52 protein-coding genes (2 of these 52 only partly in view) are annotated in these 56,066 nt (G+C 63.2%); 31 read left to right on the forward strand and 21 right to left on the reverse strand.

Features of this window, described 5'->3' with window-relative positions:
• On the forward strand, positions 1-418 hold the 3' portion of the coding sequence (locus QQL24_RS15320; RefSeq protein WP_284313120.1) for an outer membrane protein. Its footprint begins 359 nt before the window's first position; only the last 418 of its 777 coding nucleotides appear in the window; its start codon lies off the left edge, out of view; its stop codon occupies positions 416-418.
• A gap of 127 nt (positions 419-545) precedes the next feature.
• A complete protein-coding gene (locus QQL24_RS15325) occupies positions 546-1,049 on the forward strand; it encodes a prolyl-tRNA synthetase associated domain-containing protein (protein ID WP_284313121.1) in 504 nt (167 codons plus the stop codon).
• A gap of 90 nt (positions 1,050-1,139) precedes the next feature.
• On the opposite strand, the gene QQL24_RS15330 is transcribed toward QQL24_RS15325, so the two are convergent.
• Entirely contained in the window at positions 1,140-2,168 is a 1,029-nt protein-coding gene (locus QQL24_RS15330) for a response regulator transcription factor (RefSeq protein WP_284313122.1), read from the reverse strand.
• 528 nt (positions 2,169-2,696) lie between these two features.
• Here QQL24_RS15330 and trxA point away from each other — a divergent pair.
• The 6 genes from trxA (at position 2,697) to QQL24_RS15360 (ending at position 8,570) form a co-directional block, all read left to right on the forward strand.
• A complete protein-coding gene (trxA, locus tag QQL24_RS15335) occupies positions 2,697-3,590 on the forward strand; it encodes a thioredoxin (RefSeq protein WP_284313124.1) in 894 nt (297 codons plus the stop codon).
• Positions 3,591-3,622: 32 nt separating this feature from the next.
• Positions 3,623-4,282, forward strand: a complete 660-nt coding sequence (locus QQL24_RS15340) for an LON peptidase substrate-binding domain-containing protein (RefSeq protein ID WP_284313126.1) — start codon at positions 3,623-3,625, stop codon at positions 4,280-4,282.
• A 12-nt stretch (positions 4,283-4,294) separates the two neighbouring features.
• Complete coding sequence (locus tag QQL24_RS15345; protein ID WP_284313127.1) at positions 4,295-4,504, forward strand: Trm112 family protein; 210 nt, start codon at positions 4,295-4,297, stop codon at positions 4,502-4,504.
• A gap of 111 nt (positions 4,505-4,615) precedes the next feature.
• Entirely contained in the window at positions 4,616-6,184 is a 1,569-nt protein-coding gene (locus QQL24_RS15350) for a DUF4153 domain-containing protein (protein WP_284313128.1), read from the forward strand.
• A 50-nt stretch (positions 6,185-6,234) separates the two neighbouring features.
• Positions 6,235-6,942 (forward strand): response regulator transcription factor, encoded by a 708-nt coding sequence (locus QQL24_RS15355; RefSeq protein WP_348536458.1) that lies wholly within the window; start codon positions 6,235-6,237, stop codon positions 6,940-6,942.
• Positions 6,939-8,570, forward strand: coding sequence for a sensor histidine kinase (locus QQL24_RS15360; protein ID WP_284313130.1), 1,632 nt, complete (start codon positions 6,939-6,941; stop codon positions 8,568-8,570). The genes QQL24_RS15355 and QQL24_RS15360 overlap by 4 nt, the downstream gene beginning before the upstream one ends.
• A 292-nt stretch (positions 8,571-8,862) precedes the next feature.
• Here QQL24_RS15360 and QQL24_RS15365 read toward each other — a convergent pair whose 3' ends face one another.
• Positions 8,863-9,825, reverse strand: coding sequence for a LysR family transcriptional regulator (locus QQL24_RS15365; protein ID WP_284313131.1), 963 nt, complete (start codon positions 9,823-9,825; stop codon positions 8,863-8,865).
• A 136-nt stretch (positions 9,826-9,961) separates the two neighbouring features.
• Here QQL24_RS15365 and QQL24_RS15370 point away from each other — a divergent pair, with 136 nt between their 5' ends.
• Both QQL24_RS15370 and QQL24_RS15375 read left to right on the forward strand, forming a co-directional pair.
• Positions 9,962-10,639 (forward strand): glutathione S-transferase family protein, encoded by a 678-nt coding sequence (locus tag QQL24_RS15370; protein WP_284313132.1) that lies wholly within the window; start codon positions 9,962-9,964, stop codon positions 10,637-10,639.
• A gap of 10 nt (positions 10,640-10,649) precedes the next feature.
• Complete coding sequence (locus QQL24_RS15375) at positions 10,650-10,979, forward strand: DMT family transporter (RefSeq protein ID WP_284313134.1); 330 nt, start codon at positions 10,650-10,652, stop codon at positions 10,977-10,979.
• A 103-nt stretch (positions 10,980-11,082) separates the two neighbouring features.
• Here QQL24_RS15375 and QQL24_RS15380 read toward each other — a convergent pair whose 3' ends face one another.
• The 3 genes from QQL24_RS15380 to QQL24_RS15390 all read right to left on the reverse strand — a co-directional run bounded on the left by QQL24_RS15380 (position 11,083) and on the right by QQL24_RS15390 (position 14,920).
• Positions 11,083-13,077: a CocE/NonD family hydrolase gene (locus tag QQL24_RS15380; protein ID WP_284313135.1), complete on the reverse strand. Its 1,995-nt coding sequence runs from the start codon at positions 13,075-13,077 to the stop codon at positions 11,083-11,085.
• A 90-nt stretch (positions 13,078-13,167) separates the two neighbouring features.
• Positions 13,168-14,205, reverse strand: coding sequence for an FUSC family protein (locus tag QQL24_RS15385; RefSeq protein WP_284313137.1), 1,038 nt, complete (start codon positions 14,203-14,205; stop codon positions 13,168-13,170).
• A 205-nt stretch (positions 14,206-14,410) separates the two neighbouring features.
• Complete coding sequence (locus tag QQL24_RS15390) at positions 14,411-14,920, reverse strand: hypothetical protein (protein ID WP_284313138.1); 510 nt, start codon at positions 14,918-14,920, stop codon at positions 14,411-14,413.
• 276 nt (positions 14,921-15,196) lie between these two features.
• Here QQL24_RS15390 and QQL24_RS15395 point away from each other — a divergent pair, with 276 nt between their 5' ends.
• The gene (locus tag QQL24_RS15395; protein WP_284313139.1) at positions 15,197-16,162 is read left to right on the forward strand and encodes a nucleoside hydrolase; all 966 of its coding nucleotides are present in this window, start codon (positions 15,197-15,199) and stop codon (positions 16,160-16,162) included.
• Positions 16,163-16,183: 21 nt separating this feature from the next.
• Here the strand turns inward: QQL24_RS15395 and QQL24_RS15400 are convergent, their stop codons facing one another.
• Together QQL24_RS15400 and QQL24_RS15405 are read right to left on the reverse strand one after the other, a co-directional pair.
• A complete protein-coding gene (locus QQL24_RS15400; protein ID WP_284313141.1) occupies positions 16,184-16,816 on the reverse strand; it encodes a LysE family translocator in 633 nt (210 codons plus the stop codon).
• Between the two features lie 116 nt (positions 16,817-16,932).
• On the reverse strand, positions 16,933-18,171 hold the full coding sequence (locus tag QQL24_RS15405; protein WP_284313143.1) for a BaiN/RdsA family NAD(P)/FAD-dependent oxidoreductase: 1,239 nt from the start codon (positions 18,169-18,171) through the stop codon (positions 16,933-16,935).
• A gap of 42 nt (positions 18,172-18,213) precedes the next feature.
• On the opposite strand from QQL24_RS15405, the gene QQL24_RS15410 reads away from it, so the two are divergent.
• The 7 genes from QQL24_RS15410 (at position 18,214) to QQL24_RS15440 (ending at position 27,096) form a co-directional block, all read left to right on the forward strand.
• A complete protein-coding gene (locus tag QQL24_RS15410) occupies positions 18,214-19,113 on the forward strand; it encodes a LysR family transcriptional regulator (RefSeq protein WP_284313197.1) in 900 nt (299 codons plus the stop codon).
• Positions 19,114-19,397: 284 nt separating this feature from the next.
• On the forward strand, positions 19,398-20,540 hold the full coding sequence (locus tag QQL24_RS15415) for an ABC transporter substrate-binding protein (protein WP_284313145.1): 1,143 nt from the start codon (positions 19,398-19,400) through the stop codon (positions 20,538-20,540).
• A 188-nt stretch (positions 20,541-20,728) separates the two neighbouring features.
• On the forward strand, positions 20,729-21,757 hold the full coding sequence (locus QQL24_RS15420; protein ID WP_284313146.1) for an ABC transporter ATP-binding protein: 1,029 nt from the start codon (positions 20,729-20,731) through the stop codon (positions 21,755-21,757).
• Positions 21,754-22,698, forward strand: coding sequence for an ABC transporter permease (locus QQL24_RS15425; RefSeq protein WP_284313147.1), 945 nt, complete (start codon positions 21,754-21,756; stop codon positions 22,696-22,698). The genes QQL24_RS15420 and QQL24_RS15425 overlap by 4 nt, the downstream gene beginning before the upstream one ends.
• Entirely contained in the window at positions 22,688-23,575 is an 888-nt protein-coding gene (locus QQL24_RS15430) for an ABC transporter permease (protein ID WP_284313148.1), read from the forward strand. The genes QQL24_RS15425 and QQL24_RS15430 overlap by 11 nt, the downstream gene beginning before the upstream one ends.
• A gap of 12 nt (positions 23,576-23,587) precedes the next feature.
• A complete protein-coding gene (locus QQL24_RS15435; RefSeq protein ID WP_284313149.1) occupies positions 23,588-25,018 on the forward strand; it encodes a gamma-aminobutyraldehyde dehydrogenase in 1,431 nt (476 codons plus the stop codon).
• A gap of 380 nt (positions 25,019-25,398) precedes the next feature.
• The gene (locus QQL24_RS15440; RefSeq protein ID WP_284313150.1) at positions 25,399-27,096 is read left to right on the forward strand and encodes an AMP-binding protein; all 1,698 of its coding nucleotides are present in this window, start codon (positions 25,399-25,401) and stop codon (positions 27,094-27,096) included.
• 175 nt (positions 27,097-27,271) lie between these two features.
• Here QQL24_RS15440 and sciP read toward each other — a convergent pair whose 3' ends face one another.
• On the reverse strand, positions 27,272-27,547 hold the full coding sequence (sciP, locus tag QQL24_RS15445) for a CtrA inhibitor SciP (RefSeq protein WP_284313151.1): 276 nt from the start codon (positions 27,545-27,547) through the stop codon (positions 27,272-27,274).
• A gap of 352 nt (positions 27,548-27,899) precedes the next feature.
• Entirely contained in the window at positions 27,900-28,760 is an 861-nt protein-coding gene (locus tag QQL24_RS15450; protein ID WP_284313152.1) for a DMT family transporter, read from the reverse strand.
• A gap of 255 nt (positions 28,761-29,015) precedes the next feature.
• On the opposite strand from QQL24_RS15450, the gene QQL24_RS15455 reads away from it, so the two are divergent.
• The gene (locus QQL24_RS15455; protein ID WP_284313153.1) at positions 29,016-30,434 is read left to right on the forward strand and encodes an aminotransferase-like domain-containing protein; all 1,419 of its coding nucleotides are present in this window, start codon (positions 29,016-29,018) and stop codon (positions 30,432-30,434) included.
• Between the two features lie 42 nt (positions 30,435-30,476).
• Here the strand turns inward: QQL24_RS15455 and QQL24_RS15460 are convergent, their stop codons facing one another.
• The gene (locus QQL24_RS15460; protein ID WP_284313154.1) at positions 30,477-31,394 is read right to left on the reverse strand and encodes a DUF930 domain-containing protein; all 918 of its coding nucleotides are present in this window, start codon (positions 31,392-31,394) and stop codon (positions 30,477-30,479) included.
• A gap of 53 nt (positions 31,395-31,447) precedes the next feature.
• On the opposite strand from QQL24_RS15460, the gene QQL24_RS15465 reads away from it, so the two are divergent.
• Together QQL24_RS15465 and QQL24_RS15470 are read left to right on the forward strand one after the other, a co-directional pair.
• Positions 31,448-31,603, forward strand: a complete 156-nt coding sequence (locus QQL24_RS15465) for a hypothetical protein (RefSeq protein WP_284313155.1) — start codon at positions 31,448-31,450, stop codon at positions 31,601-31,603.
• Positions 31,604-32,284: 681 nt separating this feature from the next.
• Positions 32,285-33,292 (forward strand): helix-turn-helix domain-containing protein, encoded by a 1,008-nt coding sequence (locus QQL24_RS15470; RefSeq protein WP_284313156.1) that lies wholly within the window; start codon positions 32,285-32,287, stop codon positions 33,290-33,292.
• 293 nt (positions 33,293-33,585) lie between these two features.
• Here the strand turns inward: QQL24_RS15470 and QQL24_RS15475 are convergent, their stop codons facing one another.
• Together QQL24_RS15475 and QQL24_RS15480 are read right to left on the reverse strand one after the other, a co-directional pair.
• A complete protein-coding gene (locus QQL24_RS15475) occupies positions 33,586-35,022 on the reverse strand; it encodes a DUF1254 domain-containing protein (RefSeq protein ID WP_284313157.1) in 1,437 nt (478 codons plus the stop codon).
• A gap of 597 nt (positions 35,023-35,619) precedes the next feature.
• Positions 35,620-36,096 carry an Lrp/AsnC family transcriptional regulator gene (locus QQL24_RS15480; protein ID WP_284313158.1) on the reverse strand — a complete coding sequence of 159 codons (477 nt, stop codon included), beginning with the start codon at positions 36,094-36,096 and terminating at the stop codon, positions 35,620-35,622.
• Positions 36,097-36,239: 143 nt separating this feature from the next.
• Between QQL24_RS15480 and QQL24_RS15485 the strand changes: the two genes are divergently transcribed.
• The 4 genes from QQL24_RS15485 (at position 36,240) to QQL24_RS15500 (ending at position 41,097) form a co-directional block, all read left to right on the forward strand.
• A complete protein-coding gene (locus QQL24_RS15485) occupies positions 36,240-37,259 on the forward strand; it encodes a 1-aminocyclopropane-1-carboxylate deaminase (RefSeq protein ID WP_284313159.1) in 1,020 nt (339 codons plus the stop codon).
• A gap of 643 nt (positions 37,260-37,902) precedes the next feature.
• Positions 37,903-38,028: a hypothetical protein gene (locus QQL24_RS15490; protein ID WP_284313160.1), complete on the forward strand. Its 126-nt coding sequence runs from the start codon at positions 37,903-37,905 to the stop codon at positions 38,026-38,028.
• 839 nt (positions 38,029-38,867) lie between these two features.
• Positions 38,868-39,365: a hypothetical protein gene (locus QQL24_RS15495; RefSeq protein WP_284313161.1), complete on the forward strand. Its 498-nt coding sequence runs from the start codon at positions 38,868-38,870 to the stop codon at positions 39,363-39,365.
• A gap of 40 nt (positions 39,366-39,405) precedes the next feature.
• Positions 39,406-41,097 (forward strand): phospholipase D-like domain-containing protein, encoded by a 1,692-nt coding sequence (locus QQL24_RS15500; protein WP_284313162.1) that lies wholly within the window; start codon positions 39,406-39,408, stop codon positions 41,095-41,097.
• Between the two features lie 241 nt (positions 41,098-41,338).
• Here QQL24_RS15500 and QQL24_RS15505 read toward each other — a convergent pair whose 3' ends face one another.
• From QQL24_RS15505 to QQL24_RS15525, 5 genes are all read right to left on the reverse strand, one after another.
• Positions 41,339-41,782 carry an SRPBCC family protein gene (locus QQL24_RS15505; protein ID WP_284313163.1) on the reverse strand — a complete coding sequence of 148 codons (444 nt, stop codon included), beginning with the start codon at positions 41,780-41,782 and terminating at the stop codon, positions 41,339-41,341.
• A 43-nt stretch (positions 41,783-41,825) separates the two neighbouring features.
• On the reverse strand, positions 41,826-42,191 hold the full coding sequence (locus QQL24_RS15510) for a hypothetical protein (RefSeq protein WP_284313164.1): 366 nt from the start codon (positions 42,189-42,191) through the stop codon (positions 41,826-41,828).
• A 158-nt stretch (positions 42,192-42,349) separates the two neighbouring features.
• Positions 42,350-43,141 (reverse strand): metal ABC transporter permease, encoded by a 792-nt coding sequence (locus QQL24_RS15515; RefSeq protein ID WP_284313165.1) that lies wholly within the window; start codon positions 43,139-43,141, stop codon positions 42,350-42,352.
• Positions 43,142-43,222: 81 nt separating this feature from the next.
• Positions 43,223-44,008, reverse strand: a complete 786-nt coding sequence (locus QQL24_RS15520) for a metal ABC transporter ATP-binding protein (RefSeq protein WP_284313166.1) — start codon at positions 44,006-44,008, stop codon at positions 43,223-43,225.
• Positions 44,005-44,883 (reverse strand): metal ABC transporter solute-binding protein, Zn/Mn family, encoded by an 879-nt coding sequence (locus tag QQL24_RS15525; protein ID WP_284313167.1) that lies wholly within the window; start codon positions 44,881-44,883, stop codon positions 44,005-44,007. The genes QQL24_RS15520 and QQL24_RS15525 overlap by 4 nt, the downstream gene beginning before the upstream one ends.
• Before the next feature lie 487 nt (positions 44,884-45,370).
• Here QQL24_RS15525 and QQL24_RS15530 point away from each other — a divergent pair, with 487 nt between their 5' ends.
• Entirely contained in the window at positions 45,371-47,398 is a 2,028-nt protein-coding gene (locus QQL24_RS15530) for a DUF4139 domain-containing protein (RefSeq protein ID WP_284313169.1), read from the forward strand.
• Between the two features lie 60 nt (positions 47,399-47,458).
• Here the strand turns inward: QQL24_RS15530 and QQL24_RS15535 are convergent, their stop codons facing one another.
• Positions 47,459-48,136 (reverse strand): NADPH-dependent F420 reductase, encoded by a 678-nt coding sequence (locus tag QQL24_RS15535; protein WP_284313170.1) that lies wholly within the window; start codon positions 48,134-48,136, stop codon positions 47,459-47,461.
• A 227-nt stretch (positions 48,137-48,363) separates the two neighbouring features.
• Between QQL24_RS15535 and QQL24_RS15540 the strand changes: the two genes are divergently transcribed.
• The gene (locus QQL24_RS15540; protein WP_284313171.1) at positions 48,364-48,927 is read left to right on the forward strand and encodes a TetR/AcrR family transcriptional regulator; all 564 of its coding nucleotides are present in this window, start codon (positions 48,364-48,366) and stop codon (positions 48,925-48,927) included.
• Between the two features lie 140 nt (positions 48,928-49,067).
• Here QQL24_RS15540 and QQL24_RS15545 read toward each other — a convergent pair whose 3' ends face one another.
• Positions 49,068-49,955, reverse strand: a complete 888-nt coding sequence (locus QQL24_RS15545; protein ID WP_284313172.1) for a cupin-like domain-containing protein — start codon at positions 49,953-49,955, stop codon at positions 49,068-49,070.
• Positions 49,956-50,648: 693 nt separating this feature from the next.
• Here QQL24_RS15545 and QQL24_RS15550 point away from each other — a divergent pair.
• Positions 50,649-52,361: a caspase family protein gene (locus QQL24_RS15550; protein WP_284313173.1), complete on the forward strand. Its 1,713-nt coding sequence runs from the start codon at positions 50,649-50,651 to the stop codon at positions 52,359-52,361.
• 97 nt (positions 52,362-52,458) lie between these two features.
• On the forward strand, positions 52,459-53,073 hold the full coding sequence (locus QQL24_RS15555) for a GNAT family N-acetyltransferase (protein ID WP_348536459.1): 615 nt from the start codon (positions 52,459-52,461) through the stop codon (positions 53,071-53,073).
• On the opposite strand, the gene QQL24_RS15560 is transcribed toward QQL24_RS15555, so the two are convergent.
• Positions 53,063-54,571 carry an oligosaccharide flippase family protein gene (locus tag QQL24_RS15560; RefSeq protein WP_284313174.1) on the reverse strand — a complete coding sequence of 503 codons (1,509 nt, stop codon included), beginning with the start codon at positions 54,569-54,571 and terminating at the stop codon, positions 53,063-53,065. The genes QQL24_RS15555 and QQL24_RS15560 overlap by 11 nt on opposite strands.
• Between QQL24_RS15560 and QQL24_RS15565 the strand changes: the two genes are divergently transcribed.
• Positions 54,570-54,878 (forward strand): hypothetical protein, encoded by a 309-nt coding sequence (locus QQL24_RS15565; RefSeq protein WP_284313175.1) that lies wholly within the window; start codon positions 54,570-54,572, stop codon positions 54,876-54,878. The genes QQL24_RS15560 and QQL24_RS15565 overlap by 2 nt on opposite strands.
• 170 nt (positions 54,879-55,048) lie before the next feature.
• Here the strand turns inward: QQL24_RS15565 and QQL24_RS36640 are convergent, their stop codons facing one another.
• Entirely contained in the window at positions 55,049-55,684 is a 636-nt protein-coding gene (locus QQL24_RS36640) for a DUF1638 domain-containing protein (RefSeq protein ID WP_431310692.1), read from the reverse strand.
• 142 nt (positions 55,685-55,826) lie between these two features.
• Here QQL24_RS36640 and QQL24_RS15575 point away from each other — a divergent pair, with 142 nt between their 5' ends.
• Positions 55,827-56,066 carry the 5' portion of a GFA family protein gene (locus QQL24_RS15575; RefSeq protein WP_284313177.1) on the forward strand. The gene runs 147 nt beyond the window's last position, so the window shows 240 of its 387 coding nt (coding positions 1-240); its start codon is at positions 55,827-55,829; its stop codon lies beyond the right edge, outside the window.

The raw sequence follows: 56,066 nt of genomic DNA on the forward strand, positions 1-56,066 counted from the left end.
GGAAGCGGATCTTCAATATACAGGCATGCATTCGACGGCGCATGCCATTGGTGCAAACAACATTCCCATTTCGGTGAAAACGCAACTCGACTGGTTTGGCACACTCCGCTTGCGGGCAGGCTATGCCTTCGACAGCTTCCTGGTCTATGGAACTGGCGGCCTCGCCTACGGGAACGTGAAAGCCAAGGTGGGCGTACCCGGTGAGTCGATATCGGACTCCGACGTTCGGGTCGGTTGGACATTGGGTGCGGGCGCGGAATACGCATTGACGCAGCATTGGATCCTGCGCGCGGAATATCTGTATGTCGATCTTGGCAAGAAGGCCACGATCAATAAGACCGTTGGTGGATTCCGCATCACGGACAAGCCGGACGTTTCGCTGAACGTCGTTCGCGCGGCTGTAAACTACAAATTCTGAGCCCGGTTCTTCGATCGGGACCGCAACTCGAGGGCTCCGCGATGGCGGGGCCCTTTTTGCATGGTGGCACCCGTCTTGCGTCTCAAACGCCGTCGCTTTAGTCAGGAGCCTCTTCCGGAGACTTGTGATGCCTGCAACGCCCGACGACCTCTTCGCCTTCCTCGACAAGCTTGGTATTGCCGTAACCACCGTCGAGCATGCCCCGCTCTACACGGTGGAAGATTCCAAGGCCCTGCGCGGCCAGATCGAGGGTGGCCACACCAAGAACCTTTTCCTGAAGGATCGCAAGGGCTCCCTTTTCCTGGTTGTTCTGGAGGAGGACGCCACCGTCGATCTCAAGCGCATCCACGAGATCATCGGCGGGCAGGGTAAGGTCTCCTTCGGGTCGGCCGACCTGCTCACCGAAGTCTGGGGCGTGCTGCCAGGCGCCGTGACGCCTTTTGGCGCCATCAACGACAGGGATGGCCGCGTGACGGTGGTGCTCGACGAAGCGCTCCTGGAGAATGCCAGGCTCAACCATCACCCGCTCGTCAACACCTCGACCACCACGATCGCGCGCGAGGACCTCGTCGCCTTCCTCAAGGCGACGGGGCACGAGCCGAAGATTCTCGCGGTCTCGAACCCTGCCTAATCGAGGCAGCCGCGGAGGATGTCGTATTTCATGCATCTGCGCGCCGATCGCGGAGGCGACCTGGCTCCATCCGTGCAAGGTTCGCAAAGCTCAATAGGTGATTGCCGGCATAGCGATGCGGTTTTCTTCAAAATCGGGCCCGGCCAGGACCGCATCGATCGGCTGCCTTTTCGGGGCGCCGCACATAAGGGCGACTTCGGTCCGGTTGCGCAGATGGAATTTGCGCATGATGTTGCGGATATGGACCTTGGCGGTGCTTTCCGAGATGTTCAGGGCATGGGCGATGACCTTGTTCTGCTTGCCCTTCTGCAGGAGCGCCAGGACATCGCTCTCGCGGTCGGTCAGGCTGAGATGGATCTCGGAACGTAGATCGTGCTCTGGCGTCGGCCGCATTGAGCGTGTCATCGAGCGATCCAGGAGGGCATGCTGGCTGGACGGCGGAATGTCGAGCCGAGGCGAGGGGGCCAGCGATTGCCGGATCGCAGCGATCATCGCGCTGAATCCCATCGAGGCTGCCACCCAGTTCTGGACGCCGCTCTCTTCCAGCACGCGGCCGATAGCAGGGTCGGCGCCGTCGGTGATGACGAGCAGGGGCAGGTTACCGATTCGCGCCTTCAATTGCTGGATGACGAAGCCTATAAAGAGGGGGTCCGAGCTGCGCTGCATGAGGCTCAGCACGGCGAGGGAGGCGTGCAGGTCTGCATCTTCAAGACTGCTCGCGATGCGGACCTCGAGGTCCTGAGCGGCTTCCTTCAGGGCGTGGGAGAAAATTTCGGCCAGCAGGGGGTGGCTCTCGATCAGAAGTACAACCTCCCGGGCTGCCGAAGATTCGATCATTGTACCCATGTTGTTCGAGGTGTTTTGATCCTCTATGTAGTTGAAGCCGACATTCTGACTCACGCTAGGCCTCCCTCGAATTGCGACGCTACTTGCTCCAAACGAATTCTCGATTGCGTGGTCTCTAAGTTTCTTCCGAGGCGATTTCAGGTGGTCTGTCGTAGTTGTTGCAGTCATTGACAGGTTTTTGTTTTTGAAAATTCGACGCGACGTTGTTTCTTGGCCATGTAATCGTCGCCACGCAACACCGTATCGCATACCATTAAAGGTAAAACGATTCATTGAAATCGAAACCGAGAAATATTAATCGACGATATCTGCCTTTTATCTCACAGAATGCCATCGAAGATAAAGTACCTGTTGCTTAATCAAAAAGGACGATTACGTGTCGTCACCAGAAGTGGTATCAGAATGCAGATAAAATCGATTTATCTTCAGTGAGCTTGATGCGCAAGTGCTATAAATTGATAGATGTGAAATCATCGTGATTTAAGATAATTGGAGAAATACGATCTGTTGTGAAAATTGTATGCTAAAAATAACCGATGTACTTTTTGTATCTTCAGGTAATGGAATGGCAATGCGAGGCCGCTTAACTGCGGTACAGCTTGGACAAAACAGCGTTGGCAAATGAATGTTCAACACGCACACGGTTTTAGTGAATGGCCATCACCGAAGTACCATTTGTTCCAATACGAGGAAGCGGGTCGAATTTTCTATTGTTTCGTACGGAGTGGCGTCAGCGGATGGTTGCCATCGCGGTGATTTACCCCCATCTAACCGGAGACAACGATTTCTAGGGTATTGGCGATGAGCAACGACACGGCTGGAACGAACGGCTTGATCAAGGACACCACGACGCAAACCTTCATGACTGACGTCATCCAGGAATCGATGAAGCAGCCGGTCCTGGTGGATTTCTGGGCCGAGTGGTGCGGCCCCTGCAAGCAACTGGGTCCCATGCTCGAAAAGGCTGTCGTGGCCGCCAAGGGCAAGGTGAAGCTGGTGAAGATGGATATCGACAAATATCCGCAGATCGCCGGCCAGCTTGGCGTGCAGTCGATTCCCGCCGTGTTCGCCTTCTCGAAGGGCCAGCCCGTCGACGGTTTCATGGGCGCCGTTCCCGAGAGCCAGATCAAGGAATTCATCACCCGCATCGCCGGCCCCGGCGGGGATCCCGACACCGAGGCGATGCTGGCCGAGGCTGAGGCGCTGCTCACGGAGGGCGAAGGGGAGGCCGCCGCGCAGATCTTCGCGCAGATCTATGAGCAGGATCCCGAGAACCTCAAGGCGATTGCCGGTCTCGCTCGGGTTGCCATCGCCGCGGGCGAGCTGGAGCAGGCCAAGACCACCCTCTCGCTGACCCCCAAGGGCAAGGAGAACGATCCCGCCATTGCCAGCGCCCGTGCCGCTCTCGAAGTGGCCGAGCAGGCAAGCGAGCTCGGTGACCTCGCGGGGCTTGCCCGACAGGTCGAGGCCGACCCGAAGAATTTCCAGGCCAAGTTCGACTATGCGCTCGCCCTGGCCGCCGCCAACAAGCGCGAGGAAGCGGTCGACCAACTGCTCGACATCGCCCGCCGCGACCGCAAGTGGAACGACGATGGCGCGCGCAAGCAACTTGTGCAATTCTTCGAAGCCTGGGGTCCGATGGACGAGACCACGATCTACGGCCGGCGCCGCCTGTCGTCGATCCTGTTTTCCTGACGGTCGCCTGCAAGCTCGGGGAACGCTGCTCCATGCACCCGCTGTTTCAGACGGAGGCGGACCTGCCGTCCGTCATCCCGGTCTTTCCGTTGTCGGGAGCCTTGCTGCTGCCGCGTGGGCAGTTGCCGTTGAACATCTTCGAGCCGCGCTATCTTGCGATGATCGACGACGCCCTGCGCGGGCCCCGCCTCATCGGCATGATCCAGCCGGAGGATGAGGACGCCGAGGACAAGCCACGCCTGTTCCAGGTGGGATGCGTGGGCCGCATCACCCAGTTCGCCGAAACGGGGGACGGGCGCTATCTCATCCAGCTCACCGGCATTTCGCGCTTCAGGGTACAGGAGGAGGCCAACGTCGACACGCCCTACCGCCAGTGCCAGATCACGGCAGCGCCCTTCGCCATCGACTTCACGCCGCGTGCCGGCGAGGAAGACGTGGATCGCAAGGCCTTGATCGAGACGCTCAAGGCCTATCTTGCCGTCAATCACTTCCAGGTCGACTGGAAGGAGATCCACGAGGCGCCGAACGAAGCGCTCGTCAACGCCCTGTCGATGATGAGTCCCTTCGGCCGGCGCGAGAAGCAGGCGCTGCTCGAGGCCGCGAGCCTGCGCGAACGGGCCGAGATCCTGGTCGCCATCACCCAGATCGAGCTCGCCAAGAGCGGCGATGGCTCGGACACGCCGCTGCAATAGGCGGAACCGGTCATGGCCAATCATCCGCCTCATCGTCCGCCGCCTTTGACCGACCCCAAGCTCCTGGAACTGCTGGTCTGCCCGCTGACCAAGACGACGCTGGAATATGATGCCGAGAGGCAGGAGCTGATCTCACGCGCCGCCAGGCTGGCCTATCCGATCCGCGAAGGCTTTCCGATCATGCTGCCCGAGGAGGCGCGGGTGATCGAGCCCGGCGAGTGAGGGGCCGCTCACTCCTTGCACGCTTTTTGCACGGAGCCCTCATCGCTCCGTCATAGCGCCTGGATCGTGGCTGGATGAGAGACGGGCAAGATCGGCGTCATGGAGGAAACCATGACGCTCGCGCAGATCCTGCCGGTCCCCAGTCCCTTGGCCAACCGGCTGAGCTTCATCCTGAAAGTCGCGCTCGCCGCCGGGCTGGCCCTTCTCGCTGATATCGTCTTTGCAAGCGGCGCTACGCTGCTGGAGGCGGGGAGTGTTGCGGGCCTTGTGGCCCTGCTTTGGCTGGCGGCGCTGCTGATCTGCAATCCCCAGCTGCGGAGCCACCCGGCCAGTCACTATGCGCTGGCCGGCGCGGGCCTGGCAGGATTGGCGCTCGCCTACGAGCCGGGTGCTGTCGCGACGCTGCTCTTCTGCTTCTATCTCGGCCTCGCCATATTCCTGCCGCGCCATGGCAGCTTCGACAATGCGCTGCGCTGGCTGCTGCGCCTAGCACTCTATGGCGTCATTGCTCCGCTTTCGATCCTGTTCGACCTCTTTCGACTCGGCAAGGCAGGGCGGGGCGCCCGATCCTTCGGACTGGTTTCCCTGCTCGGCGCCCTGCCGTTGACCATCGTGGGATCGCTGGTCTTCCTGGCGCTGTTCTCCGATGCCAATCCGCTGATCGGTCGCCTGCTCTCCCAGGCGGTGGTCGCCCTCGACTCGCCCCATCTCGCCGATCTTGCCGTCAACCACGTCCTGTTCCTGGTGGTCGCCCTGACGACGTTCTGGGCGAGCATCCGGCCGCTGCGCCTGCGCATCCTGACCTCGCGCAGCGCCTTCATTGGTCCAACGCCCGCTCGCAAGGGCTGGTTCGGCGCCGGCGCGATCATCCCAGCGCTTGCCAGTTTCAACCTGATCTTCGCCCTTCAGAATCTTTCCGACCTCGCCTTCCTGTGGGGCGGCGCCAAGCTGCCGGAGGGCATGACCTTCTCGGACTATGCCCATAAGGGCACGAACGCCCTGATCGTCGCCGCCCTGCTGGCCGCGCTCTTCGTGCTGGCCTTCCTGCGGACCGGCTCACCGGTCTCGGCCAACCGCCTCGTGCGGGGGCTGGTTTATGCCTGGATCGGCCAGACCGTGCTGCTGGTCTTCTCCTGCATGGAGCGCACGCTCAACTATATTGAGGCCTATTCTCTCACCTATATCCGCCTCAATGCCCTAATCTTCATGGCCCTTGTTGCCGCCGGCCTCGTTCTGATCTGCTGGCGTATCGCCACGAGCCGCAATGGCGCCTGGCTGATCAATGCCAATGCCCTGTGCTTTTCCGTGGTGCTCGGCCTGGTCAGCTTCACCAATTACGACGCGGTGATCGCACGCTGGAACCTCGTCCAGAGCGCCGGTGCCCCCCAGCGCGTCGTGAGGCTCGATATCGACTATCTCCGTACGCTTCAGGGCTCGGGAGCCCTGCTCCCACTCGTGGAGGCGACGCAGGAACCGGCCCACGCGTCGGATGCTCTCATGAGCCTGCGCTATTCCACCCAGAAGAGGCTGGAAAGCCAGCAAGCCGATTGGCGCCTGTGGACGCTTGCCGGCGCCTGGCGCCTCCGGGCCGCCGGCCCGCTGCCGACTGGTATCGCGGTCATCGTGGACCCGCCGCAGGATTCTGCCCGGCCGCAGATACGCAGCGCGCCAATCCCGTGAACATCACCCGCTCGCGCTTTGACACCTCCAATCCGAAATGACATTCATCCATGATGCCGCGCACCATCCTCATCGTCGACGACGACCCGCATATCCGCGAATTGCTGGCCTTCTCCCTTGCCAAGGCTGGCATGATCACCCATGAGGCCGGTGACGGGGAGGAGGGGCTGGCGAAAGCCCTCAACCACAAGCCCGACCTCGTCATCCTCGACATCAACATGCCGCGCATGGACGGGCTTGAGGTCTGCCGCCGCCTGAAGGTGCATGGCGATGTGCCGGTGCTCTTCCTCTCCTCGCGCGATGACGAGATCGACCGCGTGCTCGGCCTGGAGATGGGCGCCGACGACTATGTCGTGAAGCCGTTCTCGCCCCGCGAGGTGGTGGCGCGTGTCGGCGTCATCCTCAAGCGCGCCGGTGCAAGGCCCCTGGCGGCGGCCGCCGCGGCGACCCTGGCGCGGGGCCTGCTGCATCTGGATCCCGAAGGCTGGCATACCCAATGGGACGGCCAGGCGATCGGCCTGACCGCCAAGGAATTCCAGCTCCTGCAGATCCTCGCCGCCACGCCCTCGAAAGTCTTCTCGCGCGACGAGATCATCGACCGCCTGCACGGGCCGGGCTTCGCCATCACCGACCGCACCATCGACAGTCATATTCGTCATATCCGCCAGAAATTCTCGGGCGTGGGGGCGGAGGACGTGATCGAGACCCGGGCCGGCATCGGCTACCGCATCGGTGCCTGCACAGGCAAGGCGGCGTGAAGGCGCCGATCCTTGCGCTGAAGGACGCCGTCAAGGCGCGCTGGCCGGCGCTGCGCCTGCGCTCCATCCTCCTCGGCGTGCTGCTCTTCACCGCGCTGATGCCGGGCCTCGGCGCCATCTTCCTGCGCGTCTACGAGAATGTGCTGGTGCGCCAGACCGAGGCTGAGCTGATCGCGCAGGGGGCGGCCTATGACGCCGCCTTCGATCTCGCCTGGCCCGGCCCGAAGCAGGCGCAGCCGCAGCCGCCGACCGTGGACGATAGCTACTCCATGGTCCGCCGCGAGGCGTCGCCGGCGGACAACTACTACACGCCGGAACCGCTCACCATCGATCTCAACACCATGCCGATCCTGGTGCAGCGCCCGCAGCCAATCGATACGCCGCTCCAGCCCGACCCGGAGGCGCTGGCGTCGGCCAGGCAGATCGAGCCGCTGATCGCCGAGACCCGGCGCACCACGCTGGTGGGTGCTGTGATCCTGGACGCACAGGGCGTCGTGCTCTCGCCGTCATCCCTGTCCGGCAAGAGCTACGCCTATCTGCCCGAGGTGCAGTCGGCCATGGCGGGGCGGTCGCAATCGGTGCTGCGCCGGCGCGGCGACTACACGCCGCGCTATGCCTTCGAGGTGCTAAGCCGGGCCTCCGCCATCCGCGTGCACTATGCCCGGCCCATCAAGATCGGCGACCGTACGGTGGGCGTGCTGCTGCTCTCGCGTTCGCCCCGCGCGCTGTTCCGCGGCATCTATGACGATCTCGGCAAGATCGCGTTCGGTTTCTTCATCATTGTCTTCGTGATCATCGGCCTCGCCGGCCTGCTCTCTCGCGCCATCGCCAAGCCGATCGAGCAGTTGACGCAGGCGAGCGCCCATGTCGGCCGCGGCGGCAGCGAGGTGCCGCCGACCCCGGCCACCGCCACCATCGAGATCCGGGCCCTGTTCGACAATTTCCGCCGCATGGCCCAGCAAATCGACCAGCGCTCGCGCTATCTGCGCGACTTCGCCGCCGCCATGAGCCATGAGTTCAAGACACCGCTGACTGGCATACGCGGCGTGCTGGAATTGCTGGACGAGCATGGCGATACCATGAGCGCGGCCGAGCGCCGCCGTTTCATCGCCAATGCCGAAGGGGATGCCGAGCGCCTGTCGCGCCTTGTGGTGCGCCTGCTCGAACTCGCCCGCGCCGACATGGGCGAGGCCGACGAGGCCGCTTCGACCCCGGCGGGCGAGGCCGTGCACCACATCGCCGACGCCCAGCGCACGCCCGATTTCGCGATTGAGACCAGCATCGGGCCGGACCTGCCCGAGGTTAGCGTGCCCCTGGAAGTGCTGGAGGCGGTGCTCACCACACTGATCGAGAACAGCCGCCAGGTCGGCGCCCGCAAGGTGACCATCGCGGCCGCCGGCGTCGATGGCCATCTCGACCTCACAGTTTCCGATGACGGTCCCGGCGTGCCGCCAGGCGACCGCGAGCGCCTGTTCGAGCCCTTCTTCACCACCAGGCGCGGCCAGGGCGGCACCGGCCTCGGCCTGCCGATCGCCCGCTCGCTGCTCGCCAATAGCGGCTCCAGCATCGATTTCGTGGACAGCGCGGAGGGAGCCTGCTTCCGGCTCAGCCTCAGAAAGCGCGAGTAGGCCTGAGCTGCGCTCCCTCGCGCAGGCCGATGGTTGTTCGTTTATCGCCATCCGCTTGGCGGTCTGCGCCATAAAGGCGGGCGGCAATGTCCACGGTACTGATAGTGGATGACTTCCCGTGAATAACGGAACAGTCACGCGTGCAACCGCCTCGGTGAACTCGGCAGCTGGCTGGCGGCCTCGACCTTCGTCGGCGTCCTGCTCGCCGACCCCGACTCGGCGCTCTCGCGCGGCTTCACGCCGCAGCAGAGCCCGCTGCGCATGCCCGACAACAGCACCATCGATACCATCGTCAAATGGATGAAGTTTGCGGCTGTGATGCAGTAGCGTCCGGCATTCGGTCCTGCGGGCGGGCGCGGCCTTCGAACAGGTCACGCTCGCCCGCGAGTCCGTTTCCGACGAGATCGAAAAAGGCCCGCACGCGACCGGTGCCCTTGAGATCGGCATGGGTGACGATCCACAGTTCGCCCGCCAGGTCAGCAATGGGCTGGGCGAGGGCACGTGCGACGCCTGGATCGCCATCGCCGAGATAACAGGGCAGGAGCGCCATGCCGATACCTGCCTTTGCCGCCGTGAGCTGGTTGACCAGGCTGCTGGTGCGATAGACGATGGGCTCAGCCGGCATGGTGCGGGCAAGCCAGTCCGCCGCCTGGATACCGCTGGTCGTCTCCTCCCAGCCGATCAAGGCCTCCTTCGCCAGCGCGTCAGGCGTTCGCGCCGCCCCGCCCATCGCCTGCACGCGGTCGGGCGAAGCGTAGAAGCACCAGGCGACGCCGGCGAGCTTGCGGCCCCACAGATCGCCCTCTGTCGGCCGGATCGGGCGCAAAGCGATATCGGCCTCGCGCCGCGACAGGCTGAGCACGCGGTTGTCGATGGCAAGTTCGACCAGGATGCCGGGATGGGCTTGCCGGAAAGCCGCGAGGTGGCGTGTCAGCCGACTATAGGCGAGCGTCTCGGAGGAGGTGACCCGCAGCCTGCCCGAGAGGCGGTGGTCGCGGCCGGCAATGTCGCGGTCGAGCGCGAGAGCCTCGTCTTCCATCCGCTCGGCGGCGGCCGCCATGCGCTCGCCCGCCGTCGTTGCCCGGTAGACGCCGCCCGGCAGGCGCTCGAAGGCGCGCACGCCGAGCCGCGCCTCCAGCGTGTTGAGGCGGCGAAAGGCGGTGGAATGATCGATCAGCAGCGCCCTGGCCGCAGCGGTCAGGCTGCCGCTGCGCTGGATGGCGAGGATCAGGCGCAGTTCGTTCCAGTCTTGCATGACGCGATCATAGCAGTCTCAGCGCTTGCGGTCACGCAAGTGCCGCTGGTGCACTGCCAAGTTCGTTTGCAGTGGCGCCAAGCCTAGAATGGCTCCGACGAAACAACCCGCCCTGCGCGACAATCGAGGATATGCCATGACCGAACTCACGCTCGTCAGCCATCATCTCTGCCCCTATGTGCAGCGCGCCGCCATCGCCCTGCTGGAAAAGGGCGTGCCGTTCCGGCGGCGCATGGTGGACCTTGCCCACAAGCCCGAATGGTTCCAGGCCCTCTCGCCTCTCGGTAAGGTGCCGCTGCTGCTGGTCGAAGCGCCCGGACTGAACCAGGCGGTGCTGTTCGAGAGCAGCGTGATCTGTGAATATATCGAGGAGACCGCAGCGGGACCGAAATTGCACCTGACCGACGCGCTCGAACGGGCGCGGCACCGGGCCTGGATGGAGTTCGGCTCCGCCATCCTCGGCGATGTCTGGCTGCTGGAGACAGCGCGCGACCAGGATGGCTATGAGGAGGCGCGGCGCAAGATCGCCGCCAAATTCGGCCGCATCGAAGAGGTTCTCGGCGAAGGGCCCTTCTTCGCCGGCAGCGGCTTCAGCCTGGTCGATGCCGTCTTCGCGCCGATCTTTCGCTATTTTGACCTGTTCGACAGCCTGGCGGGCGCCGCGCCTTTCGCCGATCTGCCTCGCGTCACGGCCTGGCGCCGCGTGCTTGCCGGGCGGCCGAGCGTGAAGGCAGCCGTCGATGCGGACTATCCGCAACGACTGCGGGACTTCCTCGTCCGGCACGAAGCTTTTCTCCTGAAGCAGATGGCGTGAGGGCCGGCGCATGCCGCAGTCTCTTGCCTGGCTTCTCCTGGCGATTGCCGGTGCTCTCGACGTGGCCTGGGCCGTCTCGCTGAAATTTGCCCAGGGGTACACCCGGCCGGGCTGGAGCGTTTTGTCGCTGCTTCTGCTCGCCGCCTTCGTCTATCTGCTCGGCCGCTCGCTGGAGGCGCTGCCGGTGGGGACCGCCTATGCGGTATGGACCGGTATCGGCGCGGTCGGCACCCTGCTGATGGGCGTGTGGCTGTTCGGCGAGGCGCTCAATCCTTTGAAACTTGCCGGTATCGGTCTGGTACTGGTCGGCATCGCCGCGCTGAAGTTCGCACCCGGCTGAGGCTTGCGGGTGTTGGGAACCGTCGGCAAATAAGTGCTGCTGTCATCCCCTTCCCTCGGCCTCGCCGGGGATGACAGCGGTTCACTTATTCTCCGAAGGTTACTTACACCAGCCTGCGCGGGATCGTTTCGGCGAAATTCCGCTCGGCGATCTCCACCCAGCCCTGGAAAGCCCGCACCCGCGCCGTGATCTCGAAGGTGTCATGGGTGCCGATCATGCGGGCCTCGGTCTCGATGCGAAATTCCATGTCGTCGCAGGTGAGGGTGCAGGTGTGGCTCACCGTCTGGCTGGCGCTGTGGGGCTCGCCGTCGCGGATCGAGAATTCGCGCCTGAGCTTGTGGGCGAAATCGGTGGCGATCTCCTCGAAGCGCACCGGCGCACTGCCGAAGGCGTCGCCATCGACGACGAGATGGGCGGTGCCGCCGATGAGGTCGAGGCTGAAGCTGCGTTCGGCCTTGGGCGCGTGCGGGCGCTCGGCCGGGCCTGTCTCGGCCATGCTGACGGGCTCGAAGTCCAGGGCGGCATCCTCGCGGCGCGGGCGGCGCACGGGCAGGATCAGGGCGGCTTCGCCGGTGCGGATGGTCAGTGTCGCCTGGTCCTGCGCCGGCCAGACGGTCGGCCAGGCCGAGGTCGAGATCGCCAGGCGGATGCGATGGCCGGCGATGAAGGCGTGAGCGCAGTCGTTGAGCCTGATGCGCACCGTCTCGAACGCTCCCGGCACCAGGGGCGCCGGCTTCGCATGGCCGCTGCGATGCGTCAGGTTGAGGATGGCGTAGGAGACGCGTTGGGAGGAACCATCCGGCGCGACATCGGTGAGGCGCACGCAGATCTGCGCCGTGGGGGCGTCGGAGGCGAGTTCAAGCACCAGTTCGGGCGCACCGAGGATTTCCGTCCTGTCGGCAAGCTCCTTGGAATCGAACACGAGCGAGAGGCCGTCGTCGAGGCGCTGGTCGGCCGGCGATTCGCCGGGCAGGCCGGAGCTCATCCATTCGCCGGCGCCCGCGCCGCACCACAGCGGCGAACGGATGGCAAGCTCGGCCGAGGGCGCGGGCCGCCACCAGAGCTGGCCGGGCGAGAGGAACATCGGCCGCCTGGTGATCAGGCGCGAGGGCCAGGACGCCTCGCCGATCCAGCGCCCCTCGCGCCCTTCTTGCGACGAGCCGCGCTCCTGCATGAAGGCGCGCAGCATTGGCTCGGCCATGATGCCGTTGTCGCGGCCCTTGAGCCAGTGGTCCCACCAGCGCAGCGCCTCCTCCAGGAAGCCGATGGCCGGTCCCGGCGTGCCCTGGTGCGGATAATGATGGGCCCAGGGGCCGATCACGCCGAGCCGAGGCCCGGACAGGTTTTCCAGCAGGCGCGGAATGGCGTTGGAATAGGCGTCCGCCCAGCCGCCCACGGCGAACACCGGCACCTCGATGCGCGACCAGTCCTCGCAGACCGAGCCCTGCTCCCAATAGGCGTTGCGGTGCTGCTGCGCGGCCCAGATGGCGGGAAAGAAGGGCAGGTGGTCGAGACGCTGCTCCCAGGCCTGCTTCCAGCTCCCGCCATAGAGCGAGGGCGTCGGCGGCAGGGCCTGCCAGGCCATCATGGCCGAACCCCACCAAAGATTGTCGGAGAGCAGGGCGCCGCCCATGAAATGCACATCGTCGGCATAGCGGTCGTCGGTGGAGCACACGGATATCACGGCCTTCAGCGCGGGTGGGCGATGGGCGGCGACCTGCAGGGCGTTGAAGCCTCCCCAGCTCTTGCCGATCATGCCGACCTTGCCATCGCACCAGGACTGGGCGGCGAGCCAGGCGATCACCGCGCAGGCATCCTCCTGCTCGATCGGCAGATATTCATCGTCCAGCAGGCCCTCGCTGTCGCCGGAGCCTCGCATGTCGACGCGGATGGCGGCATAGCCGCGTGCCGCGAACCAGCCATGCATGGCCTCGTCGCGCGAACGCGTGCCGTCACGCTTGCGGTAGGGGATATATTCGAGGAGGGCGGGCACCGGATGCCGCTCCGCGCTCTCAGGCAGCCAGAGCCGGGCGGCGAGCTTGACGCCGTCGGCCATGGGGATGGTCAGATGTTCGATGGTGCGGACCGGATGCTGCATGCGAGACTCAACCCTTGTCGATGAGGCCTCATAGCATGGAGGCGTCTCGTGGGCGATTGGCGGTGGTCGAAGGGGGCGTTGCCTCGCCGTTCAGGAAGGAAGCCCCGATTGCCCGCCGGCTTTCCGCGCAAAGCGCCGCCAGACGATCTCGGTCAGGACCACGGCGATGAGGCCGAAGACGCCGCCTATGAGCACGTTGGCCACTCGCTCCTCGGCAATCCCGCTTGCGCCGCCGGCGAATGCCGCTGCGAGGGCGATGAAGAAGCAGCGCGAACCGAATCCCACGACATAACGGGAGAAGGCAATGAGCGTGAGAGTTGTCGCAAGCACGGCAAAGGAATAACCGACCCGGCTTGCCGGCAGCGCAAGTCCGACCAGAAGGCCGAGCGGCACGCCGACGATCGCCCCGATGGCTCTGAGCTTCAGCTTGCCCGTGGATGCTGTAATATCCCCCACCACCACGCTCGCCGCCGACCAGATCACCCATTGACCCTGGGCGAGGTTGAGGATTTCCACCAGCGCTGCCGCGGCAAGCACTGCAATGGCCGTCGCTGAAGCGGGGAGCGGCCAGTCGCTCGAAGCTGGTCCATAATTGGGAGGAAGCGCGGCGGGCTTGCTCCAGCGGTCATGGATCTGCACGGCACAGATCAGGGCCAGCGCTATTGGCGAGAACGCCACGATGACGCTCGCATGCCGCACGGCCTCCGCTATGCTTACCTGCTCGCGCACCTCGCAGGCGAGATAGACCCCCGGAATGAAGACCCAGTTTCCCAAGGTGCGCAGGGCTTCGCCATAACGCGTCACCCCCACGGCGAGGAAGGCCGTGAGCGCTGTGAGCAACACGAAGAGCGGTTTCACCGGAGCTGCCAGAAAGAGGGCGACAAAGGTGACAAGAATGGCGAGGAACTGGAAGACCACCATCTTCGCGGTGAGCTGGAGCTTCAGCGCGGGAATGAGAAGCGAGATGGCGATAAGGCCCAGACTGAGCACAGCCGGGTCACCCGAGAGGAAATAGGCTGCCGCGAGGGGACCGATGACGGCCAGCGCCCTCAGGAGGTCGCCGACCTTCACTTCCCGGGCGAAGACATCGTACAGTTTGGTGACAAACGGGGCCTTTGCCGTGTTCACGGGAATTCACCGTTGCAGGTGCAGACGAAGCGCGTCTTGCCCGGCATGGTGAGGAACGCCGTTGTCATCCGGGCCCCGTTCGTCCGCACCGTTCCATTCCCCATGGTCGCCGACAGGCATGACGGTACTATAAACCCGTATGAGGGCAATCGTTAATCGTGCCTGCGGCCCGAATCCGACCATTGGGCGCCGTCAGGGTGCCTCGTCAATGCGCGGTGGCGGAGGGTGGCTTCATCCGCGTCATGACATCGAGCGCGCCGGCGCTCACCGGAGCGATGAACAGGCCCACCCGCGCCATCGCCTTGGCGAGCGCCACGGTGGCATCGAGCGCCTTGCTGAGGCCCTCGCTCTTCAGGAGATGCGAGGCGGCGGAGAGGAACTGCACGCGGTCCTCGCGCTGGGCGGCGTCGACCATGGCGAGGATCAGGCATTCGTCGCGGCAGAGCGCCCGGCAGGCGGCGGGGCGCCAGCCGATCTCATTGGCCGCATGGGCTCGCAAGGTGCGGGTGAAATGGTGGAACTCGCCGAAGAGCGGCTTGGCATTCTCCTCCGGCATTTCCCTGGCCAGGGCCTCCCAGGCGATGTCCCAGCAGGCGGAGTCGCCGGTGGCAAAACCGGCCATCCAGCAGCGATAGACGGAAAACAGGAGGTTCTCGGCCGGCGCATCGACATGGTAGCCGACGGGCCGCGCAACGGCGGGGCTGGGCAGGGGCATGGTCCGATCCTTCAATCCGCAGGGTTCAAGGCCCTGGCATTGGTGTGGAGGTATTGGAGCATGATGGTGTGGTTGATTCAAGAAAAAATCATTTATTTTCAATAGTTTATAAGGATTCCAGAGTGGGCTGGGACCGCCGGCTTTCCAGCCGGCTCTTGGAAACGATACGCAGGGAGTGAAGGAAGATGCCGGCTGGAAAGCCGGCGGTCCCAGCCATTGACTTCCCTCCTCCACGGGCGCAGACGACAGCTCCCCTTTCCTTTTCCGGTTGCCGACATGCCTGTCCAGAAAGTCATCTATGACACCGATCCCGGCGTCGACGACGCCATGGCGCTGTTCTTCCTGCATTACCATCCCGAGATCGACCTGATCGGCATCACCACCGGCCATGGCAACGCCTCGGTGGAGATCACCACCCGCAACGCCCTCTACCTCAAGGAGCGTTTCGGCATCGAGGCGCCGGTGGCGCGCGGGGCGGCGGGGCCGGTGACCGGACAGGACGCTCATCATGCCAGCGGCGTGCATGGCGAGAACGGCCTCGGCGAGGTCGTGGTGCCCGAGGACATCAAGGCGCAGGCGATCGACATGCCGGCACATCGCTTCATCGTCGAGACGGTGCGCAAACATCCCGGCGAGGTGCGTCTGCTGGCGGTCGGCCGCATGACCAACCTGGCACTGGCGTTGCGCGAGGATCCGGAGATCGCGGGCCTCGTCAAGGATGTGGTGATCATGGGCGGCGCCTTCGGCTTCAACGGCCATCTGGGCAATGTCACACCCTGTGCGGAGGCCAATATTTACGGCGACCCGCAGGCGGCCGAGGAGATGTTCGCCGCGCCCTGGCCGATCGCCGTCATCGGCCTCGATGTCACCCATGAAGTGCTGATGACGCAGCATTACCTGCGCACGCTCGCCACTGAGGCGGGCGAGGTCGGCCAATTCATCTGGGAGATCTCGCGCTTCTACGAGAATTTCTACCTCAAGAAGGGGCTTGCCGGCATCTCCGTGCATGACGCCTCGGCGGCGATCTATCTGGTGGCGCCCGACCTGTTCGAGACCCGCCAGGGCCCGATCCGGGTGGTGTGCGAGGGGATCGCCTTCGGCCAGACCATCCAGCGCCCCGCCAATGTCGGCTTCCCACCGAACGACTGGGACGGCCGTCCCTCGCATGCGATCTGCACCGCGGTGAAGGGGCCGGAACTGCTGGAGCTTTATCGCGAGACGCTGCTGAAGGCGGCGGGCTGATAGAATCGGTTGTCGAGCGTTTCAGCGAGCGACGGTGACGAGGGTCGCAGCCGTCGATGCGGCGAGAATTGCTGCGAACGACAGATTGACGAGCCGCGAGGTGGCTGGCTGCTGAAGCAATCGGGCGAAGGAGGCCCCGGCGACCGACCAGCCTGCGTGAATGAGCACGATCATGATCGTCAGCACGGCGGTCTTGATCAATGATTCCGCGCCCTCGGATGCCAGGCCCAGCCGGGCGCCTGCAAATACGGCGGCTATCGCCACATAGGCCTTGGGATTGGCGAGCGCCAGCAACAGCCCGCCCGTGAAGGCCGGTGCGACAGCCCCACTATCGGCCTTGGCGAGAGGCGGAGCCGTTGCGATCTTGTAGGCGAGATAGAGAATATAGATCGACGACAGGCCGATCAGCCAGGGCGACAGGCGCGGCTGCGACAGCAGGATGGAAGCAAGGCCCGCAGCGACGCACAGCAGCACCAGGCAAGTCCCGAGGATGATTCCCATAAGATAAGGCAGCGAACGCCGCAATCCGAAGGCGCTGGCAATGGCGGTGACGCTGATCGTCGATGGACCGGGACTGCCCATCACCACGAGGGAGGCAAGCACAAGCGAAAGCAGAGCCGGCCCCATTCCGGCCGGGAGGAAGAACTGCCCCATGGCTTGAAACCCGTAATGTCGTTGCGATGCGGGAGATTTACATCACCGGTGTCGGAGGCGTCTTGAAGGTTTGTGCGGGGGTGCTCCTCGCAGCTCCTTGCCGGCTTTCTCGCGTGTCAGGGCGCGACGTTGCCAGGTGATCGCGCCAACCAAGCCTCGATTCCCTTTGCTGCCGCGATGCCGCTGGCAAAGCAGGCTTGCAGGAGATAGCCGCCGGTCGGAGCCTCCCAGTCCAGCATCTCGCCGGCGACGAACACGCCCGGCAGCTTGTGCAGCATGTAATGCCGGTCGATCTCCGCGAGCGCGACGCCGCCAGCCGTGGAAATCGCGCGTTCGAGTCCGCGCTGCGAGACGGCCGTCAAGGGCACCTGCTTGATCAGCCGGGCGAGCGATGCGGCGTCGTCCGGCAACTGGTTGCCCGCCGCCTCCCTGAGCAGGCTGACGGTGGCGGGCGAGAGCTTGAGAGCCTTGCGCAGGAAGGTCGAGAAGGACTGGCCGCCGCGCGGGCGGGCCAGAAGTTTCACCAGGGCACCCTCGTCTGTGTCGGGCCTGAGGTCGATCCACAGCCGCGCCTGCCCGTGGAACGCGATCGCCTCGCGGATGGGCCGCGACAAAGCGTAGATGACGCCGCCTTCGAGGCCCTGTTCGGTGATCACGGCTTCGCCGCGGCGGCTTTCTTCGCCGAGGCCGACGGCGATGCGCTTCAGCGGCTCGCCGGCGAATTTCTCGCGGAAGACCGCGCTCCAGCGGATCTCGACGCCGCTGTTGGAGGGCGCGAGTTCGCTGATGCCGATCCCCTTTGCGCGCAGCAGCGGCGCCCAGCCCCCGTCCGAACCGAGCCGCGGCCAGGACGCACCGCCGAGGGCCAGGAGGGTGGCTCGTGGCCTCAGCCGGGTCGTCGAGCCGTCCGCCTCCTTGAAGGCGAGGACACCCTCGCTTTCCCAGCCGGTCCACTGCGACCGCGCATGGAGCGTCACGCCGAGCTCGCCCAGTCGCGCCAGCCAGGCGCGCAGCAAGGGCGAGGCCTTGAAGCTTTCAGGGAAGATGCGGCCGCTCGATCCCACGAAGGTCTTCTGGCCCAGTCCCTCGGCCCAGTCGCGCAGGTCCTGCGGCGTGAAGGCCCGCAGCGCCGGTTCGAGGAAGGCGCGCGCCGGACCGTAGCGGCCGAGAAAGGCAAGGAGATCCTCGCTATGGGTAAGGTTCAGCCCACCGCGCCCCGCCATCAGGAATTTGCGAGCCGGGGAGGGCATGCGCTCATGGATCGCCACCCTGCGCCCACTGCGCGCCAGCCACTCCGCGGCGATCAGCCCGGTCGGGCCGGCGCCGATGATGATGATGTCGCTGGGGACGGCCACGGCGTCTCTTTATTTCCGCATCTGTCTATGCTCACTGCCCTCATGGCCTTTTCGTTCCGCCAAATCCAGTATTTCGTCGCCGTTGCCGAGAACGGCGCGGTGTCGCGCGCCTCGCATGAATTGTCGATCTCGCAGTCGACGGTGACGGAAGCGATCCGCGAGCTGGAGGGCGATCTCGGCTTTTCCCTGTTCGAGCGCCGGGCCCATGGCGTGGAACTCACGCTCAAGGGCCACCAGTTCCTGCGCCATGCACGCAAGATTCTCTCCGAGATCGCCGATGCACGCCGGGCTCTGCGCAGCGAGACGGCGCCGGTGGAGGGGCGGCTCGCGCTCGGCGTCACGCCTCTGGTGGCCGCCTATGTGCTGCCCGATCTCCTCGCCCGTTTCCGCCGCGCCTTCCCCAATGTGGTGGTGGAGATCGTCGAGGACGGGCGCGACTATCTCGACCATCTCCTGGTGGGCGGCGAGCTCGACGTCGCCGTGATGGTGGCGGGCACCGAGAAGAGCGCGCCGGCCTTGCATGTCGAGACCATGGAGGCCTCGCCCTACCGGCTCTGGCTGCCGATCGGCCATCGCCTCGCGGAGGCCGAAAGCATCGGCATCGGAGATCTTGCCGAGGAGCCCTTCGTGCTGCTGATGCTCGACGAGATCGCCGAGGCGGCCGAATATGCCTGGCGCCGCGCCGGCGTGCGCCCGCCGGTGGCGATCCGCACGCGCTCGGTGGAGGCGGCGCGCAGCCTGGTGGCGACGGGCGCGGGTGTCGCCATCCTGCCCGAGCTCACCTATCGCCCCTGGTCGCTGGAGGGCGACAAGATCGAAGCCCGCGACCTCGTCGAGACGCTGGCGCCGGTGGAGGTGGTGATTGGCTGGCGCCGCGGCTCGCCGCTCGATCCGAACGTGGAACAGTTCGTGGCGGTGGCACGGACCTATCGGCGGCGGTGACGCTGGGAGCTCTTCCCGGGTGCGCGGACGTCTCGTCCGCATCTTGGAAACGATTGCGTTGAAGGATAGGAAGATGCGGACGGGACGTCCGCGCACCCGGGAAGGGCCTCCGTGCTCCTGGCGATCCCTTCCCCTTCCTATCGGTTTTTCCGATAACACCAATCTCCCGAATGGTGTGGCGCCCCTCGCCAAGCCGAGTCATTCTGCTCACAATCCGAAAAACGACCAAAAAACATCAAGCACCATTCGGCGTTCTACCTGACGGCAACCAGAGGGAAGACATCATGTCCAGGGTTAAATGGATCTTGGCGCTCGCCGGCGTCGCGGCTTTGGCCGTACCGGCGCTTGCGGCGGAACTCGGCAAGGGGGAGGGCGAAGTCGATATCATCGCCTGGCCGGGCTACATCGAGCGCGGCGAGACCGACAAGAATTACGATTGGGTCACCGAATTCGAGAAGAAGACGAGCTGCAAGGTCAATGTGAAGACCGCCTCGACCTCGGACGAGATGGTCGCCCTGATGAACGAGGGCGGCTATGACCTCGTCACCGCCTCGGGCGATGCCTCGCTGCGCCTCGTCGCCGGCAAGCGCGTGCAGGAGGTCGACACCTCCTTGATCCCGAGCTGGAAGACGGTGGACGAGCGTCTGCAGAACGCCCCCTGGCACACCGTCGACGGCAAGCATTACGGCGTGCCCTATCAGTGGGGCCCGAACGTCCTGATGTACAATTCGGATGTCTTCAAGGACGCGCCCAAGAGCTGGGGCGTCGTCTTCGAGGAGCAGAAGCTGCCGGATGGCAAGTCCAACAAGGGCCGCATCCAGGCCTATGACGGCGCCATCTACATCGCCGATGCCGCGCTCTACCTGATGTCCAAGAAGCCCGAGCTCGGCATCAAGGATCCCTATGAGCTGAACGAGGACCAGTACAAGGCAGCGCTCGACCTCCTGCGCCAGCAACACACCCTGATCCAGCGCTACTGGCATGACGCCAATGTGCAGGTTGACGACTTCAAGAACGAGGGTGTCGTCGCTTCCGGTTCCTGGCCCTTCCAGGTCAACCTGATGCAGGCCGACAAGAAGCCGATCGCCTCCACCATCCCCGCCGAAGGCGCCACGGGCTGGGCCGACACCACCATGATGGCGGCGGAAGCAGCCCACCCTAACTGCGCCTATATGTGGCTGGAGCACTCGCTGGAGCCCAAGCTGCAGGGCGATGTCGCCGCCTGGTTCGGCTCGCTCCCCGCCGTCCCCGCGGCCTGCAAGGCCTCGACTCTGCTGACGGATACCGGCTGCCAGACCAATGGTTATGACAACTTCTCCAAGATCAAGTTCTGGAAGACGCCCATTTCCAAATGCACGACGCAGAGCACCTGCGTGCCTTACTACCGCTGGGTCACCGACTACATCGCCGTGATTGGCGGGCGGTAACACTGGGAGCGCGGACATCTTGTCCGCCTCTTCCCGGGTGCGCGGACGTCTCGTCCGCATCTTGGAAGCGACGCGATCTACAAGAAGAAAGAGCGGACGGGACGTCCGCGCACCCGGGAAGAGGCAGGCGAGACGCCTGCGATCCCAGGGGCTGCCACGCCTTTTTTTGACAGGCCGATCGGACATTTATGGCTCCTTCCTCACCCATTCCCGCCGTCTCCTTCCGCGGTGTCGAGCGCCATTTCGGCTCTGTGCGCGCGGTCGACGGTGTCGATCTCGACATCGCGCCTGGCGAGTTCTTTGCCATGCTCGGCCCGTCCGGCTCGGGCAAGACGACGTGCCTGCGTCTGATCGCCGGCTTCGAGCAGCCGACGGCCGGCCATATCGAGATCTTCGGGGAGACGGTGGAGGGCATGCCGGCCTATCGGCGCCCGGTGAACACCGTGTTCCAGGACTATGCCCTGTTCCCGCATCTCAACATCCTCGACAATGTCTGCTACGGCCTGATGGTGCGCGGCATCGGCAAAGACGAGCGCTATCGCCAGGGGCGTGAGGCGCTTGCCCTGGTCAAGCTCGCCGGTATGGAGACGCGCAAACCCGGCCAGCTTTCGGGTGGCCAGCGCCAGCGCGTGGCTCTCGCCCGCGCCCTGGTGGTGCGGCCCAAGGTGCTGCTGCTGGATGAACCCCTTGGCGCGCTGGACCTCAAGCTGCGTGAGGAGATGCAGGGCGAGTTGAAATCGCTGCAGCGCTCCCTCGGCCTGTCCTTCGTTTTCGTCACGCATGACCAGGGCGAGGCCCTGTCGATGGCCGACCGCGTCGCCGTGTTCAACGACGGGCGCATCGTGCAGGTGGCGAGCCCGGAGGATATCTATGAGCGCCCGGCCACGCGCTTCGTCGCCGATTTCGTCGGCAGCTCCAATGTGATCGAGCCGGCGCTGACCAAGGCCTGGATCGGCGTCGACAAGCCGGCCAGCCTGAGGCCGGAGAAGATCGATCTGCTGGCGGATGGCGCCGGTGCGGCCGGCGGCGTGGTGGTAGCAGGCACGATCACGCAGGTGCTCTATCACGGCGCCGTCAACCGCGTGGAGGTGACGACGGATGGGGGCGGGCGGCTGCTCGCAGCCGTGCCGGCGTCCTCGCCCGTGCGGCCGGCGCAGGGTGCCCCCGTGCGCATCGCCTTCGCGCGCGATGCGCTGCATGTGATGGAGGGCGCATGAGCTCGGTCGCCACCATCGCTGCGCCCCGCGAGACCTGGTTGCGCCGGGTCTCGGACGTGCTGGTGGCCCGGCGCGGGCTCTATCTGATGCTGCTGCTGGTGCCGCCCCTGCTCTGGCTCGGTATCGTCTATCTCGGCTCGCTCTTCGCCCTCCTGATGGAGAGCTTCTATTCGATCGACGAGTTCTCCGGCACGATCGTGCGCGAGCCGACGCTGAAGACCTATGCCGAGCTGTTCACGCCGGCCAATCTCGACGTCATCCTGCGCACGTTTTCGGTGTCGGTGATCGTCACGCTGCTCTCGGCGGTGATCGCCTATCCCATCGCCTATTATGCGGCGCGCTACGCCCGGGGCCGGGTGAAGGCCGCCTTCTACCTCGCCGTCATGATGCCGCTGTGGTCGAGCTACCTGGTCAAAGTCTACGCCTGGAAACTTCTGCTCGCCAAGGAAGGCATTGTCGGCTGGGTGATGACCGAACTCCGCCTGTCCTGGCTTCTCGATGCCTGGCTGAGCCTGCCGGTGGTGGGCGGTCCCTCGCTCTCGGTGAGCTATACCGGCATGGTGCTGGTGTTCCTCTATCTGTGGACGCCCTTCATGATCCTGCCGCTGCAGGCCGCGCTCGAGCGCGTGCCCGGCTCGCTGATCGAAGCCTCGGGCGATCTTGGCGCCCATCCGCGCCAGACCTTCTTGAAGGTGATCTTCCCCCTGGCGCTGCCCGGGCTGATCGCCGGCGCCATCTTCACCTTCTCGCTGACGCTCGGCGATTACATCGTGCCGCAGATCGTCGGGCCGTCCTCGCTGATCCTGGGACAGGTGGTCTATTCGCAGCAGGGAAATGCCGGAAATATCCCGTTGGCGGCCGCCTTCTCGGTCGTGCCGATCGTGATCATGGGCGTGTTCCTGACGGTCGCCAAGCGGATGGGGGCCTTCGATGCACTCTGATGCTGGGAGCGCGGACGTCTCGTCCGCTCTTGGAAACGATAAGCTTGCAGGCAAGAAGAGCGGACGGGACGTCCGCGCTCCTGGGAGCCCACTCTCCCTGCGCCTTACCGCCGGCGCCGGCCTCGTCTTCCTGCACCTGCCGCTGCTCTTCATCATCCTCTACGCCTTCACCACGGAGGAGAATTCCTACGAATTCCCGCCGCCGGCCTATACGCTGAAATGGTTCGCCGTCGCCTGGAACCGGCCGGACGTCTGGAACGCGCTGTCGCTTTCCTTCCGCGTGGCGCTGATGTCGACAGCAACAGCCCTCATTCTCGGCACGCTGGCGGCGGCAGCCCTGTCGCGCGCCAGGTTCTTCGGCCGGGAATCGATCTCGCTGCTGCTGATCCTGCCCATCGCGCTGCCGGGCATCATCACCGGCATTGCGCTGCGCTCGGCCTTCCACCAGGCCGACATCCCCTTCACCTATTGGACGATCGTGCTCGGCCACGCGACCTTCTGCATCGTCGTCGTCTACAACAATGCGGTGGCGCGCTTCCGCCGCCTGTCGCCCTCGCTGATGGAAGCCTCGATGGACCTCGGTGCCGACGGCTTCCAGACCTTCCGCTATGTGGTGCTGCCCGCCATCGGTACGGCGCTGCTCGCCGGCGGCATGCTCGCCTTCGCTTTGTCCTTCGACGAAGTGATCGTCACCACCTTCACGGCCGGCCAGCAGCAGACGCTGCCGATCTGGATGTATGACCAGTTGATCCGCCCGCGCCAGCGTCCCGTCACCAACGTCGTCGCTGTCATCGTCATTCTCGTTACGGCGCTGCCTATCCTCGCGGCCTACTACTTCACTCGCGAGGGCGAAAACATTGCCGGTTCAGGTAAATAGGAGAAAGATCTCATGCTCGATACCAAGATGCTGATCGGCTCGAAATTCATCACCGGCACCGAGTCGCCGGAGAAGGTGCTCAACCCCAAGACCGAGGATACGGTGATCGACCTGCCGGAGGCCTCGGTCGAGCAGATCGACGCTGCGGTCGAAGCCGCAGACAAGGCCTTCGCCACCTGGTCACGCACCACGCCGGCCGAGCGCTCGGCCCTGCTCCTCAAGCTTGCCGACGCCATCGAGAAGGATGCCGAGGCCTATGCGACGCTGGAGGCGCTGAACTGCGGCAAGCCGCGCATCCGCGTGCTGCAGGACGAGATCCCCGCCATCGTCGACTGCTTCCGCTTCTTCGCCGGCGCCGCCCGCACCATGCATGGCCTGGTGGCGGGCGAATACATCCCCGGCCATACCTCGATGATCCGCCGCGATCCGATCGGCGTGGTGGGCTCCATCGCGCCCTGGAACTATCCCCTGATGATGGCGGCCTGGAAGCTCGCCCCGGCGCTGGCGGGCGGCAACACCATCGTCATCAAGCCGTCCGAGCAGACGCCGCTCACCATGCTCAAGCTCGCCACCGCCATTGCCGAGATCTTCCCCGAGGGGGTGGTGAATGTGGTCGTCGGCCGCGGCGAGAGCGTCGGCAATGCCCTGATCCACCATCCCAAGGTCTCGATGGTCTCGTTGACCGGTGACGTCGCCACCGGCAAGAAGGTGCTGCAGGCGGCGTCCAAGACCATCAAGCGCACCCATCTCGAACTCGGCGGCAAGGCACCGGTGATCGTGTTCGACGATGCCGACATCGACGCCGTGGTCGAGGGCGTGAAGATCTTCGGCTATTACAACGCCGGCCAGGACTGCACCGCTGCCTGCCGCATCTACGCGGGAAAGAAGGTCTACGACAACCTCGTCGCCGATCTCTCCGCCGCCGTGAAGGGCCTCAAATACAACCAGCCCAATGATGACGACAACGATATCGGACCGCTGATCTCGGCCCGCCAGCGTTCGCGCGTCGCCTCCTTCGTCGAGCGCGCCACCGAGCACAAGCATATCGAGATCGCCGCCGGCGGGCATCTGGCCCCCGGCAAGGGCTTCTTCTACGAGCCGACCGTGGTGGCGGGCGCCCTGCAGTCCGACGAGATCGTGCGCCGCGAGGTGTTCGGCCCGGTGGTCTCGATCACCCGCTTCGACGATGTCGAGGAGGCGCTGACCTGGGCCAATGATTCCGACTACGGCCTGGCCTCCTCGGTGTGGACGCGCGATGTCACCAAGGGCATGCAGATGGCGTCCCGCCTGCAATATGGCTGCACCTGGGTGAACTGCCACTTCATGCTCACCAACGAAATGCCCCATGGCGGCGTGAAGTCCTCCGGTTACGGCAAGGACCTGTCGATGTATGCGCTGGAGGATTACACCGTGGTGCGGCATGTGATGGTGAAGATGGGGTAGGGGGCGGGGCAGTCGCTGGTTGAAGCCGCGCGCTCGACGCCCACGTTTGCTGGTGTTGCGCAGCCCCTCACCTCGATCCTCTCCCCGTAAACGGGGCGAGGGGACTTTGAAGTCGAGGTTTGGTCGGAAATGCCTCATCTCGCCCAGCCGGTTGGGCGAGATGAGGCGTCATGGAATAAAACCCGGCGATTGCGCCCCCTCGCCCCGTTTACGGGGAGAGGATAGAGGTGAGGGGCTACGGCAACCTTGGCAATGCCATTTGCCCCCTCACCACACCTTCCCTCCATGGTGGCGGCTTTCCAAAGCTTCGCGCCGCCGACACTTGCCCGGCTCAGCAAAAGCGGCATGATGTCCTCAACGACAAGTGTTTCGGAGGAATCATGGCGGTTTCGTCTGCCCAGAAGCCCTGGCTGGCTTCCTACAGTGGAGAGATGAAATCCCATGTTGAGGAAGTGCCCTACAGGCTGCTGGGCGATATTGCGGTTGAAAGGGCCCGGCAAACACCGAACAAGGTGGCGTTCACCTGCGTCATGCCCAATGGCATGCAGGGCTCGCTGAGCTTTCGCGAGGTCGACCGGCTGTCGGACCAGTTCGCGGCCTATCTTCACGCCGAGCTGCGCCTGCCGCCGGGCTCGCGCGTGGCGATCCAGGCGCCCAACGGCCTGTCCTATCCCGTGGTTGCCTTCGGTGTGTTCAAGGCCGGCTGCACGCTCGTCAACATCAACCCGCTCTACCAGGCGGAGGAGGCCGCCGCGGTCTTCGCCGATGCCAGCATCTCGGCTCTCGTCGTCATCGACATGTTCGCCGATCGCGCCGCCAAGTCTTTCGCCGCCGTGCCGGTGAAGACGGTCATCCTCGTCAGCGCCGCCGAGTTCTTTCCCGCCTTCCCCCGCACCTTGATCGGCCTCGTGCAGAAGCATGTGCGCAAGGAGATCCCGGCGGCGGGTTTTCCCCATATCCGCCTGCCGCAGGCGCTGGCGCTCGGCCGTGCCAAGATGGCGCGCGGCCTCAAGGTCTCCGATATCACCGAGACCATGCAGCCCTCGGCGATCGCCTGCCTGCAATATACCGGCGGCACCACGGGCGTGAGCAAGGGCGCCATGCTCACCCACACCAACCTGATCATGAATGTGCTGCAGGTGCTCTATTTCGCCGGCAGCAAGATCTCGCAGGCCGACACCATCCTCACGGCGCTGCCGCTCTATCACATCTTCGCCTTCATGGTGAATTTCCTCACCTTCACGGCCCGCAGCGCCCATGTCGTCTTGGTGCCCAATCCCCGGCCGCTAACCAATCTGAAGAAGGTGTTCGAGAAATATCCGATCAGCTTCATCACCGGGGTGAACACGCTGTTCAACGGGCTGCTCAACGAGGCCTGGTTCACGACCATGCCCCACCCGCATCTCAAGATCTGCATCGCCGGCGGCATGGCCCTGCAGGAAGCGGTGGCAGCGCGCTGGCAGAAGATCGTCGGGGTGCCCCTGGGCGAAGGCTACGGTCTCACCGAGACCTCGCCGGTGGTCTGCTTCAATCCGCTCGGCTCCGGCCACAATGGTTCGATCGGCATCCCCATCCCCGACACCGACGTGACCTGCGTCGACGACGATTTCAACGAGGTTCCTCCCGGCACGCCCGGGGAACTGGCGGTGCGCGGGCCGCAGGTGATGACCGGCTATTGGCGCCGCCCTGACGAGACCGCCAAGGTGATGCGGGGCGAGTGGATCCTCACCGGCGACATCGCCACCATGGACGAGACCGGCTATTTCCGCATCGTCGACCGGCGCAAGGACATGATCCTGGTCTCCGGCTTCAACGTCTTCCCGAACGAGGTCGAGGATGTGCTGGTGAAGATGCCCGGCGTGAAAGAGGCGGCGGTGGTCGGCGTGCCCGACGGCGCGGCGGGCGAGGCGCCCAAGGCCTTCATCGTGCGCACCGACGCGACGCTGACGGCGGAGGCGGTGCGGGCCTATTGCCGGCAGCATCTCACCGGCTACAAGGTGCCGAAATTCGTGGAGTTCCGCGAGGATCTGCCCAAGAGCAATGTCGGGAAGATCCTGAGGAAGGATTTGCGGGGGTGACTGGGAGCGCGGACATCTTGTCCGCTCTTGAACCTCCATCCCAATAGAAGAGGGCGCTGCCTGGGTTAAAGGCCGCGCCCTTTTTAGGTCTCAACACTCGATCATCGTCGCAGGCTCCTGTGGAAGCCGCCTCGTTTCAAGAGCGGACAAGATGTCCGCGCTCCCAGCGACAGCTCTACTGCCGGTAATGCTGGATCCGCGTCGTCCGCAACCCCGCCAGACCATGCCGGTCGATCGAGGCCTGCCAGCTCAGGAACTCTTCCGTGGTCAGCACATAGCGGCTGCAGGCTTCCTCCAGGCTCAGGAGGCCGCCGCGCACGGCGGCGACCACCTCGGCCTTGCGCCGGATTACCCAGCGCTGCGTGCCGGGCGGAGGAAGGTCCGCAACCGTCAACGGGCTGCCGTCCGGGCCGATAACATATTTCACCCGGGGGCGAAGAACTTCGGTCATGGGTACGCTCACACAATTCGAATGACCATGTGAGCTCGAAATTAGGGCCCCCAACTTAAAAATTGTTGAAGGAAATTGCGAAAAACACCGCTCATTGCGCGTAATGCCATAAATCTGCAACAAGCTGAATCAGGCCTTAACCTGCGCCAGGGCTTTTTCCGCGTGCACGGGCATCTTGCCCGTACTTTCTATCCTTTGGACGCGGCGGTTCAAGAACGGGCAAGATGCCCGTGCACCCGGATGGCGCCGAACTAAAGCGTTTTGCGATTTGCCGGAATCGGCAAGAATCGCAAAGACGCGTCGAAACAAAGAGTTAGAGCAAGGCAGCGTTTGCGCCTAAACGCGCTTTGCTTTAGGCGTAGCGCTTGGCCCCGGCCACGCAGACGACCACGCCCGCCGCCACAGCCCAGACTGCGAGGCCGACCTGCTCGTGCAGCAGCAGGGCGGCCAGCGCCAGCGACAGGAAGGGCTGCAGCAATTGCAGCTGGCCGACGGCGGCGATGCCGCCCTGGGCGAGGCCGCGATACCAGAACACGAAGCCGATCAGCATCGAGAACAGCGAGACATAGGCGAGCGCCGAGAGCGCCGGCCAGCCGATGGCGCCGGGATTGCCGGGCGCCCAACAGAGGGCGAGCGGCAGCATCACCGGCAGCGACAGGGCCAGAGCGAAGGAGATCACCTGCCAGCCGCCGAGCTCGCGCGAGAGGCGGGCGCCTTCGGCGTAGCCGAGGCCGCAGACCAGGATCGAGGCGACCATCAGCCCGTCGCCCCAGGCATCGCCCGCGCTGCCCTGGCTGAGCGCGAACAGCGCCACGATGGCGGCGCCGGCCAGCGAGAACAGCCAGAAGCCGAAGCGCGGGCGCTCGCCGCCGCGCAACACGCCGAACACGGCGGTCGAGAGCGGCAGCAGCCCGATGAACACCGTGGCGCGCGCCGAGGTGATGCTCTGCAAAGCGAGGGCGGTGAGCAGGGGGAAGCCGACCACGCAGCCGAGCGCCACGATGGCGAGCGAGCCGATCTCACCCCGGCGCGGCCATTTCTGCCTGAGGAGCAGCAGGAGGGCGATGCCGATCAGCCCGGCGATGGCGGCGCGGGCGGTGGTAAGGAAGAGCGGCGTGAGATCATGCACGGCGATGCGCGTCGCCGGCAGCGAGCCGGAGAAGATCGCCACGCCCAGAAAGCCGTTCAGCCAGCCGGCCGCCTTGTCGTCCATTGTCTTACGCTTTCACTTGCTTGCAGGCGCAACGTCATTCCGGGCGACCAATGGGAGACCCGGAATCCATGAACGCAAACCTTGCAAGGTGGTGTTCATGGATTCCGGCGTTCCGCTTCGCTCCAGCCGGAATGACGTCGCACTCGCCCCGATTAACTTGAATTCAGACCCCAACCTTCCCAGAATCCCTCTGGCCATAACAGGGACGGACCAGTACAATCAGCCCAAACTGTACTGGACATGTGAGGGGTACACATGCTCGACCAGACCAAGGCTGGCACGCTGATCGAACGCGCCATCGCCGAGATCCGGCGCCTGGCCGCGGCGGCGCCCGGCGTGCGGCTGCCTTCCATCCGCCGCCTCGCCGAGCGCCAGCAGGTTTCCAAATCGACCATCGTCGAGGCCTATGACCGGCTGGCGGCCGAGGGCGTGGTCGAGGCCCGGCCGGGTTCCGGCTTCTTTGCGACGGCACGGGCGAAACCCTTCGCGCTTTCGGAAAACACGCCGAAGCTCGACCGTGCCATCGATCCCCTCTGGATCTACCGCCAGGCGCTGACGCCGCGGGCGGGCGTGCTGCATCCCGGCTGCGGCTGGCTGCCCGATAGCTGGCTGCCCGCCGACATCATCCGCCGCGGCCTGCGCGCCGTGGCGCGGGACGAGGGCGCCAACCTCTCGGCCTACAGCCTGCCGCAAGGCTTCTGGCCACTGCGCGAGCACCTGGCCCGCCGCCTGGTCGAGCGCGGGCTCGCGGTGGAGCCAAGCTCGATCCTGCTCACCGATTCCGGCTCGCGCGCCATCGATCTCGTCTGCCGCTTCCTGCTCGAGCCCGGCGACGCGGTGCTGGTCGACGATCCCTGCTATTTCAACTTCCAGGCCATGCTGCAGGCCCAGCGCGCCCGCATCATCGGCGTGCCCTATACCCCGCACGGGCCCGACCTCGACCGTTTCGCCAGTCTCTGCGCCGAGCACCGGCCCAGGCTCTATCTGACCACGGCGGTGCTGCACAATCCCACCGGCGCGACGGTGAGCGTCGGCACCGCCCACCGCCTGCTCAAGCTCGCCGAGCAGCATGACCTCATCCTGGTCGAGGACGCCATCTTTACCGATTTCGAGGCCCGCCCCTCGCCGGGACTGGCGGCGCTGGACGGCTTCGAGCGAGTCATCCATCTCGGCAGCTTTTCGAAGACGCTGACGGCGGCCCTGCGCTGCGGCTATGTCGTGGCGCGGGCGGACTGGATCGAGGGCCTCACGGACCTGGCGCTCGCCACCGGTATCGGCTGCAGCGACATCGCGGCCCAGACCACCTTCCGCCTGCTCACCGACGGCAGCTATCGCCGCCACCTCGAAGCCCTGCGCCCCCGCTTGGCCAAGGCGATGGCCGCGACATCAGACCGCCTGCAAAGGCTCGGCCTCACTTTGTGGACCGAGCCAGAGGCCGGCATGTTCCTCTGGGTCGAACTCCCCGAGGGGCTCGACTCCGCCACCCTCGCCATGCGCGCCCTGGAACAGGACGTGGTGCTGGCCCCCGGCAACATCTTCAGCGTCTCGCAGAACGCCAGCCGCTTCCTGCGCTTCAACGTGGCGCAGAGTGGCGACAAGCGGCTGTTCGACGTGCTGGGAGATATCCTGGGATCGGAGGCATCTCAGCCCGCTAGCGCCGACTTTACGAGGTGAAGCGCGCTAAACGAGGAATGCCACACTAATTACCTTCTTCTCCTATTGCGGGGGAAGCCGACGGCTGGCCCATTCACTGCGCGGGATAGGCTTCCCAACCCGGAATGCGAAGTTAACGACTTTCGTGGCCTGCGTGTCGACCTCGCAACGGACGCTCACATCATACCACTGCGAATTCGCGCGGAACGCCGATCCCGTCACTTCGAGCACGGTGCCCTCCACTGGCTCTAACGGAGGAAGCAGATCCGGATCATAAGCAGGAGAGCCATATAACAGTTGGACATGCAGCTCTGTGATGCAAAGCTGGCTGAACCGTGCGCCGCGCGACTTGGACCCCATCGCCATCATGGAACTCACATCGTTGATTGCATCCGGCGACAATAATGTCTTGACCGAGTGAAGCGTCGCGTCCGGTTCCGTCTGGGCGCCATCCCCCGTCTTCGCCGCCTTGGCCGATGCGCCTTGTAGAACCTCGTCCGCTGCGTCCGTCGTCACCGATAGAACCTTTGGAAGACCTTGCCTGGCCGGATCGGGCAAGCCCAGCGGTGCGGCCGCGCCGCCTTCGGTATTCTGGCCAGCCAGAGACTTTCGGGGGCCGCGATCCTTATCGCCAAACTGAAGGACCGGCTTGAGCACGGCAGTCTGGCCTTGCGGTGCGCTTGAAGCGTTCGCCGGCGGCTCCACCGGCGCACTGGCCTCCGGCGGCTTTTCGGGCTGGGGCGGAGTGGCCGGCGGCGGCGGTTGCGTTTTTGGTTTCTCCGGCGGCTTGGGCTCCGGCACCAGCTCCACCGTTATCACCTGCTCCTCCTTCAGGGGCGACACCAGCGACAGGGGCAGGATGAGCACGGCGGCAAGCACATGCATGGCAATGGCGGCGAGCAAGCACCACATCCACACCCGCTGCTGGTCCGGCTGTTCATTCCTCATCGCGAACGATGTGGAATGAAATAGAGGCAGCATCAAGCAACCCAGGCCTGCAGGAGCGAAATATTCATCCGCCCGGTGTGGCCTCGTTGCGCAAGGTGGGGAAGGCTTTCGCGCTCGCTGCCGGCATCGGCTGGAGCCACGTCGCGGCCCAGACCACCTTCCGCCTCCTCGCCGACGGCAGCTACCGGCGCCACTTCGAAGCTCTCCGCCCGCGCCTCGCCAAGGCGGTGGCCGCGATTTGATTTTAACGAGGTCGCAGCCTCGCGATTTGCTGTCTATCGCTAGATCGAAGAGCGCTCGATCCCGCATGCGACGATCGTGATCAAGGAAGAAGCGGATCGCCCAAATCTGCCGTATCTTCAGCGCTTTCTTGGCTCCGACCTTTCGGCCCGCATTCCAAGCCGGCCTTCCTCTGGCTCCAGGGTCATACAGTGAAACACCCATCTTCGTTCTCCTTCGGCCTTGTTGACCAAAGAAGAAAACGATTGTGGCGAGGAATTCAGCGCTGGGGCCGGAAGCTGATTGGGCCTATGAACGGCCAGAGTGCGCAAAGCAGTCATCGATAGGCGAAGGAGTTGACCCGTCGCGGTCGTTCAAAATGTGCATAGACAGGAGAAGCTGGCGTTCAACGGCTCGGCCGGTGCTTCCGCTAATCATCGCCGCTTCTCAGTGGAAATCAACAGCCAGTCGTATCATGATGATCCGTGAACTGGCGATATAATTGAAGTCGAAAAGTATATAACCTTGGTGAAGAGGCGTCGCCTTAGATAGAAGCAAGGCGGGCAAGCTGGACTGCAGCCCCTTGAGGTGACTTTAGCGCAATCGGTGCAGTATACGCTTACGCTACCTACTTCGGTCTGGATGGGTCCGAAATGGAACCCGGTCGGTCCCATGCTTTCGGAACGTTGGAGTACAACAGGGGAATGAGCGCTAGTGTCCACATAGGCAAGTTGGCGGGCGGTCAATATTTGCGCGTGGGTCCTGCAAGGAGCGTCATCGCCGCTACCTCGCAACTAGGCCATCAACCCGATAAGATTTTCGAAAGTGCTGGCGTTGATCCGAATGTATTCTCAGACCCTGACAATCTCATCGATGTTGTTGAGCTGGGCCGCATTGCTGCGGCCGCAGCAAAGATCACGGGACGCGAGGATATCGGACTACTCACGGCAGCCTTGGTCGAACCCGGTGATCTTGGCTTAGTTGGCCTCCTTGTCCTTGAAGGTCCCGACGTCAAGACGTCCCTTTTGAATCTCGTGCGTTTCCTTCACTTCCATGACCGACCCGCTGTCATTTCCTTGAGCGTCTACAAGGAGAATGTGCATCTGCGGTATCAAATCAGGAATCCGAATTTCCCGGGTGCCAACATCATACATGATTGTTCGGTTGGCATAGCCTATCGCCTCATGAAGGTTCTATGCGGTCCGCAATGGGCACCGAATAGGATCCTTTTGTCCCGACGAGTACCGACTAACCCGACGCCCTACTACAGATATTTCGGCTCCATGCTCGAATTCAATGCGCCGGAAGATGCCGTTGTCTTTGCAACCTCAGATCTTGCAAGACAAGTGCGCCCCCCAGGAAGCCATAATGAGCCCTTCGATGCTAGGGACCTTCGCGAACAGCTGATCCAAAAGATGTCAGCCATGTTGGGATTTGGCGCCATCACGGGAACCCGTCTCGCAGCGGAGTTCAACGTGTCTCGCCGAACACTTGATCGCAAATTGTCTCTCATCGGAACGAGCTGCGTAGAATTGCTCGACCAAGTGCGGCTGTCCCGAGCCCAGCGGCTCCTTGCTGCTGGCGATGCCCCGTTAAGCGATATTGCTTTTGCGCTGGGATACTCGGAACAGAGTGCGTTCACGCGCTTTTTCAAGCGCACTACCGGTTTATCACCCCGAAAATGGCGCGAGGTTGTTGCGAACGACAGTTGATTTTGCGCTTTCGATCGGCCTGTCCCTGAGGGCACGGGTGAACCCAGTTCCAATGCGCAAGACCCGCGCTGAAAACGATGTTTCTTGCGGCTGGGCGGACTGCCGCTGAGCGCGGTGTAGGAACAGCGCCAAAAGGCCTGACGCAGACAGTCCGCGCGGCGCCCTCGGCGCGGACCAAGGCGCTCTCTTTCCTCGGCGCGAGGGCAAGCCGTCACCCATCTGGCTCGTGAGCGGATGACAGCCTGCCAAAACGAAAGGCGAACGGGTGCCTTCCAACCGATAGTTTCGTGTCCTCATTCAGCTTTGACGATGGCCGGCGGAGACCATGTACCATTGATAACCGAGGGATCATTCTGGTTGGGTGCATACATCCGCAGCATTGGAATGAATTGACCCTCGGGGGCCGGCAGCCAATTTGATTCCTTGTCCTTGCCCGGCGATTTGGTCTGGAAGTAAAGAGTGGTCGAGCCGTCCGGGTTGGTTTTGAGGTGATCACGTGCGCTGACGGTGAACTTGTTGAGGACATTCGGCGTGAACCACCATCCTCCGTCTACCATATACATGGTGATAGACCAGAAGCCGCTGACGGGCGGCGTCAGACCTTTCGCGAAAGTCAGTGTGTAATTGTTCTTACCGGAAAGCTGGTCGCCTTTACTGTCGACTTCGGTGTAGGGGTAGACCGCGTCATCCTCAAGGTTCGCCGGCCAGCCAAACGCCGCGACGACAGCGCGCTTCATGTAATCGGTGCCGTACCGGCCCAAACCCTTGCTGATCACCCAGCCATTGACGATTTTGCCCATGGCATCCTTGTGGGCAGTAATCGCTTTGAGGGCGTCCTGCGGCAATGTCTTGAGGGCCGCCTGTACTTCGGGCGCCAGCTTGGAGCCGTCGAATTGCTGACAGGGAACAATGCCGATCGTTGCCATTTCCGCCACGATTGCCGCATCCTCGGCCCTTGGAGGGGCGTCTTTGCACATCAATTTGGCGACCAGGTTGAAATAACCGGTGCTATCCATGCCCAGGATGACGTCTTGCGGCTTGTCGGTCATCGAGAAGCCCGAGTCGACCACGGGAGGTGCGGCATAGGTGAACTTCTTGCCGTATGAAGCCAGCGGGGTCAGGGACAGCTTCGCTTGCAGCGCGTTTACCTTCTTGTAGTCAGCGGGCTGGCCGTTGGCGTAGGTTCTTCCAAGTATCGTCATATAGCGTGTGGGGGACTCGATGTGCCTCATCCCCTCCGGTACGCTGCCGGTCCAGCCTGGGCCGGTCAGCAGGAACTTGGTGGCTGCGCCACCCTGAGTGCGCGCGCCTGGCGTCTCGATGATCCGCATCCACAGGTCGACCATCTCCCACAAATAGAAACGATTTCCCATGTCGGGCGCACTGAAGACCACCGGCTGCGCCAGATCGACCCAGGCTATCGAATACAGAGTGTCAGCGTTCGGCGCCGAAACCCCGCGATAATCCGCTGGCGGATAGCGCGGTACGTTGGTGAACTGCCCCATCGGGCTCTGCAGGCCGATTTGCTTCGGTACGTTGCTCATCTGCAGACGAGTCACTTCCGTGGTGACCAGCGAATAGCCATAAATGTATGCATCCACTGCCGTTGTGGCGCTGTTAGAGGTCTGCGCTTTGGTTTCCTGCGGCCAGGCAAGAGTTACCGCGGCAAGTGCCGCGGCGAGCACAGCGCCAGTCTGGTATATGCAGTCGGACTTCATTTTCTGTCGCATGGGAAAAACTATCCTCGGGAGATACATCTAACGATAGATACAAAGAGAAATTCTCTCGGGCATTGATACTCAATGCCTTGAAGGGATCTAAAGCTGTCCATTGGCTCGTTACTACCGAGCCTTTTGATCGACTGAATACCACAACTATTACGGGTTGTTTTGACATTTTGAGCCAAGCAATGCGATTCCGTAGGCTTAATCCTCAAATAGGCATCGTCGTTCAAAACTGAGCCCTATAACGGCCGGCGCTGGACGCAATCCGCCTATAACTTCGCGCAGGGCATATACACGTTTTGTCATTCTCGAAGCGACGGGGGGGATCGTGTCCTAGGGCGTGGTGTAACCTTGGCCAGCGAGGATCACCGCTATTTTCGGCTTGCAAGTGCCTGCCACCCAGGTTGCATAGCGAAGCAGATTTCGACCTTCAGCGTTATTGGCGCTATGTCTGGTTTTTGTCAGAGACGAAACAGCCCGGAAGGGCGGAAATGGGGCGCGAAGCCGCCTGCGCGTGGCATCACCGAATGCCCGCTTGAGCGAAGAACAATCAGGTGCCTCAGCGTCCGGCCCGGGCCGAAAGCCGACGCTCCCAGCCACCCCTCAAAACGGCAGCGGCGCGTTCTCCTTCACCTCCTTCATCACGAAAAACGTCCGCGTCTGCCTCACCCCGGGCAGCGCGATCAGCTTCTGGCCGTGCAGCTTGTTGAAGTCGGCCATGTCGCGCACGCGGATCTTCAGGAGATAGTCGAAATCGCCCGCCACGAGATTGCAGTCCAGCACATCCTTGAGCTCGAGCACGGCGCCTTCGAAGGCGGCGAAGCTTTCGGGGGTGGAGCGGTCGAGCACCACGCCGACCATGACGAGCGCGCTGAGGCCGACGGCGGCGGGGGCGATCTCGGCGCGCACGCCGGTGATGCAGCCCTCCTCGAACAGCCGCTGCGTGCGCCGGTGACAGGTGGCGGGGCTGACATTCACGCGCTCGGCGAGTTCGGCGTTGGTCAGCCGGCCCTCCGCCTGGAGAGTGCGCAAAATCCTGACGTCGACGCGATCCAGAACGGCTTTGGAAGAATCTTCCATTTCAGGGGCCTATTGTGAATGAAGACGTTGCTAAACATACTCTGAATTTCTCAAAACAGAAGATTTCTCTCCATTTTCGAGAACACCTTTCATTGCAATTCCTCTATTCTCCGCGCCCATGATGCACTCATGGAGACGGGCCAATGTCGCTGCTGCAGAACTTCGAACGCTATCCGCTCACCTTCGGTCCGACGCCGATCGAACATCTGCCGCGGCTGACGCAGGCACTGGGCGGGCAGGTCGAGATCTATGCCAAGCGCGACGACTGCAATTCGGGCCTCGCCATGGGCGGCAACAAGCTCAGGAAGCTTGAATATATCGTGCCGGACGCCATCGCTGCGGGCGCGGATACGTTGGTCTCGATCGGCGGCGTGCAGTCGAACCACACGCGCATGGTGGCGGCGACGGCCGCGAAGATCGGCATGAAATGCGTGGTGGTGCAGGAGAAATGGGTTCCACATTACGACGCGGTCTATGACCGGGTCGGCAACATCCTGCTGACCCGCCTGATGGGCGCCGACAGCCGGCTGGTGGAGGACGGTTTCGACATCGGCATCCGCAAGAGCTGGGAGGATGCGATCCAGTCGGTCAGGGATGCCGGCGGAACGCCCTATCCGATCCCGGCCGGGGCTTCCGTGCACAAATTCGGGGCTCTCGGCTATATCGGCTTCGCCGAGGAAGTGGCGAGGCAGGAAGCCGAGCTTGGCTTTACGTTCGACTATATCATCGTTTGCGTCGTCACCGGCTCCACGCAGGCCGGCATGATCGTCGGCTTCGCCGCGCAGGACCGCGCCGAGAGGGTCATCGGCATCGATGCGTCGGGGACCCTGGCGCAGACCCGGGCTCAGGTGCGCGGTATCGTCGACAACGCGGCCACGCTGGTCGGCCTCGGCCGCCCCGTGCGCGAGGACGAGATCGTCATCAACCCCGATTACGCCTATCCCGCCTATGGCGTGCCGTCCGAGGAGACCAATGCGGCGATCCGCCTTGCCGCGCGCACCGAGGCGATGATCACCGATCCCGTCTATGAGGGCAAGTCGATGCAGGGCATGATCGACCTGGTCCGCAAGGGCTTTTTCCCGAAGGGGTCGAAGGTTCTTTATGCCCATCTCGGCGGAGCGCCGGCGATCAACGGCTACAGCTATTACTACAAGGAGGGCTGACGGGGGGCTTCACACCGTGCGGAGAGTAAGTGCATCGCTGTGAGGCTGTCATCCCCGGCACGGTCGAGCGCTCTTGCCGGGTGCGCGGACGTCCTATGACACTCAAGTGAGTGTCAGACGATCCGCTCTTGGAAACGTTGCGGCTGCTGGTTGGAAGAGGCGGACGAGACGTCCACAGGCGCCAACTTTACGCGCCGAAGCGGCGGAAACTGGAGGGGCGATCACCGATCGCCCTCTTCCTTTTCCGCAAAACGCATCGTTTCCAAGATTGTCGATCCCGCCACTTCGGCGATGCCGAAGTGGCGGGATCGACACTCCCACTGTGCGTCTTACTGCGTAAAGTTAGCGCCTATGGACGAGACGTCCGCGCACCCGGGAAACGCCCCCAACGGCAATGCCGTCGTAAATCGTTGATCCGAGTTCGCATCTCAGACATAAAGAGAACGTATCTTGACTTCCGTTCGGTCCCATGCTTTATTCCCTAACGGAACGAGGCGTCAGCGGCCGGCGCAGGTACAACCCGGCTCCGAACGCTTCCATCCACCCCGACAGCCTATTCACGTGGTAGGCGCATGCGGCAGTCCTGCTTCTCTCGAGGCCGGCTTCCAGGGGTGACGAGCGGGACAGACGGGATCGGCACCCCATGGAAGTGCCCTGTGATCCCTGGACGGAGCGTGAAGGGCTTGAGCCCGGCAACGCCTTCGTCCCATCTCCCGCCGATGCGGTGAAGACGGCTGATGCCACTGTCCGGCCAGGACTGCAGCGCTGAGCCCCTTCGCCGAGCCGGCTGGCTCAGGTTCGGATGGTCCGTGCCATCCGCTCCCGGCTCGCCTCCGCCTTGCTGAAGGCGGAAAAACAGGTGGCCTTGCGCGCCTTGTCAGCGGGCCAGGCAGCCGGAACGGGGCGATGGCGGCCTGCACCGACAGTGCGGCCTGCATCTTCCATGAGCCTGCCTTCACGGCTGCTCCGCAGCCGCCATCGCCCGGTCTCCTCATCAACCCAGCCGGAAAGGGCGTGGGAACGAAGGCGTTTGTGCATTGAGTGAGAAAATGCCGATGGCAAGAGAGTCTGAACGCTCGGGGATCGTTTCAGCGATTTCAGAATACCCGTCGATCGACTCTTTTCAACCTAAAGCGCTTTGCGATTTGACTGCATCGGCAAGAATCGCAAAGACGCGTCGAAACAAAGAGTTAGAGCAAAGAAGCGTTCACGCTTGAACGCGCTTTGCTCTAGTGCCAGGCGGCGACGGACGGCTTTTCGATGCGCTGGAAACGTTGCCGGGTAAGTAACCTATGCACGCATCATATTATTTGTTCTAAAATTTGGGGAATAATACACTCATAGATTGTATTTTGGAGGGCTTCTCCGGAATCAAATATGGATATTTTCCTCTCCATATGTATAGAGTGATCAAGTCACGCGTTTTTCACGCAGTCGGGCGGAAATGTACTTGCGTCACAACCGGCTCGTCATTGGTAACCGGGGGCGGGCCATGAATAAGAACACCTCGCCTTCTGAATTCGCCCGTATGACCGCTCTGCACCTGCCCGCCAGCTAAGGCGAATCCTGGCAGCCGTCTCACCTCAAACCGTCCGACAGGAGATCCTCATGGCGCCGCAGCGTATCGTGATCTTGCGTCATGCCGAAAAGCCGGCTGACGCCAACGATCCCAATCTCAGTCCGGCCGGGCAGGCCCGAGCGCAAATGCTCGCGACGCTGATCCCGCAGCTCTTCCCAAATCCCAACTTCCTGTTCGCCGCTGCGCCTTCCACGGAGAGCAATCGGCCCGTGGAGACTCTGCAGCCCACGGCGACCGCGTTGAACATGACCCTCAACGCCAGCTATGCGGACGGCGATTACGCACGGCTTGCCGGCGATCTCCTCTCTCAGCCTGCCTATGATGGCACGCTGATCATCATCTGCTGGCATCACGGCCATATCCCCAAGCTCGCCAAGGCGCTCGGCGTCGCCTCTTCGGTGGTGGACAGCACGCCGCCCGTCGTCAACAAGAAGTGGGACAGCACCGTGTTCGACCGCTTCTGGATCCTCGATTTCAGCCAGGCCGGGGTGTCCCTGACCTCCATTCTCCAGGAACCGCCCCAGTAAGGCGGCGCCTGCCTTGTGCCTATCCAAGGAGTCACTCGACATGGACGACTTCATGAATGCCGCGCAGTCCGGGAATTTGTCGGTCAAGCTCTGGCGTGGGGAGCGCATGTGCCTGATCGGCATGGATGTCGCCAATCCCGAGCCCGATTTCGTCGGTTTCTCCATCGAGGTGAAGGCGCCGGGGGATGCGCAATATCAAGCTTTGAAGAACAGGCTGAACTTCGATTATACCGCCTCGCCCACTGGGGTGGATGGCTACCGGAATTACGATTCGACCTCCGCGCCGTTCCAGAAATTCCGCTGGATCCACTTTCCAAGGGATCCCCAGGACGGGATCTATCTCTATCGTGTCACCAAGCTGCATATGGATGGCAACGGTGCATTGCACGCCGGCGTTCAGGTGACCGACCTCGGTATTTCGCTGAGCCGGATGGTTTACGGCGACTATCTCGACATCGGTTTCACCCGCAGTTTCGCCTCCTCGCAGGCCTATGAGGACAAGTATCACGGTGCCCAGAACGTCATCCCCGGCAAAGGGGACAGCGGGCTTGGCTTCAACAAGGTTGCCGGCGACGTCTATCAATGGCTCGGCTTCGAAGCCTATGACCTGATCTTCGGCATCCTCGATGAGGTGAAGAACGACACCAGCCTCTCCCTCGATGTTTTCGCTTACGACTTCAACGAGCCGGATATACTGGCCCGGCTCGAAGCCTGCGGCGCGCGGGTACGCGCGGTCATCGACGATTCCGCGGGCCATCGCGACGCCGACAGTGACGAAAGCCAGGCCGCTGCCCGGCTGCAGGCTTCCGCCGGCGCCGGCAACGTCAAGCGCATGCATTTCCACACCCTGCAGCACAACAAGGTCTTCATCGTCCGCCGCAATGGCCAGCCCGAAAAGGTGTTGTTCGGCTCGACCAATTTCAGTTTCAGGGGCATCTACATCCAGGCGAACAACGCGCTGGTTTTCCATTCAAGCGATGCCGCCGGCCTGTTCGCCAAGAGCTTCGATCTCGCTTTCGCCGGCGGCACGGGCTTCGCCTCGGATCCCATCAGCACAGGGTGGCACTCCGTGGCGCCGGATGGCAAGCCGAAGGCGAGCTTCTGCTTTTCGCCCCATGCGGATACAAACCTGTCGCTCGTGCCCGTCGGCAACGCCATCGACCAGGCGACCTCCTCGGTGTTCTTCGCCATCGCCTTCCTCAACCAGATCCGCTCGGGCCCGACGCGTGAGGCGATCGACAGGCTGATGGGCAAGGATCTCTTCAGCTACGGCGTCGTCGATTCCAACACCAAGCTGGAGATCAAGAAGCCCGATGGCTCGGTGGGCCTCGTCGATTTTGCCTATCTCGCCGCTCATACGCCCGAGCCGTTCAAGCAGGAATGGGCAGGCGGCAATGGCATCCGTGAGCACAACAAATTCGTGGTCACCGATTTCAACCTGCCCACGGCGAAGGTGTTCACCGGCTCCTCGAACCTGTCGCCGAGCGGGGAGAAGAACAATGGTGACAATCTGGTGCTGATCGAGGACCAGCGCGTTGCCACCGCCTTTGCCATCAACGCACTGCAGCTCTTCGACCACCTGCATTTCCGCTCGGCGATGCAGGCCGCCTCGACGCCGACGGAACTGGTCCTGGCCAAGCCGACGGCGCTCAGCGGCGAGCCGGCCTGGTTCGAGCACTTCTATGTCGCCAACAGCCAGCAGGCGCGCGACCGGCTGCTGTTCTCGCACTGACGGGGGCAGACGACCGCGAGCCCGATCAGGCAGGCGAGGGGCCTCCGCAAAGTTGGTTCCCAAGGGGGTGCCTATGGGGCCGGAAGGCGTCAGATCGGCCAGGCCGCCTGTACCGGCAGCTTGGCACGGTCCTGACACGCAAAAGCAAAATGCGTTCAGGTAGGAGCGGATTTCCAAATTAGCGCATTGGCATCGAAAGCATTTTGCGATTCTTGGTGCTTCGATCTGAAGGTAAGACGCACTATTGATTGATCTCGGGTTCGACGAGCCGCGCCAGGTTTTTCAGCGATTCCTGCCAGCCGAGATAGCAGGCCTCGGGTGGAATGAGGTCCGGTATGCCTGCCTGCTCGATGTTCACTTCGGTACCGACGGAGACTTTCTTCAACGCCACGGTCACGTGCATCTCGCCGGGCAGGTTGGGATCGTCGAACTTGTCCGTGTAGCGAATGCGCTCACCCGGAACGAGCTCGAGATAGTCGCCGCCAAAGGCGTGGCTGGCGCCCGTGGTGAAGTTCCGGAACGACATTTTGAACGTGCCGCCGACCTTCGCTTCAAGATGGTACACCGTGCAGGTAAAACCGTTGGGCGGAAGCCATTTGGCGAGGGCGTCCGCCTCGATGAAGGCGCGATAGACTTTCTCCGGGCTCGTCGCCAGGACGCGATGCAAGCGTATGGTGCTCGGCATGCTTGTTTACCTCATGAGGTGATGGAACGAATGGTGCGACCGGTCAGGCGCCGGGTATCGGCAGAACCGGCATGATTTCCACGGACTCGCCGGGGAAGATCGTGAAATGCGGATGGTTCTCGAACAGCCTGGCGGCGGCTTCGTGCGATTCCGCCCGCACGACCATGAAGGCGCCCAGCTCGTTGCTCACATCCGCGATGCCGCGTTCGCCGACCTTCTTGGTCTTGCCGAGCGGCCCGCCCATCGCGGCAACCACCGCCTGGTGCTTTTCGGCCCAGGCTTTCCAGGCTGCGATGCCCTCCTGCTCCCTAGCGCGCCTTTTGGCTTCGGGAAGCGCCATCCATGCCTGCATGCGCGGATTGTTCTTATTGCCGAGAAAGACGGCAAGGTAGGTATCGTTCTGGCTCATGCGGTTTCCTCTCCTCTGTGGATCGCGGTTGAATTGCCGGTCCATGCTCCGAGGACGAACGACGCATGGCCGATCCGACAAGCGGCATGAGATTTCTCGGGGCGTCGGCAACCTTAGGTCAAGCCTCCGCGTCTCGCCAGCTTCGGGCTAATGCTGCCCTACCGCACCCGTCTCGTGCGGACCCGCGTGGCGGCGAGATAGACGAGTGAGCCGAGCGCGGTGATCCAGAAGCTGGTCGGCCAATCCGTATAGAAGGCGAGGGTGAGGCTGATCCAGGCGGTCATCACCGCGATCGCCACCGAAAGGGCGACGCCCTGATAGACGCGCTGCGTGAGGTGCATGGCCGCGGCGGCCGGCGCCACCATCAGGGCGAAGACCAGCAGCACGCCGACGATCTGCATGGCTTCGGCCGTGGTCACCGCGACGATCACCATGAAGAGGGCCGAGATGAGTTCCAGCCGCACGCCCTTGGCTTCGGCGAGCTCCGGCTGCAGGCTGGCGAAGGTGAGGGGGCGGCCGATGACGGCGAGCCCGACCAGGCAGGCGAGGCCGAGCCCGGCCAGGATCCACACCGTCACCTGGCTCACGCCGAGGACATTGCCGAACAGCAGGCTGGTCACCGCGCCGGCATAGGCGGTGTAGAAATGCAGGAACAGGAGGCCGATGCCGAGCGAGAGCGTCAGCACGATACCGATGGCGACATCGCGATGCGCGCGCTCACCGAGCAGCCCGATGCCGATGCCGGCAAGCACCGTGAAGACGGTGAGTCCGAAGAAGGGAGAAAATCCGATGAGGGCCGCGCCTGTCGCGCCGGGAAAACCGACATGGGCGAGGGCATGGCCGGCAAAGGTCTCGCCGCGCAGCACCAGGAAATAGCCGACGGCGCCGGCCACGATGCCGACGATAGTGCACGCCACGAAGGCGTTGCGCATGAATTCATACTCGAACATCAGTCACTCTCGGGGGGCGGGTCTTCAGACCCGCCTTCACGTAAACCCTATCAGAAGGCGGGTCTGAAGACCCGCCCCCCGCTACTCATGCACATGGCTTTCGAGCTCACCTTCCTCGGCCATCACGAAGATGCGCCCGTTGACGCGGGCGACGTGGATGGGCGTGCGGTAGAGGTCGGAAAGCACATGCCGGTTCACCACCTCGTTCACCGTGCCGATGGCGGCGCGGCCATTGCCGAGATAGAGCACCTGGTCGACGGCGTTGAGCAGCGGGTTGATCTCGTGCGCGCAGAACAGCACGGCGATGCCGCGTTCGACCGCCACCTCCTTGATCAGCTCGACGATGCCGCGCTGATGGGCGGGGTCGAGGCTGGCCAGGGGTTCGTCGAGCAGCAGCAGGTGGGGATCGCCGATCAGGGCCTGCGCGATCAGGAGTCGCTGGCGCTCGCCGCCCGAGAGCTGCGAGATCGGCCGGCGGGCAAGATCGGTGGCACCCACGCGCTCGATCGCCGCCCAGGCGGCCTCCCTGTCGGCGGCTGAGGCGAAGGGCCAGCCCCAGCGTGTGCCGCCGACGGCGCCGAGCACCAGCTCATAGCCGCTGAGGCTGAGCTGGGCGGCGCTCCTGCGCATCTGCGGCATATAGCCGATCCTGGGATCGCCGCGGCGCGGTGTCTCGCCGAGCACGCTGATCCGCCCACTCTGCGGCGTGACCAGGCCGAGCACAGCGCGCATCAGCGTGGTCTTGCCGGCGCCGTTCGGGCCGAGCACGCCGACGAACTGGCCTTCGGCAATGGAAAAGGAGACGCTGGACAGGATCCGGCGTCTCCCCAGCGTCAGGCTGACTTTCTCGAAGCCGATAGCACTCACTGCGTCAGACCGTCGAGGGCGGACCCGACCTCTTTCAGCTGGCCGCCGAACCAGGTCTGGATCGTCTTGCCGGCCGGCTCGGTCTCGGTCACGCCCACCACCGCCACCTTGTTGTCCCTGGCGAGCTGCAACAGGTGCTTGGTCGTCTCGTCGCTGACCTGGCTGTTGTAGAACAGGATCTTGGCCGAGCCATCCTTGAGGCTCTTCTCGAAGCCAGCCACCTGGCTCGGGCTCGGTTCGGTATCGTTCATGATCGCGACCTGGAAGTCATAATTCAGCATCTTGAAACCCAGGGCTTCAGCCATATAGCCGAAGACCGGCTCCGTCGCCGTGACAGGCGTGCCCTGATACTTAGCTTTGAGCGCCTCGGCCTGTTTCGTCAACGCGGCAAAGGAGGCATCAAAGCTGGCGAGGTTCGCCTTGTAGGTCTGCGCATTGGCGCTGTCGCGCTTGCCGAGCTCGTCGGCGAGCGCCGCCGCCACCGCCGGAAGGGTCTTGGGATCGTACCAAAGATGCGGATTGTCACCGCTCTTGCGGCCGATGAGATCGGCGGCGACGATGGTCTTGCGATCGGCATTGGTGGAAGCGGAGAGCAGCTTATCCATCCAGGGATCGTAGTCGGCGCCGTTATAGACGACGATCCCGGCGCTGGAAAGCGCCTTGGCGGTGGAGGGGCTCGATTCGAACAGATGCGGGTCATCGTCCGGATTGGACAGGATCGAGGTGACGTCGACGTGGTCGCCGCCGATCTGGGTGGCGAGGTCGCCATAGAAATTCTCGGCGGCGACGATCTTCACCTTGTCGGCCGCGAGAGCCGGGCCAGCCAATACCGAGCCGAGCGCCAGCAGGGCGGCGCCGAATAGAAGGGAACGCATCATGCTCTCCATGAGACGGGCAGGGCCGAGGCCCAGGGCAATAAATGTTATGTTATAACAAAACTTCGTTTAGGGGCGTGCGGGGCGAATGTCAATGCGGGAGGAAGGAAGGGTGCGGAGGCGAGGGAAAGGGCGCGCCGTGAAGCCTCCCCCACGAAGCTGGGGGAGGTGGCATTGCGGAGCAATGACGGAGGGGGTGTGGCCAGGATAGGGCGCGGGAAATGAATCCAAGGTTGGTGCTTCCCCACCCCTTTCTGACCACACCCCCTCCGACCTCACTGCGTTCAGCCACCTCCCCCAGCTTCGTGGGGGAGGCTTGCGGCGCGCCTTCTTCTCATGAGCAATCCCAAAGAATTTTCACGCTCCCATTGTGCCAATCGTGCTCTTGCTGCGTCTCATGGTTGTATCGCCGATTACACCCTTCGGGACTCATATGCCTGATACAAGGAGCCCCGATAGCTGCGCGACTCTCAAACAAGGGCTTCCCATGCGCTCTCCGATCCTCCTTCTCCTGATGGCCTCGACCATGCTCGCCGGTACGGCCCAGGCTGCCGACCTCGTCCTCAAGCGCGCCGTGCTCGGCACGGGCGGCGTCGGCTATTTCGAATATACGGCCGAGGTCACCGGCAAGGACACGCTCACCCTGCGTGCCCGGCTCGACCAGGTCGACGACATCCTGAAAAGCGTGCTGATCCTCGATCCGGCCGGCACTGCTTCGGCCACGCTGCCGGGCAAGGCGGGCTCCGACGAGGTCTTCGCCTCGCTCCCCTTCGCCAAGTCCGATCTCGACTCGATGCCGGCACTGATCTCGGCCCTGAAGGGTGCCGAGATCAAGTTGACCGGGCCGCGCAGCATTTCCGGGCGTATCGCTAGCGTACAAAGCGAGACCGTCACCGGCAAGGACGGCGGCACCATGACGCGCACGCGCGTCTCCGTCTTCACCGGCACCTCGATGGAGCAGTTCATCCTCGAGGAGGCCGAGGGGCTGCAATTTGCCGATGCCCGCCTCGGCGAGCAGGTCGAGAGCGCGCTGAAGGCCTTGCGCACGGCGCAGGACCGCTCCGGCCGCGACATCACCATCCAGCTTGCGGAGGGCGGCAAGCGCACGGTGCGGGTCGGCTATGTCGCCGAGGCGCCGGTGTGGAAGGCTGCCTACCGCCTGACGCTACCCAAGGCTGGCGAAGACAAGGCTCGGCTGCAAGGCTGGGTCGTGCTGGAGAACATGACAGGCAATCCCTGGAAGGACGTGCAGGTGACCTTGTCCTCCGCGGCGCCCGTGACCTTCCGCCAGGCGCTCTACGATCCCTATTACGTGGCGCGCCAGACCATCGCGCCGCCTGTAAGCCGCACCGCCTTGCCGAAGACCGATGCGGGTCAGCAGGAGGTGGCTCCAGCACCAGAGGCAGCGGGAGGTGTGCAGTATGACCTGGCTCCTGCAGCCCCGATGGCAGCGGCTGCACCCCGTCCTGCCCAAATGCGAATGCAGAAGGGAGGCGTCGGGGCGGCCGATCAGACCGTTGACCTGTCCCAGGCCCAGGGCTCGGGCAGCGCTGCCGAGGAGAATGCCGCCGGCGCAAGCTTCCAGCTGTCGACGCCGGTCAGCGTTGGTGCGGGCGACAGCCTGACCATCCCCTTCGTCGATCTCAAAGTGCCCTCGCAGGCGGTGGCCTGGTATCAGGGCGGCAGCCGCAACCCCTTGCAGGCGCTCACGCTTACGAATGACGGCGCGACTTCCCTGCCGGCCGGCTCGGCCACCATCTACGAGGCCACGGACGCCGGCCCGCTCTTCTCCGGCGAATCGCAGTTCCCGCTGCTGCCGGCCGGCGATTTCCGCCTGATCGGCTTCGGCGCCGACCAGAAGGTGCTTGTCGACAGCGAGGCGGATTCGGCCTCCGCCATCACCCGCATCAAGATGCTCGACGGCACGCTGCAGATCGAGAGCCGCATGCGCCAGACCACGACCTATCGCGTCAAGAACGGCACGCCGGACCTGCGCCACATGGTGATCGAACAGCCGCGCCAGGCCGACTGGACGCTGGTCGAGCCCAAGCCGGAGGAGGCCACGATTGCGGGTGGTGCCTACCGGCTGCGCTTCGATGTCGAGGCGAACAAGTCCAAGCAGTACAAGGTGACGCTGGAGCGGCCGATGGTCGAGGCGATTGAGATTTCGGACCTGACGAGCCAGCGCATCGAGGCGCTGATAGCGGCCCCCGGCATCGACGACGAGACCAAGGCGCGCCTTGCCGTGGTCGCTGAGGCGGCCAAGACGAGCGACGCGGCCCAGGCCGAAGTCAGCCGCCTGCAGGAACAGCGCGAGGGCATCACGCAGGATCAGGAGCGCCTGCGCCAGAATCTCAGCGCTGCGCCCCAGGGCTCGGATCTCGCCCGGCTCTATTCGCAGAAGATGCTCGCCCAGGAGAAAGCGCTCGATCAGCTCGACGACGCCATCAAGGCCGCCCAGACCAAGGCCGAGACGGCCCGCAAGGTGCTCGGCGACAAGGTGCGGGCGCTTTAAGGGGGGGCTCACTGGAGACATTCGGAAGGGCGGCGGGAATGCCGCCCTTTTTTACCTCTCTCACGTCACGATCTTCACCCCGAACAGCGGCGTGCCGCGCAACGTGTAGAGGCGGAACCACAGGATGAGGAACTGCTCCATGGCGCGGGCGCCGCCGATGTCGCCGAGATCGACGACGGTCTTCCAGCCGAAGTCGCGCCTGAGCAAGGCCTCGGCGACGGCCTTGGCGTCGGCGTCGTTGCCGGCGATGAACATGTCGCCGCCACCATCGGCCACTTTCGAGGCATCGACGCCGACGCCGATATAGGCGCTGTTCAGCGTCTTCACCACCCGCGCCGTCGGAAAGGCCTTCTGGATCTCCTCGCCGACCGAAGTGGTGTTGGTGAGGTGGGGCAAGGAGGTCAGCACGCCGGTCGAGAAGTCGCCGGGATTGGAGACATCGACCAGGATCTTGGCGCCAATATTGGCCTTCCCGGCGATGGCGAGGGCCTGCAACGAGACGCCTCCGCCGGTGGCGTTGAACAGGATCTCGCCGAAGAGGGCCGCCTCGGCGAAGGTGACGACAGGGGCCTTTGTCTTCGTCGTCCAGGCCCGCAGGCTCTCGGCCTGGCCGCGCGGCTTGTCGAGCTCCGTCTCGCTGACCTCGCGAACACCGAGCACGACGTCATGGCCTTTTTCCTTGAGTGCGGCGCCGAGGGTCTGGCCGACCACACCCGAACCGATAATGCCGATCTTCATTACTCATCTCCTTCGGTGATGAACGACGCTCCCGCGCCTCTGGATTTCAGGCCCGGGCATTCGCCCCAAACTATTGTTTCGAAAAGACTTTTGATGCTGGAAACCTCGACACTTCCTTCAAAGGGAGATCGCGTCTCGTCAAGGGGACCGGCTTTCCATTCCTCGGGAGTGTGGTATAGACAGACAGGTTCGTCTATATACGTCAACATAAAGACAGGTCTGTCTACATGTCAAGAAAAGATGCTGTCTCGCCGCGCGAAAAAATTCTCGCTGTAGCAGGCGCGCTGTTCTTCGGAGAAGGCTTTCGCGCTGTTGGCGTCGACCGCCTGATTGCCGAATCCGGAGTGGCAAAGGCGACATTCTACAAGCATTTCCCTGCCAAGGATGACCTGATCGCCGCCTGGCTCAATCGGGCGGACAATTATATGGCCGCCTGGATGGACAAGGCGGTGGCCGAGGCGGCAGATCCGATCCAGGCGCTTTTCGAGGCCGTGATGGGGCTCGCCCGCCAGCCGGAATGCCTGGGCTGCACCTTCCAGGGCACCGCGCTGGAATTCCCGGCGCTCGACCATCCCAATCATGCCATCGCCCTGGCCTCCAAGAAGCGGGTGCTGGCCCGGCTGGAGGACCTGGCGGTGGAGGCCGATGCGGCGGAGCCGCGCGCGCTGGCCGAACAGCTCTATTTGCTCATCGAGGGAGCCTGGGCCTCGTCCCGTATGTTCGGCAAGCAGGCGCCGGTGCTGCATCTGGCCGAAGCGGCGCGTATTCTGGTGAGGGCTGCTCGGCAATGACGCCGTGCCTTCGATCCTCTTGCCTCGAGCGGCGCGGGGCAGCAGAGACGGAGGGCATCGAGAAGAGGGGACCCGTGGCATCAAGAAAAAGGGCCGGCGAGAACACCGGCCCTTGTAGAAATCACATCTGAACGCAGACTCTATCGCTTCACGATCGAGCGGACCTGGCGCAGGGCGCCGATCGCCGCTGCCTTTGAGCGGTCGACGATCTTCGAACCGCCGGGCGGGCGAGGCTTCAGGCCCATGCGGCGCATGAAGTAGTTGGCGCGGTAGATGTCGGCATACATCCACTTCGGAAATTCCAGGTTGAGGGCAAGCCCGACCGAGACGTCGTTGTGGTTCTGCAGCCAATGGGCACCATGCACGGGCAGATGGATGGCTTCGCCCGGGCGCAGCACGAATTTACGCGCCGTCCGTTCGGCCTCCGGCTTGTAGTTTCCGGCGCCCGTCGTCACGGCATAATAGCGCTCGAGTTCGTCCTCGGTGGTTACCGTCCGGTCGTGCGGCGGGCAGACCCAGATGTCCTTCGAGCCCTGGATCTGGGTGAGGAAATTGACTTCGGCGTCGAAATGATAGGGCGTCTTGCGGTTCGGCGAGGTGATGAACACCAGCATCTCGGTGTTGCTCAGGAGCTTCGAGCCTTCCGGCCCGGCAATCTCGCGGACGAAGGCGTCGAATTCGTCGAGAACCGCTTTGTAGCGCGGATCGACCTCGACATGCTTCATCACCATCCAGGCACCGGCTGTTTCGATGCGGTCGATGACTTCGCGGATCGTCATATCAGGCTTGGGAACCGCGCCCCATTTATCGGTTATCGAAAGATTACCTGCATCCCAGTAAAGATCGTCCTTTCGCTTGGCCGCTTCTTCTGCAACCTTGGCCAAAGCTTCGACTGTAAACAGGGGATGGCCAGCAAGGGCATGGTGCACCACGAAGGCATTATTGTGGAGCATCTTGCGGCATTCTTCGATCGGCTCGATCGTGGTCCACCCACTAAGGCTTTGAATAGTCGACGGCCTGTCCAGCATTAGACTTATCCTAACCCCATTAGATTTCAGCGCGCGAAATAGGTATGTCTCAGGAGAATATCGCAAATATTTGCCTCTACGGCGAGAGAGAAGCGGGTCGATTTCGACGATTATTAAGTAAGATTTTCGGAGGAGATCCTGCTTGAAGATATCATCCATAAGTCGTAGGCGAGCGGCGTGCTTTCCGAGTGGACAATAAATACCCAAATTATAATGAGTTTACTATCGGTATTCTTCCCGATAAGCTTTCACATAACGTTGAGTAATATTTGTATTATTTAGAGAATCGCTGTATTCAACTATGAGCTTTAGGTTCTATTTATATGCAGAAATAGAAAGATATATTTTATTTTATGGCGCCATATCGCCTATGAAATTTCTGTCTAGGTTCTTATTTTCAATCTATGCTTACGTGTCTGGCGAGATCAAAAATGAACCTTGCGTCATACGAGCGGCGCTGATTTGGTTTCGGATTGGCCGGCTCTTTCGCTGAGGCTGGGAAAGCCGGGGCAGGTGGCAGGAAGCATGGCATTCGAGCGTTCGGCTGCGATGCCAGGATACAAACAGGAAGGGCGTTGTTTCGAGTCCGGCCGCCGGCCCGATGTGCGCCGGCACACGGCAGAGGGCAGAAAGTTGATGCATTCCGTTCTGCGTAAATTATATTTCGCCGGATCCGATTTTCTCGAGGGAACGATGCGCCATCCTGTCCGCTTTCTGATGGGCTGCCTGTTGGCGCTCGGCCTGTCTGCCTGGGCCCTCGACGCAGCACCGGCCCGCAATCTGGCTCTGGTGGTTGGCAACGACAGCTATGCCAACGTTACTTCGCTGCAGAAGGCCGTTGATGATGCGCAGGCGATCGGCGACGAGCTCGAAAAGCTCGGCTATGTGGTCAGGCGCGCCGAGAATGTCGACCAGCGTGGTTTCAGCCGCGCCCTCGTCGCCTTCGATGCCGATATCCAGCCGGGCGACCGCGCGCTCTTCTTCTATGCCGGCCACGGCTTCGAAATCGACGGCACCAATTACCTGCTGCCCACGGATGTGCCGGCAGCGCAGGCCAACCAGGAAGACCTGATCCGCGACGCCTCCTTCCCGGTGGGGCGCATCATCGACGGCATCCGCCAACGCGGTGCGGGTGTTGCCGTCCTGGTGCTCGATGCCTGTCGCGACAATCCCTTCGCCAACAATTTCTCGCGCTCGGCGGCGCTTGGCCGCGGCCTCGCCCGGGTCGATGCGCCCGAAGGCGTCTTCGTCCTGATGTCGGCCGGCGCCAAGCAGGAGGCGCTCGACCGCCTGTCCGACCAGGACGGCAACCCCAATTCCGTCTTCACCCGCAGCTTCCTGAACGAATTGGCCAAGCCCGGCCAGACGCTGGTCGAGATCGCCAAGAAGACGCAGGTCGACGTAAGAGCGCTTGCCGCCAGCGTAGGTCATGACCAGACGCCAGCCTATTACGATCAGGTCATCGGCGACGTCGTGCTCTCGGATGCTGCGGCGCAAGCGGGCCCGCAGACCGCAGGCACCGAGGCGAGGAGTACCGTCGGCCCCAACATCAAGACGCAGATCAACATCACCGGCCAGACTCAGGCGGGCGCGGGCGTGCAGATCGGCTCGGGCACTCAGATCGGCGCCGGCGTAATGATCGGCAACAAGGAAGCCAAGATCGCCGTCCGCAACCAGGCCAATCCGCCCGGCAGCGACCCCGCTAAGGCGCTCAATGTGCAGCAGGGCGGCACCCCGACCGACACGCAGCTCGCACTGCTGCAGCCCGATTCGAAGCTCGGCAACAAAACGCAGCAGCCTCTCGCCCGCGCGCCGATTGCCAGCTTCATGCGCTCCAATTCCGGCTGGACGGTAACCATCTCCCTGCCGGAACCCGCCACGGCGCTGGCCTACCGGATGGGCGAGGCCGGCGAGTTCAAGGAGACCGGGCTCCTCGACGTGCTCGACCAGCGCACCGGGGCGCGCATGCCCAACCCGTCCTTCCCCCTGTCGCCGCGCGCGCCCGCCGGCGTCATCGAGGTGCGCTACCGTACCGCCGACGGCACCGATGTCGGTCCGTTCCCGATCCGCTTCGATCCCGACGTGGCGCTCTACCAGAACCAGCGCCAGAACCTCGAGCAGATCTCGGGAAGCTGGGTGGAGTTCCGCGATTTCAACGGCACCCTGGTCTATTTCACCACGCTGCTCAGCTATCGCTGCGCCATCACAGAGGTGCGTTACGGCCTCAATGGCGCTCCACCGCTGACGCGCTTCGACCTGCCGGTCTGCAACACCAAGGATCCGTTTGAGATTCCCAACAATGCCAAGACCTACCTGAAGGTGCCCCCCAATACGAAGTCGATCAGCGTCCAGCTCACCTGGCGTGACCGCTCGCAGTCGGAGGTGAATACGGTGGAGAAGGATTGAGGTCCGGGGAGGCGGCGGCCGGGCCTGCCCTTGGAATGAGAGGGGCGGTGGGATAGGAAGGGCGTTCTTCTTGCTCCCTTCGGACCCTGCTCTGCTCATGATGCCCACGCTTTCCCCCGGTTACGCTTCCGTTCCTGCCGGTATGCTCGCCAATGTCGTGACCTGCCTCGAGATGCGGGAGAAGCCGAGGCCCCGTGCCGCGCGCCCCATGGAGCAGCCGCTGACGCTCACGCGCATGGAGGAGCCTGACATCGCTGCCTATCGGGCTCTCTTCCGCGCTGTCGGGCAGGACTGGCTATGGTGCTCGCGCCTGCTGATGGCGGATGACAAGCTCAGGGACATTCTCGAAAGCCCGGAGGTCGAGGTCTATACGCTCTCCGGCACCCACCGGAAACTCGGCCTGCTCGAGCTCGATTTCCGCCAGAAAGGCGAATGCGAGCTGGCCTTTTTCGGCCTGGTTCCGGAGGCGATCGGCCAGGGCGCCGGGCGTTTCCTGATGGACGAGGCGCTACGCAGGGCGTGGGCGAAGCCGATCGAGCGATTGTGGGTCCACACCTGTACCCTCGACCACCCTGCGGCGGTCGACTTCTATCGCCGCTCGGGTTTCCAGCCCTATCAGTTCATGGTGGAGCTGCAGCCTGATCCACGGCTGACGGGACATCTGCCGCGCGAAGCAGCGCCGCATGTGCCGCTGGCCGATTTCAAGGCCTGACGGGGCGCCTCAGGCCAAGGCGCACCAAGCCGATATGCACGAACTGGCGCACCAGGTTCTCGGCATTGTCCTGTTCCTTGAACACCACGCCGAGGCCGTAGATGATGGCGAAATAGACGCCCATGTAGAGCGCGCCCGTCACGGCGAGATAGGCGGCGAGCAGCAGGATATTCTGCTGTCCGCTCATCAGCATGTTGCCATAGATCAGGATGGGGGTGCAGACCGCGACGGCGGCGCAGGGGCCGGCCAGCGAAACCACTTGTTCGCGCAGTGTGGCCGACGTCATGGCCCTGACGTCCTGCATGCTGAGGAAGGTCACGAAGATCGCGTTCACGATAGCCGCGCCGATGGCCCCTGGAACACCCCAGGCCCACGCGCCGATCACGGTGGCGGGGAAGAAGAACAGCGCCTGCTTCACGTTGCGGATGGCGATGCGGCGCGTCTGATTCAAGGCGACCGCCAGCGGAGGCATGGGCAATGGCAGCATGTCGATGAAGCAGACCCAGGCAAGGCCGGCGAGAATCGGCGCCGATTCGATCCATTTCGCGCCCAGGAACAGCCGGATCAGCGGCTCGGCCAGGAAAGCCGCGACGCAGAAGACCGGCGCCAGCAGGATGAAAATGCCGCCGGTCGCCTTGAGATAGGTCTCCTTGAGCGTGCCATGTTGGTGAGCAGCCACAAAGGCCACGTTGAGGGGAGAGCCGAGCGGGGTGGCGATGATCTGGAAGGGCACGTTGGAAAGGTCGCTGGCCATGGCATAATTGCCGAAGGGGTGGGGGCCGATGAAGCGCGGTAGCACCAGGCGCCCGGACTGGAAATTGACGGCGGTCACCAACTGCGAGACGAGGTTCCAGCTGACCATGTCCGAAAACATCGGCCAGTCCTTGAGCGTGAAGCGCACCTGTATCGGCGCCAGCCAGTAGGAGCCGACCATCAGGACCGAAGGCGTCAGGATGGTGGCGAGGGCGATCGACCAGTAGCTATGCGTCAGGGCGGCGACCAGGATGGCGGCGGCCGCAGCGATGCATTTGCTCATGACATCGAGCCCGGCCTGGCGGCGGAAGTCCATCTGCCTGGCGAAAACCGTCATCTTCGGGCTTATCAAGCCGCGCTGGATCGGGGCGAGCGCCAGCACGAGGACGAGAGGGATGAGCCGGGCCTCGTCATAGACCCGTGACAAGGGCCAGGCGCAGACGACCAGTAATAGGCCCACCAGGAACCCTCGCAGGGTGCTCAGGGTAAGGGCCGTGTCATACATGCGCTCGGTCGGGTCGGGAATGCGGACGAGGGCCGCGGCCAGCGGCAGCTCGAAGACGGCCTCGACCACATAGACGACGGTCATGGCCATGGCGACCACGCCGAAATCCGTGGGTGACAGGAAGCGGGCCAGGAAGAGGAGCGCCACGAAGTCGACGCCCTTGGCGATGACTTTCGCCCCGATCGTCCAGATGCCGGCCTTGGCGGTCTTGCGCGATAATCCGTTGTTCTCAGCTGCCATGGCTGGCGAACCCTACCTCTTTCGGGTGGCTGCAGCCGCTATTGCTACAAGCGCCGAATGGAACGCCTCACAGCTTGCACGATCCGCAATTGCAATGTCGAACGATGTATTTGCCATAGAGCAGCGCATCGAAAAGGGGAAGCTGTTCCCGGCTCAAAAAACAGTGCGGTCGCAAAAACCCTGGGCGAGTCTCCGCCTGCCGGGTCCTTGGTCGATTGTCGCGAAGTACGGGCAGGTTGAACGCTACCGCCGCTGCTTGCTTTTGCCCGATTTCATTGCGAAGCCTGCTCAATTTGGCAGAGATTGATGCAGGTCGCGTGCTCACGTGGAGCGAGAGTCTGCTTGGATAAATTGCGACGGGCTCGCAATCATGGGACCTTGCCCGTGTTCCCTTAGACGCATGGCCGGACGAATAGCGGGGGTGCAAAAATCAATGCCACAAATAAGGCCGTTACATAAATTGGGACCTAGCGACACTCAGCTCGGTCTTCCAACTGCCTGTTTGAGGAAAGGCAGTAGATCACCGTATCCTACCGGTCTCCGCTCAAAGCTTAGTCCCAGGCGTCGGGCACAATCCTGGGCTCGTTCATGCAAGTCCTCATCATCGTTTTGGGCGAGGTATACGAGGCGTCGGTAGTGGCCAAAGACGAACTCAACCATGTCCGAGCGACGGTTCAAACCGAAGGCCTGCCAAACAAATCGCTCGAAATGGCGGCAGAAGAAATCCGTCAGATAGAATGTCGTAATATCTTCGGGATCCGTGCCGAAACGATTAATACCATCATAGAAGGCGAAGCAGTGTGGGCCAGCTATACGATCGACACCCGCTTCCGCGAGGACTGCATCAAGCTCTCCGCTCGTCCCGCAGTCGCCATAAGCTACGACAATCTGATCATAGTGCGGCTTCATCTCCTTCAACTTCGTCCTTACCGCGGGCGGAATTAGGCTTGGGCGATGATGGAGATGGGCAGGCAAACACTGCACATCGACATGCTTCCAGCGATTTAATTGGACAATATCAATGATTTCGCGGGCCAATGCACCACATGCGAGAATGGCGATGCCGCCGCGATTGCGTCTGAACGTGTGGCTTGTTTCCGTCACGGCTTCCATCTCGGCGCTGAATACGACGCTATTCGACACCTTCCTGAGGACTGACGCAACTTGTCATTTCGTAAGGGTAATCCGTTGCCTCGTCACTTAACCAAAGGTAAGTTTGAGGATATTTTTCAGAAAACAGATGAAGAGATAATTCATGAAGACGGGAAGCTGCCTGTGCGGTTCAGTCACCTATGAGGTGTGGGGCAGCTTGCGCCCTATTGTCGCCTGTCACTGCATTCAATGCAGAAAGACAAGTGGACACTATGTCGCGGCCACGCAGACTGAGTCCAGCCATATATCCATAAAAGGCAATAGCTTAAAGTGGTTCAGATCATCAGAGAGAGCCGAGCGTGCCTTTTGCTCGAATTGCGGCAGCAATCTATTCTGGCGCAGG

Origin of the sequence: Labrys miyagiensis, assembly GCF_030160835.1 — a bacterium.
GTDB lineage: Bacteria > Pseudomonadota > Alphaproteobacteria > Rhizobiales > Labraceae > Labrys > Labrys miyagiensis.

What these genes read in the sequence shown, in the direction of transcription:
- QQL24_RS15325 (WP_284313121.1), top strand. Translation starts at nt 546, where the DNA reads ATGCCTGCAACGCCCGACGACCTCTTCGCCTTCCTCGACAAGCTTGGT.
- QQL24_RS15330 (WP_284313122.1), bottom strand. Translation starts at nt 2,168, where the DNA reads ATGAATCGTTTTACCTTTAATGGTATGCGATACGGTGTTGCGTGGCGA.
- trxA (WP_284313124.1), top strand. Translation starts at nt 2,697, where the DNA reads ATGAGCAACGACACGGCTGGAACGAACGGCTTGATCAAGGACACCACG.
- QQL24_RS15340 (WP_284313126.1), top strand. Translation starts at nt 3,623, where the DNA reads ATGCACCCGCTGTTTCAGACGGAGGCGGACCTGCCGTCCGTCATCCCG.
- QQL24_RS15345 (WP_284313127.1), top strand. Translation starts at nt 4,295, where the DNA reads ATGGCCAATCATCCGCCTCATCGTCCGCCGCCTTTGACCGACCCCAAG.
- QQL24_RS15350 (WP_284313128.1), top strand. Translation starts at nt 4,616, where the DNA reads ATGACGCTCGCGCAGATCCTGCCGGTCCCCAGTCCCTTGGCCAACCGG.
- QQL24_RS15355 (WP_348536458.1), top strand. Translation starts at nt 6,235, where the DNA reads ATGATGCCGCGCACCATCCTCATCGTCGACGACGACCCGCATATCCGC.
- QQL24_RS15365 (WP_284313131.1), bottom strand. Translation starts at nt 9,825, where the DNA reads ATGCAAGACTGGAACGAACTGCGCCTGATCCTCGCCATCCAGCGCAGC.
- QQL24_RS15370 (WP_284313132.1), top strand. Translation starts at nt 9,962, where the DNA reads ATGACCGAACTCACGCTCGTCAGCCATCATCTCTGCCCCTATGTGCAG.
- QQL24_RS15375 (WP_284313134.1), top strand. Translation starts at nt 10,650, where the DNA reads ATGCCGCAGTCTCTTGCCTGGCTTCTCCTGGCGATTGCCGGTGCTCTC.
- QQL24_RS15380 (WP_284313135.1), bottom strand. Translation starts at nt 13,077, where the DNA reads ATGCAGCATCCGGTCCGCACCATCGAACATCTGACCATCCCCATGGCC.
- QQL24_RS15390 (WP_284313138.1), bottom strand. Translation starts at nt 14,920, where the DNA reads ATGCCCCTGCCCAGCCCCGCCGTTGCGCGGCCCGTCGGCTACCATGTC.
- QQL24_RS15395 (WP_284313139.1), top strand. Translation starts at nt 15,197, where the DNA reads ATGCCTGTCCAGAAAGTCATCTATGACACCGATCCCGGCGTCGACGAC.
- QQL24_RS15400 (WP_284313141.1), bottom strand. Translation starts at nt 16,816, where the DNA reads ATGGGGCAGTTCTTCCTCCCGGCCGGAATGGGGCCGGCTCTGCTTTCG.
- QQL24_RS15410 (WP_284313197.1), top strand. Translation starts at nt 18,214, where the DNA reads ATGGCCTTTTCGTTCCGCCAAATCCAGTATTTCGTCGCCGTTGCCGAG.
- QQL24_RS15415 (WP_284313145.1), top strand. Translation starts at nt 19,398, where the DNA reads ATGTCCAGGGTTAAATGGATCTTGGCGCTCGCCGGCGTCGCGGCTTTG.
- QQL24_RS15420 (WP_284313146.1), top strand. Translation starts at nt 20,729, where the DNA reads ATGGCTCCTTCCTCACCCATTCCCGCCGTCTCCTTCCGCGGTGTCGAG.
- QQL24_RS15425 (WP_284313147.1), top strand. Translation starts at nt 21,754, where the DNA reads ATGAGCTCGGTCGCCACCATCGCTGCGCCCCGCGAGACCTGGTTGCGC.
- QQL24_RS15430 (WP_284313148.1), top strand. Translation starts at nt 22,688, where the DNA reads ATGCACTCTGATGCTGGGAGCGCGGACGTCTCGTCCGCTCTTGGAAAC.
- QQL24_RS15435 (WP_284313149.1), top strand. Translation starts at nt 23,588, where the DNA reads ATGCTCGATACCAAGATGCTGATCGGCTCGAAATTCATCACCGGCACC.
- QQL24_RS15440 (WP_284313150.1), top strand. Translation starts at nt 25,399, where the DNA reads ATGGCGGTTTCGTCTGCCCAGAAGCCCTGGCTGGCTTCCTACAGTGGA.
- sciP (WP_284313151.1), bottom strand. Translation starts at nt 27,547, where the DNA reads ATGACCGAAGTTCTTCGCCCCCGGGTGAAATATGTTATCGGCCCGGAC.
- QQL24_RS15450 (WP_284313152.1), bottom strand. Translation starts at nt 28,760, where the DNA reads ATGGACGACAAGGCGGCCGGCTGGCTGAACGGCTTTCTGGGCGTGGCG.
- QQL24_RS15455 (WP_284313153.1), top strand. Translation starts at nt 29,016, where the DNA reads ATGCTCGACCAGACCAAGGCTGGCACGCTGATCGAACGCGCCATCGCC.
- QQL24_RS15460 (WP_284313154.1), bottom strand. Translation starts at nt 31,394, where the DNA reads ATGCTGCCTCTATTTCATTCCACATCGTTCGCGATGAGGAATGAACAG.
- QQL24_RS15470 (WP_284313156.1), top strand. Translation starts at nt 32,285, where the DNA reads ATGAGCGCTAGTGTCCACATAGGCAAGTTGGCGGGCGGTCAATATTTG.
- QQL24_RS15475 (WP_284313157.1), bottom strand. Translation starts at nt 35,022, where the DNA reads ATGCGACAGAAAATGAAGTCCGACTGCATATACCAGACTGGCGCTGTG.
- QQL24_RS15480 (WP_284313158.1), bottom strand. Translation starts at nt 36,096, where the DNA reads ATGGAAGATTCTTCCAAAGCCGTTCTGGATCGCGTCGACGTCAGGATT.
- QQL24_RS15485 (WP_284313159.1), top strand. Translation starts at nt 36,240, where the DNA reads ATGTCGCTGCTGCAGAACTTCGAACGCTATCCGCTCACCTTCGGTCCG.
- QQL24_RS15490 (WP_284313160.1), top strand. Translation starts at nt 37,903, where the DNA reads ATGGAAGTGCCCTGTGATCCCTGGACGGAGCGTGAAGGGCTTGAGCCC.
- QQL24_RS15495 (WP_284313161.1), top strand. Translation starts at nt 38,868, where the DNA reads ATGGCGCCGCAGCGTATCGTGATCTTGCGTCATGCCGAAAAGCCGGCT.
- QQL24_RS15500 (WP_284313162.1), top strand. Translation starts at nt 39,406, where the DNA reads ATGGACGACTTCATGAATGCCGCGCAGTCCGGGAATTTGTCGGTCAAG.
- QQL24_RS15505 (WP_284313163.1), bottom strand. Translation starts at nt 41,782, where the DNA reads ATGCCGAGCACCATACGCTTGCATCGCGTCCTGGCGACGAGCCCGGAG.
- QQL24_RS15510 (WP_284313164.1), bottom strand. Translation starts at nt 42,191, where the DNA reads ATGAGCCAGAACGATACCTACCTTGCCGTCTTTCTCGGCAATAAGAAC.
- QQL24_RS15515 (WP_284313165.1), bottom strand. Translation starts at nt 43,141, where the DNA reads ATGTTCGAGTATGAATTCATGCGCAACGCCTTCGTGGCGTGCACTATC.
- QQL24_RS15525 (WP_284313167.1), bottom strand. Translation starts at nt 44,883, where the DNA reads ATGCGTTCCCTTCTATTCGGCGCCGCCCTGCTGGCGCTCGGCTCGGTA.
- QQL24_RS15530 (WP_284313169.1), top strand. Translation starts at nt 45,371, where the DNA reads ATGCGCTCTCCGATCCTCCTTCTCCTGATGGCCTCGACCATGCTCGCC.
- QQL24_RS15535 (WP_284313170.1), bottom strand. Translation starts at nt 48,136, where the DNA reads ATGAAGATCGGCATTATCGGTTCGGGTGTGGTCGGCCAGACCCTCGGC.
- QQL24_RS15540 (WP_284313171.1), top strand. Translation starts at nt 48,364, where the DNA reads ATGTCAAGAAAAGATGCTGTCTCGCCGCGCGAAAAAATTCTCGCTGTA.
- QQL24_RS15545 (WP_284313172.1), bottom strand. Translation starts at nt 49,955, where the DNA reads ATGCTGGACAGGCCGTCGACTATTCAAAGCCTTAGTGGGTGGACCACG.
- QQL24_RS15550 (WP_284313173.1), top strand. Translation starts at nt 50,649, where the DNA reads ATGCGCCATCCTGTCCGCTTTCTGATGGGCTGCCTGTTGGCGCTCGGC.
- QQL24_RS15555 (WP_348536459.1), top strand. Translation starts at nt 52,459, where the DNA reads ATGATGCCCACGCTTTCCCCCGGTTACGCTTCCGTTCCTGCCGGTATG.
- QQL24_RS15565 (WP_284313175.1), top strand. Translation starts at nt 54,570, where the DNA reads ATGGCTGGCGAACCCTACCTCTTTCGGGTGGCTGCAGCCGCTATTGCT.
- QQL24_RS15560 (WP_284313174.1), bottom strand. Translation starts at nt 54,571, where the DNA reads ATGGCAGCTGAGAACAACGGATTATCGCGCAAGACCGCCAAGGCCGGC.
- QQL24_RS36640 (WP_431310692.1), bottom strand. Translation starts at nt 55,684, where the DNA reads ATGGAAGCCGTGACGGAAACAAGCCACACGTTCAGACGCAATCGCGGC.